Genomic DNA, 52,803 nt, shown 5'->3' on the forward strand with positions numbered 1-52,803 from the left:
CCGGGTCGTCGGTCTCGATCTGCCGCGCCAGCCACTGCCCGGGCGTCACACTGTTGTCTACGGCCATCGCCTGGTTCTCCTTCGATCTTGATCTTGCTACTCGAAGGATCACGCGATGGCCGTCTTCATTTCACGACGCCACGCCTGTGACCAGGTCAAACTCGTACACCACTCCCGTGGACGCAACCCACTAGAACCCTGAGTGCCCGGGACTACCAGGACCAACACTGGCGATCCGGGAAAGGATGGCCGGACCTCACCGCTGCCGTGCACTGGCTCATCGACGACACCTTCATTGACCAACACGGCGCACGAGCGCTGATTCCCCACCTCTTCCTTGATCAACGAGAAGCCGACCTCGTGCAGATGGTGGTCGATGCCCTCTTGCGCGTGCTCGATGACCTCGGCCCTACCGCTCCGGACAACGCCTATCTCGACCATCGTGAGTGGATCAACGTCCTGAACTCGGCTGGCGCCGCCTACCTGGCCTTGTCCGCCGACAAGCACGGCTCGTGACCAAACTCTGCGCAACGCCCTCGCACATTGGAGCGTCAGGCGGCCGCGTGTGCGCGTCGCGCGAGAAACACCAGGTCCCGGGGTGATCACCGTGCCATTGGAGGCGGTGACGAGGGGTCAACCACGGGCACACACGGCCGGCCACCCGCTCCGCGGTGCTGATGCCGATCTTGGTCGCGGCTGCGTTAATCGAGGTCAGCTTCACTCATCGAGATCGAGATCGAGATCGCGTTCGGCCAGGTGGCTCCTGGCGCGGCGCGGCGCGTCGCGCCGAAGGGCGAAGCCCCGCCCCGATGTCCCCGCGCCCGAGATCCGGCGAGGTAGGGTCCAGGCCAGTGACGTGATCTTGGCGTACGAACGCGTCACGAGGGAGGTGGCGCGATGAGCACGCTTGAGGTACGACTGCGGCCGGTGGCAGAGGATGATCTCGCCATGTTCCGGCGTTTCGTCACGGAGCCTGGATTGATCGGGCTGGACTGGACGGGGTTCCGCGATGCGCAGGCACCGGCGCGACGCTACGCCACCGACGGTTACCTGGGCGAGGCCGACAGCAGGGTCATCGTCGAGGTCGATGGCACAACCGCGGGCTTCATGAGTTGGTTGGCACAAGGGTTCGGGGTCTCCCGATACTGGGAGATAGGGATCGCCCTGCTTCCGGACTGGCGCGGGCGTGGCATCGGCTGGCGTGCGCAGGCGATGCTGTGCGACTACCTGTTCACTCACACTCCGGCCGAGCGTATCCAAGCGAGCACCCACCCGGAGAACATCGCAGAACAGAAGTCGTTGGTGAAGGCCGGCTTCACGCTGGAGGGCGTCCTACGCGCGGTGGAGTTCCGTGCCGGTCAGTGGCGGGACGGCTGGATGTACAGCAGACTGCGGAACGATCCGTCTCCGGCCATTCACTGAGCGATGGAATGATCATGCAGGCGCAGGGTGCGCGCCGCGCGGAAAAGACAAGGTCACTGGCTGATCGCTGAGCCATTAGTGGCAATCACCGGGCGCAGCGCACCTGTTGCCTAGGCCCTCTGCTGGACCTCGTATACCATCACACCATGGACATGGGAACGATATTCCGATTGGATCGAGGGCCTATTGTCGAAGAAGTCTTCCTAAGCAAGATTGCGAGACTCTGCTCGGCTACTTACACGAGTGCGCCATGGAGTTTGAATGAAACGATTGCGGCTCATGCAGTTGACCGCATCCGCCGTCAACTCGCGCTACCGGAAGCTACCGCTTATAGTCACTGGAATCTCCCGCAGGGTCTAAGTCCTCTTAGAGACGTACAGCCAGTTCATCCGGGCGTCAGAATACCGTCGCCACTCTTTGATCAACCGGGCGCATCCGTAGCGGCCATGGCTTTCGGATTCCCGATCGACGGTGATACTGGTCCATCGATTTACGACGAATGGGCGCAACCTTCGCTTCACGGAGGCGAATATCTCATAAATATCTTCCCAACTCCCGGCACACGGGCCATTGAAATGACCGTACAGCGCCTAATGATCATGTGTCAAAGAGATCGGGGCTTTGTCGTTCTTCCCGAAGGAGATGACGGCACCGCCTCTTTCCTGGAACGCCGGCGTTGGCACAAGACTGGGCGACTCTACGATGATCTGTCCGGCCTTGTGCTCAACGTTCATACTGGCCCCTTGCGCTAATCCCGCACTTCGGCATCACACCGTTGAGAAGAGCGATCCGGACGTCCTGCGCCTCCTTGGACCGACGGGCGATATGTGTCCGCCGACGTGATCAAGGCAGTTCACCGACCGGAGCGACGGTATGCGTTCCATCGCCGGCGCACCGCCAAACGACGATCCCGTTTTCCCCTCCGGCGTGCAGGCCAAGATCGTGCGTGGCGCAGACGGGCCAGACTATCCAGGTCAACTCCATGATCGTCTCTTGGACGACATCGGCGACCTGCGCGAGCGCCGTTTGAGGGTCGCTTCCCATGATGGGCAGGATGCCGTTGCCGTGATAGCCACCCTGGAACATCACCCAGACATGGCCGCCCTTGTCCCAGTCATGGGTGACCAAGCGGAGCGTGCCGGTGATTCCTCGAGCGCGAACATCGCGCTCCACGATCTCTAGCGCGTGCTCCAGCGTCACCCATAAGCGAGGTTCGAGGGCGAAGGTCGGCTCGAAATTGCTGTCGCGGAGAAGGCTCTCGCCGAGGCGGGTCAGATCGGCCGTGGTCAGCTGAGCGGCGGGGCGACCGAGAAGCTCCTGCGTTGCCGGAGTGCTCATGCCCCATTCCTCCAGGCATGAGGCCAGTTCGAGGACGGGCTCGGCCTCAAGGCCGCCGTCACGCAATGCCGTATAGATACGGCAGCTCAACTCGTCGACCACCTGTTCGGCTTGCTCTTCGGAGTGCACGATGCAGTGTTTCCTACTGCCTGAACCCAGGCAAGCAAGATCTTCAGGCAGGGCGACAACGGACGACCGATCCGGGTCGCCCTTCTCCCTTCCCCGAGGGCCGTTCTCGCGCGCGCCCGGCCCGGGCCAAGCAGATGGAGATTCCGCCTAGTCTCATGCCTCACAGATCAGAGGGTGTTCTTCAGATTTGGCATCGAATGCCCAGCTGCCGAACCGAGTCTCGGAAGCCCAGCCCACCAGCCACTCGGTTATGGTCTCCTGGACCGGCGAATCCTCGTCGTGATGGCGAGCGACAATCATGATCGGCCATTCCTCAGGCTTACCTACCGTCATCCAGCCCATGGCGTCACCGTCGATGGTGCTGCCCCACTGGAAGAAGCCACCTGGCTCCGGCCACATCGCGAGCCGGAAGTCTTCGGGCGAGTCATCCCGGAGATTTCGGTAATAGTCCATCCAATCTGGAATCCGAGCGAACTGCTCGTCTGTGAGTGTCCGAAAGTCGAAAACCCAGAGCCATCGGGCGAACTGGCAGTCTCCATATCGCTCGATCAAGGCGAGGTAGTCGGGCGGAAGGCGGAGATCGAGAGCTCGGAAGACCTCATCCCAACTGCGAGCACCCAAGACGGGTGAGGCGGGCGGGGGAACGAGCGCACTGAGGCGCTCGAGCGCTGTCGGGTCGTAAGCCACGCGGGCGACTGTAACGACATGGAGTGTCAAAACCATGTCTCCGTCGGGGGCCTCCGACTCCGGGGCATCGCCACCGTATGTGGCTGAGGTGGAAATCTGCTCATCCCGTCCGCCATCGACCCGGGACAAGTCGAACAGACCAGGGCCACGGGGCAGGGGTCGTTCGTCCAGTGGGGCGCGCTCCACCCTTGACCTGTGGCCCTGGTCTGCTTTCCCTTCGGGGGTGCGTGGCGTCACGCCAGGCCTCCGTTCTCAGATCGTGTCATGAGAAGCTGCCTGATGATCCGAACCGGAGCTAGGAGTCGATGGTGGGCAGGAGCCCGCAGCAGGATCCGCCACCGAGCGACGCTGAGACTTCCGAGTACATGCGGAACTTGGCCGAGCTCTTCGTTGAGCACGCGCGCGAGGACGGATACTCCTTCGACTGGGACCCGGCGTTCATTCACCACCTCGACAACTACTGCACCGAGTTCGCCGCCTCGAAGCCGTCTTCTGAAATCATCCACAGCGTGAGCATGGGTGCGGGAGCGTATCTGGGCGAGATGATCGTCCGAAACAGCGACTGGAAATGGGTGTACTGCACGAACGAGAACGCCGCTGCTGTGGAAAGTCCTAGGGAACTTCGCGGCTATCCGCACAATAAGGTCGCCAAGCGGATCAACATCGGAGGCGAGCATGACCTTGAGGCGTTTTTCAAGTACGCCATGACAGGCGAGGCGCCACGCGGGACAGCGGCCCGTGTCATCAAGCCTTCGTGGTGGCAGCGACTGAGGTCAAGAGCCTGATCGTCGTTCAGGCCAGTCGCGGTGTCGCGGAGCAGCAGTTCGAGCGTGGTGAGTGTTCAGCCGCCGGGGTTTCCCCACTGACGATTGGCGGCGAGAGCGGTCGAGGCGAGGGGCGGGCGTCGTCGAGGCGGTTGTGGGCCAAGCGTCGGCGTTCCGTCGGCAGAGCGTACGCGGTCATGGCCCTGTCCAGCAGATCCGCGTCGTAGCCGTGCGTGGCCAGGTGGTCGAGGAGCGGTTCGTACCGGTCGGGGCGGTCTCGTAGGAGCTCAGTGGCCAGCCGCAATTCAAGGCGTACGGCGGGAACCTGGTAGGGGCCGCATGCGATCAGGACGTAGTGCTGCCAGGGGCCGCGGCCGATGCACTCCATGGCGTCGGAGTCGGTCTCCCTCTCGACCGTGCTGATCTCCACGTGAACGCCGTTCACCTCGTAGCGGGTGAAATACTGCGCGCTCTCGGGCAGCCAGGATGGCGTGTAGAGGCACGGGAAGGACGAGAGAGCGGCGGCGAACGCGTCCACGTCCTTGCGCCGGGCCACCAGGAGGTCGAGATCCCCGACAGGCAGCCGTACGCCTTGCAGCAGGGCCGCGCCGGTGCCGCCCACGCGGTACGCCGGGTCGGCCCCTGCCGTGGTCAAGGCGGTGAGAGTTGCCTCCAACGCCGACGTGACCTCCACGAGCCCCAGAGCTGCCGCACCAGTTCCCATGACGGTCAGCGTGCCAGACCCGGCACGGCTCATGTCATACGCCGGGATCGAATGCTTGGGACTGGTCAGCGGGTTTGGCGCTGTGAAGGGAGAGCGGTCATCGCGTGATCCTTCGTAGCAACGATTCCAAGAAGGAGAACGGCGATGACCGCAAGCAACAGTATGACGCCTGTCCGTGACGTGCGCAGCAGATTGTGACCGGTGACCTGGTCACTTGTGATCCGTGCTGGGACGTTGACGACGTCGACCGGCCCGACCGATTCGCGCTGCGCGCCGCGGATTTCTCCCGGTCCGATAACGGTCACGAACCTGCGTACAACCGCTCCAATCCCACCAGCTGCACCCGCCCACCGCTGCGCGCCGCGGCCTCCTGCAGCGCCGGCATGAACCCCGTCCCGCTGAACAGCAGCAGCCTCCCCGGCGTCTCGCCTCTGGCCGCGAGTAGCGCCGCCACTCGTTCCAGCCGTTCCAAGTGCCCGAGCCCCACGACGTCCCCCCATTTGGCCTCTCCGATGGCCAATAGGGCTCCGTCAGGGCCACAGACGGCGACGTCCACCTCGTGGCCCGTGCGGGTGGCGGCGTCGTGCACCACCCCGGACTGGACGCTGCCGGCCATACCGCCCAGCGTCTCCTCGGACGCGAAGTCCTCGCACCACACCCGGCACATTCGCTCGTACACCGGTCCCGCCACGTTGCTGCGGAAGCGGGGCTGGGCCGCACGCCAGATCCGCTCGGTGCGCCCCTGCCTCACTCGTTCCAGCTGGGTCCAGTAGGGGCGCATGATCGCGTGATAGAAGCGCACCAGCGGTTCAGTGATCCGGTACTCGGAGCGGTTCCGTCGGAAGGCGTCCGGGTCGGCCACCAGGAGGCCGGCGTCCTCCAGCACGGTCAGGTGGTGCGAGATGTCGACGGCCTTGCGTTCGATTCTGCTCGCGATGCCGCTGCGGGTCGCGTTGCCCTCGGCGACCGCGGCGAGCACCGTGTGGTACAGCCCGGTGTCGCGCAGCGCCGGGTCCTCGGCGAGCAGGAAACGCACCTCGCGGAAAAGGGGACTGGCCGGGTTGAGAACGTACTCGATGACCCAGCGGTCGAAGTCGGCCAAGCCGGCCGGAGTGGCCCCGGCCAGATACTCGGTGCGGTAGGCGGGAGTGCCGCCGACGACGAAGTAGACCAGGGCCGCCAACCTGGGCTCGGCCGCCAGTCCCCAGAACTCGGCGGCGAGCCGAAAGTTGAAGGTGGGCACGACCAGTTCCAGCCCCGCCCGCCCACGCAGCGGCGCTTGGCCGGAGAGCAGACCGCCCATGAAGGAGAGCGACGAACCGCACAGCAGCAGACGCGCCCTGGACATCCTCCGCTGCTCACGGCGTGGCGACAGCGCCTTCTGAATGACCGACGGCAGGTCCTTGGCGTCGCGCACCAGGTAGGGGAACTCGTCCAGGACGACAGGGACGGTCCCCTCTGCGCCCAGTGAGAGGAGGCCGTCGATCGCCTCCTCCCAATTTTCGAACCTGACCCGTCCCGGCGTCCCGGCGAAGGCGGAGACGGCCTCCCCTAGTTGACGCAGTGCTTCCGCCCTAGGCACGGCCTCGGTGGCGGCGTAGTAGAAGCCGCCGGTCGCTTCGCATACGGCTTCCAGCAGGAACGTCTTGCCCTGCCGACGTCGTCCGGAGACCACGCCGAGCGTGGCACCCTGGGCGTCGTTGACGACGAACCGCGAGAGTTGCTCCCATTCCCACTCACGGTCGAACATGTCCGATGGCCGCGGCAACAACATGGTGGCCTTCTTATTAGGAGTACAGTCCTTAAAAGTGTACTCCTAATAGCCGACCAATCCGATGACAATAAGGCTAGGCGGGACGTCGGCGGACCTTGATGTCGCGCATGTCGGTCACCGCCACACGCAGGACGTCGTACGCCTGCCCGTACGCGTCGAGTGCCGCGAAAGCGCGCCGGGTGGCGGCCTGCTCGTCGTCGTCCGGGCCGGCCGGCACCTGGCAGCGGAAGGTGAACGCCGACAGGGTGCCGTCGTGGGTGAAGGCGCCGCGCTCGGTGAAGGCCACCTCGGACGCGGCGAGCACGGCGGCGCGGCCGGCCTCGTCGAGGTCGCCGAACCTGCCGGAGATGATCACTCTGAACACTGGGGGTCCCTTCTGGCGGCGTACGTGAGGATGTGGCCGCCGAGCAGCTCCTCGGCGGTGTCGAGGATGTCGAGGACGGCGGCGGCGATGGCGCCGGGCCCCTCCCCGAGGGTCGTGCGCCTGCCGATCTCCGTGTACACGAGTGCGTGCAGGGCGCCGAGCTGCCAGGCCACCACGCGGGGCAGCGGGGCCGTGGGTGCGGCGCCGGTCTCCTCGGCGAGTACGGCGGCGAGCGCGTCGGTCATCTGCCGGCCGAGGTCCTCAAGCCGGGCCGTCAGCGTGGGCGCGGCCCGCATCATCTCGAAGACGCGGCCGAAGCCGTCGGTCAGGCCCAGGCTGGGGTCTCGGCGCCGCACCTCGTCGCGCAGGGTGCGCAGCACGGCCGGCGCGGCGGCCTCGCCGGGCCGGCGGCCGCGCACCATGTCGGCGAGCCTCTGAGGGGACGCCTCGTCGGGCGGCAGGACGAGGTTCTCCTTCGTCTCGAAGTAGTTGTAGATCGTGTTGGCCGACACCCCGGCGGCGGCGGCGACCTCGGCGATCGTCACGTGCTCGAAACCCCGCTCGACGAACAGCGCGATGGCGGTCTCCCTGATGTGCCGCCGGGTCTCGCGTTTCTTGCGTTCCCGTAGTCCCTCGGAAGACATGAGGAAACTTTAACCAGACTCCATAGTTGGAGTCGACTGCAATTTGCTCCCCGTGGTCGTCGGCCGACCACGGGGCTAGGGTGAGGCGGTGATCAACAAGCCGCCCGGATTACCCTTCCTGGTCGTCTTCTCGGCCGCGGCGGCCGCGCTCCTGGCCGGGGCCAGCCACCCCTCCTGGTCGAAACTCGACGCGTTCCTGTACGGGCTCCCCGCCGGCTTTCTCCTGCTCACCTACTGGGCGATGCGGATGGCCTGGGCCGACCACAAGGGAACAGTGCCGGACGGCGTCTTCACCCGCTCGCTCATGCCGTGCTACATCTCCGCCGTCGTCCTGCTCGCCCTCGCCACCGGGGCGCCGTCCTGGGTCCGCTTCACGATCTCCGAGCCGGGCATGGAAGCCTACGTCAAAGCCGTGAACGAGAACCCCGGCCATGAACAACCGTGCCAATGGGCCGGCCTGTACCACGCGTGCGACGGAACCCGGCACGAGAACGACTCCACAGGAGAGGGCGGGGTGGAGTTCGCCGTGCGAGACCCGTTCCTGCCCGACGGCAGGGGCTTCCTCTGGCTGCCCTCCGGCGAGCCCGGTGAGTACACGGACGGCGACGGCCACTACACCCACCTGACAGGCCATTGGTACAGCTACAGGTATGACCCCTCCTGGTGAGCCGGGGGCTGTTCCGTCAGGGCGCCGAACACGTAGGTTCCGGGGGCGTCCGGGTCGTCGCCGGCCCAGAACTCGGTCCAGTGGACGCGGAACTCGTCACGGGTGAGGTGGCCGTCGCCGTCCAGGTCGAGGCGCGGGAAGATCTCGTCGGTCGCCGAGGGCGTCCCGCTCCACGTCGCGATGAGCGCGCCGTACTCCGAACGGGAGATGAGGCCGTCGCCGTCGAGGTCGATGGCCTCGAACATCGCGTCGGCGGTGCCGGAGACGGCGTCGGTCAGGTCGCCGAGCCCGTCCACGACGCGGAGCACCTCGTCGAGGGAGACCCCGTCGTCACCGGTGGAGGCGGCCTTGAGCACCGGCCACCAACCGGTCATGACGGAGGCCAGCCGCTCCGGGTCGGCGGAGCCCGCGACGGCCGTCCAGCGGCGCGCCAGCGCCTGGAAGTCGGCCTGGGTCAGCCGGCCGTCGCCGTCCACGTCCATCGCCCGGAAGACTCCGCCGACCTTTCTCCGCTGGAACTCACTGGCCACTTCCGCCTCCGCTCTTCGGGAGACTCCATGCTGTCGAGCCGCCACCGACCGTGACCATAGCCAGGTGAGTGACGGATCTGTCGCGTCGGTCATGACAATCTGGGCGGATGCGACAAGTCACCGTGCTCGGCAGTTGTGGCGCCTTCCCCGAGCCAGGCCGTGCCTGCAGCGGTTTCGCGGTGGACTGGGACGGCTACCGCCTGGTACTCGACCTCGGTTACGCCACGCTGCCCCGGCTGCTCGCGCACTGGCCGGACGGCGCGGTGGACGCCGTCGTCATCACCCACGAGCACCCTGATCACTGCATCGACCTGCACGGGCTGTTCCGGATGCGGTTCTACGGCGGCGGCCACGGTGCGCCCAAGGTGCCGTTGTACTGCCCGCCCGGCGTGCTCGACCGGCTCGGCGGCCTGGAGCCCGACGTCGACCTGCGCGCGGTCTTCGACGTGCGTCCGCTGCCAGGAAGCCACAGGGTGGGCCCCTTCGAGCTGACAGGGCTGTCGCTCCCCCACTACGTGCCCAATGCGGGGATCCGCCTGGAGGCCGGCGGGGTCGCCTTGGCCTACTCCGGGGACACCGGCCCCACTCCGGCGCTCGCCGAGCTGGGCCGCGGCGCCGACCTGTTCATCGTCGAGGCCACCGACCGGGACGGCGAGACCGGTCGCTCCCCGCGCAACCTCCTGACCTCCGCCGAGGCCGGTTACTGGGCCGCACGGGCGGGCGCGCGGCGGCTGATGCTCACCCACTTCTGGCCGGGCAACGACCGGGACGCCGCCGTGGCCGCGGCCCGGCGCGCGTTCGGCGGTGACGTGCTGGCCGCCGAAGAAGACCTCAAGGTCACGGTCGGTACGCGGGCGGACTCCAGTGAATGACGCGGACCTGCCGCAGCCATTCCTCCACCACCGCGCGGCGGGGCTGCGCGGGCAGCGGGGTGGGCGCGGTGTCGAAGGACTTCTCCGTGGACGTCAGCAGGGCCCGCGCCGCCTCGGTGTCTCCGCCGGCGACCCGCTCGCCGAACGCGCGGACGGCCTCGGGGTCGGGCAGGCGGATGGGGAGGTGCCCGGTCTCGTACAGTTCGCGGCCCTGGTGCAGGAGGCGGGCGAGGTGCCGGGCGTGCTTGGCGGTGCGCTTACGGGTGTCGGCCGAGAACGAGCCGTCGCCGCGCTGTTCGAGCCGGCGGAACTGCTGGGTGGCGTAGCCCAGATAGGCGTCGCGGACGCGCGGCGCCGAGAGGAACGCGTCCCTGATCGCGATGAGCTCGTCGCCGAGCGGCGTACGGGTCTCGTACAGGTCGTCCGGCAGCCACAGCAGCTCCATGACGGTCGGGTTGCCGCCCAGCGCGAGCGCGCACCACTTGCCCACCTCGTGCAGCGTCCGGTCCGGGCCGGTGGAGACCAAGCTTTCCTTGGGACGGGTCAGGCCGACCAGGTCGAGCGTGGGGGCGGCGTAGACGCCGAGCCGGTCCACGTCGCTGCCCGGCCCGGCCAGTCCGTACGCGGTCGAGCCGACAATCCCGGCGAGTAACACTTTCGCGGTCATAGTGGTCCTCCAGCCATCAGCATGGACGTGATCACCCCGGCGGCGCACGCGGTTTTCAGCCGGCCAGGCCCAGGAGGACCGCCGCGCCGCCCAGGGCGAGCCCCAGCGGGTAGGCCCACCACCGTGGGGCCGGACCGTCCCTGAGGACCCGCAGCCCCAGCGGGACCAGGGCCACGCACAGGCCGGCGGTGGCGACGACGGACATCGGCCCGGTGCCCTTGAGCACGCCGAGCGGCAGGGCGCTCATCGACGCCAGGGCCACGGACCGGACGGGTCCGAGGACGCCCGCTCGCCACGTTCCCACGGCCAGCACGATCCACCCGAAGAAGATCGCGAACGACAGCGGCTGGAACACGTGGAACGCGCCGTAGGAGTCGGCGACGGCCTGCTGCGCCGTCCGCACCCCTTGGACGTCCACGAGCTGGAAGGCGAGATGGCCGACCCCGGCGTGGAAGGTCCTGGCGAACAGCCCGAGCAGGACGAGCGTCCCGCCCCACAGCGCCCACCTCGGCTGCGCCGGCCACACGCGCCGGACCAGGGCGATGACCGCCGGCCACAGCAGCACGTTCCCGGCGGCGAAGGCCCCGTACGACAGGCTCATCCTGGCCGGGCCGGCGGCGAAGGCGGCGAGCTGGGCGGGGAAGAAGTCGTCCGTGCCGGCGCGGAGCAGGACGCCGGCGAGCATCAGCACCGGCCCGAGGAGCAGCCCGGCCGCCTCGGCCCAACGGCCGGGGAAATCAACGGAGGGGAAGGTCATGCCGTCGATCCAACCGGTGCCGCCCGCGCCGGCGCATTGGCGCACGGGCGAGCCTTCAGGGTGGACCTGGCACTACCATCCCGGTTCGGCCTGCAGATAGGCGAGGACCGCGAGCACGCGGCGGTGCCCGTCCACGGTCGGCGGGAGGCCGAGCTTGGTGAAGATGGCGGCGATGTGCTTGGCGACCGCCGCGTCCGTCACGAACAGCGCCCGCGCTATCGACGCGTTCGACCGACCTTCGGCGATCAGGGCGAGCACTTCGCGTTCCCTGGGCGTGAGGCGGTCCAGCGGGTCGCGGTTCCTGCTCAGCAGTTGCCGCACCACCTCGGGGTCGACCACGGTCGCGCCGCCCGCGACCTGGACCAGCGCGTCGGCGAACTCGGTGACCTTCCCGATGCGTTCCTTCAGCAGGTAGCCGACTCCGGCGCCGCGGCCGGAGGCCAGTAGCTCGGCCGCGTACGTCTGCTCGACGTACTGGCTGAGCACCAGCACGGCCAGCTCCGGCCGGGCCGCGCGCAGCGTGAGCGCGGCCCGCAGCCCCTCGTCGGTGAAGGTCGGCGGCATGCGTACGTCGATGACCGCGATGTCCGGCTCGTGCTCGTCCACGGCGGCGGTCAGCGCGGTGGCGTCCGCGACCGCGGCGACGACCGTGTGGCCGAAGCGTTCGAGCAGGCTGACCAGGCCCTCCCGGAGGAGGACGGCGTCTTCGGCGATCACCACGCGCACGGAATCTCCACGCTCATCGTCGTCGGCCCGCCCGCCGGGCTCGACAGCGCCAGTCTGCCGCCCACCGCCGCCACCCGGTCGGCCAGGCCCGCCATGCCGGTGCCGCGCGCCGGATCGGCGCCGCCGACGCCGTCGTCCCTGACCTCCACGACGAGCACCTCACCGGTCAGGCGGCCGTGTACGCGCGCCCGGGTCGCCCGGCTGTGCCTGGCGACGTTCGCGAGGGCCTCGGCCACGACGTAGTACGCGGTCGTCTCGACGGCGCCGGGCAGTCGCGGGAGGCGGACGTCCACCTCGACCGGCACGGGGGACCGCCCGGCCACGTCCCGTACGGCGGCGGCGAGCCCCCGGTCGGTGAGCACCTGCGGGTGCACGCCGCGGATCAGCTCGCGCAGCTCGGCGAGGGCGCGCTGGGCCTCCTCGTGCGCCTCGGCCAGCTCTTCTGCGACCGGGGAGTCCGGCGGGAGGTCGAGCCGGGCGAGGCCCAGCCGCATGCTCAACGCGACCAGCCGCTGCTGGGCGCCGTCGTGCAGGTCACGTTCGATCCTGCGGCGTTCGGCCTCGAACGACTCCAGCAGCCGGGCCCGCGAGCGCAGCACCTCGGCCAGCTCGTCCGGCGCGATCAGCGCCCTGGTCACGGCTCCGCGCGCCCCGGCCCAGGCCGTCAGGACGTACGCGGCCACGGGAAGCAGCAGCAGCCCAGCCCCGGAGACGGCCACGGCCGCCGCGAGGTCCCCGTCCCCCTCCAGAGGTTGCAGGACGGGCGACAGGATCAGCACCACGGGACCCGCCACGGCGAACCCGGCCACCACCAGGTCGATCCACCAGAGCGCGAGCAGGCAGACCACGCCCAGCACCGCCTCCCGCCGCGACAGGCCGCTCTTCCTGGCCGGCGGGGCGAGGTCCACGAGCCGCAGCCGCCACCACTCGAACCTCGCCACGAGCGGGGTCAGCGCCGCCACGGCGACGAGCCCGGCGACGGCCGTCAGCGGCGCCGGCCCCACGAGGGACACCGTGACCGCGGCGGCGGCGACGGCGATCCCGGGCACGACGCTCGCCAGCAGGTACGCGAGCGACCGCCAGGGCCAGACCGAGCGGAGGAAGGAGAGCGGCCGCCGGGCGAAAGCCTCCAAAGCGGTCGAGGTGCGCACGATCAGACGACCTCATCCGCGCGGGTCAGCAGCGCCCGCCGCTCCGCCTCGCTGTGCGTCCGCGCGGCGGCCTCGCGGAACAGGCCGGCGGCCCTGGCACGGTCACCGGCGCGCGCGGTGAGATCGGCCTCGGCGGCCAGGGCGAGCGGATAACCGTCCAGCGCGCCGCCGGTACGCGCCTCGGCGAGCACGGCCAGCCCCGCGCGCGGGCCGTACGCGTAGCCGTGGGCGACCGCCCGGTTGAGCTCGACGACCGGGTTCGGCTGGAGGGCGGCGAGCCGGTCGTAGAGGCGGGCGACGGCCGGCCAGTCGGCGTCGCCGGTCGCCCGGGAGTCGGCATGGCAGGCGGCGATCCTGGCCTGCAGCACGTACGGGCCGGTGTGCCGCAGGTCGCGCAGCAGGCCGGTCGCCTCGGCGATGGCGGCGCGGTCCCAGCGGGCACGGTCCTGCCGGTCGAGCGGGACGAGCTCGCCGGCGGCGTCGCGGCGGGCGTCGCGCCGGGAGTTCTGCAGCAGGAAGAGGGCCAGCAGGGCGCGCGGCTCGCCCTCGCCGGGCACCAGACCGGCGAGCAGCCTGGCCAGCCGGATCGCCTCGGCCGCGAACGCGGGCTCACCGTCGGCGTCGTAGCCGGTGGTGAACAGCAGGTAGAGCACCGCGAGCACGCCCGGCAGCCGCTCGGCCAGCGCGGGCCCGCTCGGCACCCGGTAGGGGATGCGGGCTTCGGCGATCTTCGTCTTCGCCCGGGTCAGCCGGCGGGTCATGGCGGACTCGCTGACCAGGAACGCCCGCGCGACGTCCCGCGTGGGCACCGCGCAGATCGTCCGGAGCGTCAGCGCCACCCTGGCCTCCATCGCCAGCGCCGGATGGCAGCAGGTGAAGATCAGGCGCAGCCGGTCGTCCACGACGTCCTGCCCCTCCTCCGGCGCGGGTCCGCCGGTGGCCGCGGTCAGCGCCAGCACGGCCAGCTCGCGCAGTTTGCGGCGTTCGACGGCCGCCCGCCGCAGCTGGTCGAGCGCGCGGTTGCGGGCCACGGTCATCAGCCAGCCGCCCGGATTGTCGGGTACGCCGCTCTCCGGCCACCGCGACAACGCCTGGGCCAGCGCCTCCTGCGCGCAGTCCTCGGCGAGCGTCCAGTCGCCGGTGATCCGGATGAGCGCCGCGACGATCCGCGTGTACGCCTCCGCGGCCGCCTCCGTGACGGCCGCGTCGGCGGGATGTCTCCGTTCGGGTGCGGTCACTGCTCGAAGTCGGCCACCGGCCGGAGCTCCAACCGGCCGCCGCGCGCCATCGGATGCGCCCGCGCGACCTCGATCGCCTCGTCGAGGTCGGCGCACTCCAGCAGGTCGAACCCGACGATGATCTCCTTCGTCTCGGTGAACGGACCGTCGGACACCAGCAGCTCACCGTTGCGGACCCGGACGGTGGTCGCCGCGGTCTCCGGCGCCAGCTGCATCCCCTGCAGCCGCTGCCCGGCCGCGTCCCGCTCGGCCACCCACACGTCGATGTCGGGGTAGGCGGCGGTGTCGGTGTCGGGCTCGGTGTCGGTGCAGACGAACATCATGTACTTCATCACGCTCTCCTTGGTCGGCTTCACCCTGATGACGTACGGCCGAGCCGGTTCCGGACAGGTGCCGCGAAAATTTCTCCTCAGCCGGTGTGCAGGACCCGGAGGCGATCGGGTCGCGCCGGGTCGCGGTCGACGACCTGGACCGGCGGCCACGACCACTGCCAGACGCCGATGCCCGGCACGCGGGAGAACGCGATCGTCCCCCGGGTGCCTTCGACCGCGACGTCCGGCCAGGCCGCGCCGCCGCCGCCGGTGCGCAGCGCTTCGGCGAGCACGGCGATCGTGTCGTACCCCTCGAAGGCCACGAAGGACGGCGGTTCCGGCAGCCGCTCGCGGAGGGCCGCCGCGACCCGCGCGCCGAGCGGGCCGAGCCGCTCGGGCAGGTAGCGCAGGAACGGGATCCCGGCGCCGTCCTCGCCCAGCGCCGCCTCCCACGCGGCGAACTCCGGCTGTCCGGCCGGAGCGCCCATCGTGATCCCGGCGAGGCGGGGGTCGCGGCGTACCGCCCTGACGATCGACACCGCCGGCTCAGGGTGGCCGACCAGGAGGAGGAGGGCGGTCGCGCGGCTGCCGGCGAGCGCGTCGCACACCGGGGCGCTCATGTCGAGCTCGATGACCTCGCCGAGGTGGTCCCGCAGGATGCGCGTGCCGGACGCCCAGTAGACGCTCGGGTCGGCGGCCACGGCGATCCTGGTGTGGCCCGCGCCGAGGAGGAAGTCCGCGTAGATCCGCCAGCCGTGGGACTGCGCCGGGGCGAGGCGCGCGACCTGTTCGGCCGGCTCGTCGGTGAGCGCGTCGAGCACCGCCGACGAGCAGAGGAACGGCAGGCCGAGGGCGTGGGCGCGGGCGGCGGCGGCACGGGCGACGACGCTGTGGTACTCCCCCGCCAGCGCGGCCACGCCCAGCCGGGCGAGTTCGTCCACGGCCGCCTCCGCCCTGCGCGGATCGGCGGCGGTGTCGCGTACCAGCAGTTCGAGCGGCTTTCCTGCGATCCCGCCCGCGTCGTTGACCTCGCGGACGGCGAGCTCGGCCCCGGCGAGCAGGTGGCGGCCCGCCTGGTCCCAGCCGGGCGGGGTCAGCGGCGCGAGGACGCCGATCCGGACGGACGAGCCGTTCATGCGTGCAGGTCTTCCGAGCCCATGACGACCAGCGTAGCGATCCCGGCCCGCGTCAGCCGGCGGGGACCCAGCGGCGGGCGGGCAGAGCCGTCTCCCCGCTCCCGCCCGCGCCGTCGGCCTCGACGAACCAGGCGTTCCTGTCGGGGAGCACGCTCACGACCTCGTGCAGCCGGTCGCCCACGTAGTGGAGGGCGACGCCGTCCTCCGTGGCGTACCCGGCCGGCAGCGTCCCGGCTCCCACGGCCTCGCGGAACCGGGACCGCCGGGGCTGGTCGCCCAGGTCGTCGTGGACGCCGTTGCTGAACGGCAGGAATCCCAGGCCGTCCGCGAGAGCGTCCAGGTCGTCGCCGAAGGAGTCGGTCACGCCTCCCGCGTGCCAGCACAGGCTGCCCGCGCTCTGGCCGGCCAGCACGACGCCCTTCTCCCAGCATTCGCGGAGGATCGCGTCGAGCCGGTGCGCGCGCCAGACCGCCAGCAGGTTCACCACGCTGCCGCCGGACACGAAGATCACGTCCTGGGCGAGCAGATGCGCCCGTACGTCCTTGACGTTCGGCTGCGTGAACAGCCGGAGATGCGACAGCTCCGCGTCGCCGAACGTCGCCGCCCGCGCCAGCCAGCCGTCGACGTGCTCCCGCGCGTCGCCCACCGCCGTGGGGATGAGGCACATGCGTGGCCTACGGACCCCGGCGAGCTGTCTCGCCTGCCATATCTGCACGCCGACGTGCCGGAACCCTTCGGGCGGGTTCAGCACCCCGGAGCAGGCCAGAATCTGCGGCTCCCTGGTCATGGACACGTGTCCTCGCAGCCCTCCAGCACGGCGATCTCGGGCCGGGGGTCGAAGCCGTGCTCGCTCAGCCAGCGGATTGCCCGCAGGCTGCGCAGCGACCACCACGCGCGGATCACGTCGAGGTCCACGTCGGCGCCGTAACCGGCGACGACGTCGCCGAGCCGTTCCTGGTGCCCGAGCGTCAGGGTGGCGAGGTCGAACAGGGCGTCGCCGCGGCCCGCCTCGGACCAGTCGAGCACCCCGGTGACCTCGTCGCCGTCCACGAACACGTGGGTGACCTGGAGGTCGCCGTGCGCGAACACCGGCGTCCACGGCCGTAACGCGGCCTCGGCGATCCGGCGGTTGCGCGTGACCACCCGGCCGGGGAGGACGTCGTTCGCGACCAGCCACGCGCACTGGGCGTCGAGGTCCGCGGCGATCGCGTCGAGGCTCCGGCCCGGCCACGGCGGCAGCGGCGCGTCGTGCAGCCTCCGCGCGGCGGCGCCCGCCGCGGCCCACGCCGCCGGCGACGCGGGCGACGGCTCGCCGAGGCGGCCGAGTGCCGTGCCGCGGAGGGCGGCGAGGGCGAGCACGGGCGGCCTGCGCCACAGGATCTCCGGGGTCGGGACGGGCGCCGCCGCCATCGCCTCGACCTCGGCGTCGGCGCGCCCCCGATCGGCGTCGATCTTCAGGAACACGTCGCCGACGCGCAGGGTGGCGCGCTCCTTGTGGGCGACGACGACCTCGATCTCCTCCACGCCCGCCATCATCGCATCCGCGGTGGTCAGACCTGCTTGAGGAAGCCCGCGTCGACGGCGAAGTCCGCGCCGGTCGTGCTGGCCGAGCGGGGTGAGGCGAGCAGGGCGACCACGTCGGCGATCTCCTGCGGCTCGACCAGCCGGCCGGTCGACAGCTTCATCATCTCGGGCGCGACCTGGGTGATCACGGTGTCGCGGTCGGTGCCGGCCTGGGCGGCGATGATGTCCGCCGCGCCGCCGCTCTCCGTCCACCACGCCGTACGGACCGGGCCGGGGGACACGGTGTTCACCCGGACGCCCTGGGGCGCGAACTCCTCGGACAGTGCCTTGGTCAGGGTGTTGAGTCCCGCCTTGGCGGCGTTGTAGTCGACGTTCATGGGGGCGGGCATGCGGGCGTTGCCCGAGGACACGTTGACGATCGACCCTCCGCCACGGGCCAGCATCGCCGGAACGGCCGCCCGGACCGCCCGTACGACCGCGAACAGGTTGAACTCGAACATCACCCGCCAGTCCTCGTCCGTCGGGGTCAGGAACCCGAAGCGCGGCAGCGCCACGCCGGGCGGCGGCCCGCCCGCGTTGTTGACCAGGATGTCGAGCCCGCCGAACTCGGCCACGGCCCTCGCCACGAGCTGCCCGGGGACCTCGGGGTCCATCAGGTCGGCAGGGACGTGGACCAGGTCGCCGGCGAGCGCCTCCAGTTCGGGCGTGCTTTTCCGCGACGCGGCCACGACGCGGGCGCCTTCGGCGAGGAGCGTACGGGTGACGGCCAGGCCGATGCCCTTGGAAGCGCCGGTGACAATGGCGATCCGGCCGGAAAGCTGAAGGTCCATAATGTTTTTCCCTATTTCGATCGGCTGTGCGCTCAATACGTTATGAGCCGCCGTACGAATAAGGCTGGCGCGATTCAGACTGACAATTGCCGCTGATTTCGGACCTGCCATCCGCAGCAAGGGCGGTAGCATCGCGATTTGTGGTGGATTGGGCTGTTCGGCAGGCTTCGGCGGCGGACGTGGAGGCCGTGGCCGAGTTGCGGGCCGTGGTGATGCGGGCGGATCTCGAAAGGCTCGGCCGCTACGACGAGCATCGGGTGCGTCAGCGGCTGCGCGACGCCTTCCTCCCGGCGCACACCTGGGTGATAGAGGTCGGCGGGGTCTTCGCCGGCTGTGTCGCGCTGCGGCCGGCCGGCGACGACGGCCGGAGCGGCTACTGGCTGGAGCACTTCTACCTGGACCCGCGCGCGCAGGGCAGGGGAATCGGCTCCGCGGTGCTGCGGGAGCTGCTGGAGCGATGCGACCGCGAGGACGCGGTCGTCCGGCTGAACGTGTTGCGGGGCAGTGCGGCGCGCCGGCTGTACGAGCGGCACGGGTTCACGTTCGAGCGTGCGGACGCGGTGGATGTGTACCTGGTGCGTCCGGCAGCGAGGCGACGCGGGCGCGAAGGGCTTCGGCATCCCCAGGAGCCAGCTCCGAGATGAGGGCGAGGGCCTGACGCAGCGTCTCGCCGCCCTCGCCCAGCCGGCCCGCGGCGAGCTGGGCCTCGCCGAGGCGGCGCAGGGTGCGGGCGCCGAGCGCGCGCTTGCCGCCACCCCGCCAGGCGAGGGACCGGCGGTAGTAGGCGATCGCCTCCTCGTACTGGCCGAGCAGGTGGTGGATGTGGCCCATGCTGTCGAGGGTGGCGGACTCGCCGGGCAGGTCGGTCAGCTCGCGGTGGATGGCGAGCGCCTCCTCGCAGCGGCGCAGCGCCTCCTCGTACGACCCCAGCTGGGCGTGGAACCAGCCGATGTTGTTGAGCACCCGGCCCTCGCCCGCCCGGTCGCCGGCCGCCCGGCAGAGCCGCAGCGCCTCCTCGCTGAGGGCCAGCCCTTCGGCGTACTGGTCGTGGCGGTCCTTCAGGACGCTGAGGTAGATGAGGCACCGGGCCTCGCCGGCCGGGTCGGCGAGGCCCGCGAACAGCTCGCGGGCCCGGCGCAGGTGCGCCTCGCCGTCCTCGTCGCGGCCCAGCCGGGTGAAGGCGTGGGCGAGCCCGACACGGGCGTGGGCCTCGGCGGCCCGGTCGCCCAGCCGGGACGCCGACTCCACCGCGATCGCGAACATCGCCGCCTGGTCGTCGGAGCGCCCGTCCTGCGACAGGAAGCCCCAGCAGGCGCCGGCCAGCTGCCAGGCGTGGCCGTCGAACCCGGAGCGGGCGGCGTGCCGGATCGCGGCGAGCAGCGTCCGGTGCTCCTGGGCGAACCACGCCTGGCTCTGCGCCCGGTCGGTGATGCGCGCCAGGACCACGCCGGGGCGGGGCGGCGGCGGCGCGAGCGGCACGCGGTGCAGCAGGTCGAGCAGCCGGTCGCCGACGCGGGCGCTGTGCAGGTAGTGGTCGAGCAGCCGGTGCAGGGCCTCGCGGCGCTCGGCCGCGGAGTCGTGCAGGCGGGTCAGCTCCTCCGCGTACGCGCGCAGCAGGTCGTGCCAGCCGTAGCGGCCCGGGGTGCGTTCGGTGGCGAGGTTGGCCCTGGTCAGCTCGGTCAGCAGGCGGCGGGCCCGCTGCACGGGGATGCCGGCCAGGCTGGCGGCCGCGGCGGTGGAGATCTCCGGGGCCGGCAGCAGGCCGCGCAGGCGGAACAGGCGGGCGGCGTCGGGGCTGAGCGCGCGGTAGGACCAGGAGAGGACGGTACGCATGTTCGTCGCGGCGTCGCCTCCGTCGAACACGTCCAGGTCCTCAGAGAAATCGCCTTCGCCGGCGAGGTCGGAGACGAGGGTGCCGAGCGGGAACGCCGGACGCTCGTTCGCCCGCGCCGCCACGATGGCGAGCGCCAGCGGCAGCCCGGCGCACCGGGAGACGATGTCGTCCACGGCCCGCGGCTCGGCGCCCACCTTGTCCACGCCGAGCCGGCGCGTCAGCAGCTCACGCGACTGGGCGGGCGAGAACAGCCCGAGCGACAGCGTACGCGCGCCCTCCGCGGCGACCAGACCGGTCAGCTCGGCGCGGCTGGTGATCAGGGCCAGGCAGCCGGGCGCGCCGGGCAGCAGCGGGCGCACCTGGTCGGAGTCGAGGGCGTTGTCGAGCAGGATGAGCATGCGGCGCTCGGCGAGCAGGCTGCGGTAGAGCCCGACCCGGGCCTCCAGCGTGGCGGGGATGTGCTGCGGCGGCACCTGGAGCGCGTCCAGGAACAGCCGCACCGCCTCGGCGGGCGAGCGCACGCCGTGCGTGGGGCCGAAGCCGTGCAGGTTCACGTAGAGCTGGCCGTCGGGGAAGCGGTCGCGGACGCGGTGTCCCCAGTGCACGGCCAGCGTGGTCTTGCCGACGCCGCCGGTGCCGGTGATCACGCAGGGCGCGAGCACCGGGGAGCCGCCGGGCGGGAGCGTCATCCGGTCGAGGGCGGCCAGTTCCTCCTCGCGGGCGGTGAACAGCTCGGTGTCGGGCGGCAGGTGCCGGGGGACGGCGAACGCGGCCGGCACTTCGGCAACGCTCGCGGCCGGGGCCTCGTGGCCGGCGAGGATCGCCTGGTGCAGCCGTTGCAGCTCCTCCCCCGGCTCGATGCCCAGGTCCTCGGCGAAGTGCCGGCGTACGCGGCGGAAGACGGCGAGCGCCTCGGTCCGCCGGTCGCCGCGCAGCAACGCCGTCATCAGCAGGGACACCAGCCGCTCGCGCAGCGGATGCTCGCCGAGCAGCGCCGCCAGCTCGGTGGCGACCTCCTGGTGGCGGCCCTGCCGCAGGTCGAGCGCGGCCCGCCGTTCCAGCGCCGTGAGCCGTTCCTCCTCCAGGCCCGGCACGACGGCGTCGGGCAGCCACCGGCCGGCGGCGTCCGCGAGCGGCGCGCCCTGCCAGAGCGCGAGCGCGGCGCGCAGCAGGCCGGCGGCGCGCTCGGGCTCCGGCTCGCCGCCGGCCTCGCGCACCAGGTCGCGGAAGCGGTGCAGATCGACGCGCTCGCGCGCGACGGTCAGGCAGTAGCCGCGCGCCGAGGTGGTCAGCGCCGCCTCGGGGAACGGGGCCAGCAGCCGGCGCAGCCGGGAGATGTGGCCCTGGATGGCGTTACGGGAGGACTCGGGCGGTTCGGCGCCCCACAGCGCCGTCTCCAGCCGCGCGACCTGCACCGGGCGTCCCGGTTCGAGCAGCAGCATGGCGAGGACGGTGCGCTGCTGCGCGGTGGACGGACCGAGGAGCCGCCCCGCGTCCCACACCCCCACCGGACCCAGCAGGCGGAACTCGACGCCCTCCCTCGTCACCCGTCCTTGCCTCCTGTTCCCGGCCGCGGGAGCGTGCCGCCAATGATCATTACTCGGCAGCCTAACCGCCGACTCAGCCGAAAGTAAGCGCCATTTCAGTACCAGGAAGCACTCTGGTCACGAGCGGCGCACCCGGCCGCACAACCCTCACGAGGAGGAACGTCATGGAGATCAAGGTCAAGAAGGTCGAGTCCGTCAAGGCCACCCAGAACCCCGCCACGTGAGGCTCTGACGTCGCCTGACGAATGTCCCGCGGGGAGCTTGCTCCCCGCGGGTTCCCTTTGCGTACTGGCCGGCGCTGGAGGCACGATGCGTGTGGCGTTGAAGGAATGCGAGTGGGAGACGATCGGCGAGGACCTCCTCGTGATCTTCGACGCTCGCGAGGCGATCACCCTGGGCGATCCCGAAGGGCAGGTGGCCGCGCTCCTGAGCGAGCTGCGCGAGGCCCCACGGACCGCCGCCGAGCTGAGCGTCGCCCTCGCCGGGCGCGGTTTCCGGCTCTCCGAGGAGGACGTCGGCAAGGGCCTCGCCGGGCTCGACTCCCTGGGCCTGGTCGAGGACGCCGACGGCCGCGCGCTCGACGATCCACAGGAGAACGAGCGACACTTCTCCAACCTCAGCTTCTACGGCACCTACTCCGCCCTGGACCGGCACCGGGGCGCGTTCCAGCGCTCGATGCGCGAGGCGCACGTGCTGGTGCTCGGCGTCGGCGGGGGCGGGTCCTCGCTGGTCCAGTGCCTGGCCGGGCTCGGCGTCGGCGAGATGACGCTGGTGGACCAGGACCGCGTCGAGTCGCGCAACTTCGCCCGCCAGTTCCTCTACCACCACGCCGACATCGGGTTGTCGAAGGCCGAGCGGGCCGCGGCCTGGGTCCGCGAGTACGACCCCGCCATCAAGGTCCATCCGGTCGACCGCTGGGTGTCCGCGCCGGAGGACCTGGCGGACCTGGTCCAGGGCGTGGACCTCATCGCGGGCGGCCTCGACGGCCATCCGCACGCCAACCTGTGGGCGAACGAGGCCGCGGTGCGGGCCGGGATCCCGTACGTGCTGGGGGGCGCGAACCGCAGCCAGCTCATGTACCTGTCCGTGGACCCGGGCCGAACGGCGTGCCTGGCCTGCGACTACGCCGACCGGCCGATCGGGGACGACCCGGAGGCGGTGGCGTACCGGATCGTGGAGAACATGAAGCTGAGCAACCCGCTCACCGGGCCGATGGCGATGCAGGTGGGCTCGTTGCTCGCGCTGGAGGCGCAGCGCTATCTCACCGGGTTCGAGCCGCCGCGGGCGGCCGGGTACCGGGTCACGCTCGACCTGCGCGAGGGCCTGACGCCGGAGTGGCGGCCCCTCCCCGCGAACCCGGAGTGCCAGGTCTGCCGCCTGGCGCCGCCGCGCGAGGGTGACCGGCGGTGACGGTGCCCGCGACGGTCCGGCTCAAGCCGCTCAGCGTCGTTCCCGAGGGCGAGGACGAGGTGCTGGTGGGCGATCCGGCGACCGGTACGTTCGTGACGATCCCGGCGGTCGGCGGGGTGGTGATCGCCGCGCTCCAGCGGGGCGCGAGCGTCGAGGAGGCGGCGGCCGAGGCGGAGGAGTTCGCCGGGGAGCCGGTCAACGTGCCGTCGTTCGTCGACACCCTCGGGGAGCTCGGCTTCCTGGCGGAGGAGGGCGAGGAGACGGCCGCGCCGGTGCGCACGGCGCCCATCCAGGCCCGCCGCTGGATGACCGGCATCCGCCCGGAGACGGTCCGCCCCTTCTTCGGCCCCGTCGCCTGGACCTTCTACGCCGCCTGTCTGATCTACTCGGTGGCCGTCGTCGTCGTCCGCCCCGGCCTGGCCCCCGACCCCGCCGAGGACGCCTTCGCCTTCGGCGACACCGGGCTGAGCGCGCTCGCCTGGCTGCCGTTCGTGTGGTTCGCGGCGGCCAGCCACGAGTGCGGGCACTGGCTCGGCGCGCGGGCCCTCGGCATCCAGACCCGCTTCGGCGTCGACCGCCGCCTGTGGATGCTCGTCTTCGAGACCGACCTCACCCAGCTCTGGACGCTGCCGCGCCGCCAGCGGTACGGGCCGTTGCTGGCCGGTCTCGCCGTCGACTCCGTGCTGCTGGCCGCGCTGCTCACCGGCCGGCTGCTGATCGACACCGGCGTGTGGGACGCTCCCGAGCTGGTGGCCTCGCTGCTGGCCGCGTGGGCGTTCATCAAGATCATGCAGATGCTCTGGCAGAGCCTCGTGTTCCTGCGCACCGACCTCTACGCGGTGCTGGTGAACGCACTCGGCTGCCGCAACCTGTGGCGGGTGAAGACGCTGATGCTGCGGCGGGCGTTCGGGCGGCTGAGCGAGGAGGAGGCCGCCGAGCTGGCCGACGCGACCGACACCGACCTGCGGGTGGGGCGCTGGTTCCGCTGGGTGTGGCTGGCGGGCTTCGCCGGCGTGGTCGCCTGGTTCTGCCTGCTGCTGCTGCCGGTCTTCGCCGAGGTGCTGCGCTGGACGGCCGAGGGGCTGGCCGAGGGGCCCCTGACCGCCGCGTTCTGGTATCGGCTGCTCTGCGCCGGGCTGCTGCTCGGCCCCGAGGCGCTGGCGCTCTCCCTGGCCGTCAAGGAGTACGTGGCGCGCCTCGCCGCCCGGCGCTGATCAGGCGGCCGTGAGCGCCATGGCGACCACGACCGGCGTCAGGTAGAGCAGCGGGAACGGCACGTGCCCGTACGAACGGGCGCGGAGCACGGTGACGACCGCGCCCGTGAAGTACACCACCAGGCCGATCCCGGCTGCCACGCCGATCGGGGACACGACCAGCCCGGCGAGCAGGCCGGCCGCGCCCAGCGCCTTGGCCGTGCCCAGCCAGGGCCAGGCGGCGCGCGGCACGCCGTACTCGGCGAGCGGCTCCACGACCCACTTGGCGCGGATGAAGACCGACAGGGCCGAGAACCCCACCCAGAGGGCGGTGAGGACGGTGACGACGACAGCGGCGGTGGACATCGGTGGCTCTCCTTCCGGCGTTACGGATGCCGGGCCGCGTACGGCCCGGCATCTCGTTGACCCCTCAGCCGCCGGAAGTGTGACCGCTCAGGTACGACGCCAGGCGAGCAGTCCGTCGGGGGCGTCCTCGCGGGTGAAGCCGGCGCCGGTGAGCTCGCTCTCGATGGTCGGCCAGAGCGGCCGGTAGGCCTCGCCGACCAGCTCCTCCTCGCTGATCACCGTGTCGCCCTCCTCGATGCGGTGGATGAAGCGGCCCTCGAAGGTCTCCTCGTCCAGCCGGGTGAGCCCGGACCAGATGGAGTAGGTGTGGCGGCCCACCTGGCGGCTCTCCAGCTTCTCGACCGGCCGCGTGGCGGGCGCGCCACCGTCGTGCCAGGTGAAGACGAGCAGGCCGCCGGGCTCCGTGAGCTCGGCGAGCAGCGGCCACAGCCGCTTGCGGTAGTCGTGCGGCATCGAGTACATGACGTTGATCATCACGACGGCCTCGACCGGCTCGGGCACCCGCGCGGCGAGCGCGTCGCAGGGCAGGACGGTGACCCGGTCGAGGAGCTCGGGACGGCCGCACAGCCGGGACAGCAGGATGCCGCGCATGCCGTCCGAGGGCTCCAGCGCGAAGATCTCCGCCGGGGTCCACTCGGCCAGCGAGACGGTGATCAGGCCGGAGCCGGCGCCGATCTCCAGGATGCTGCGCGTCACCCCGGTCAGGAGCGGCGGCAGCTTCTCACGGATGATCGGGACGTGACCGTTCTCGTGGAACAGGTCGTAGAAGGGGAGGGAGATGAAGTCGGCCATGAGCGGCAACCGTAGTGCACGTCCGGATCATGCCGTGCCCGCCCGGAGGCGGGAGATCACGGTCTCGGCGGGGCGGCCGAGCACGCGTTCGAGGTCGGGGGTCTGCCGCTCCAGCGCGCCCGCGCGGATCCTGGCGGAGATCCAGCCCATGGGCCCCTCGCCGGCGTCGGTCTCGCGGTAGGTGGCGCCCAGGGCCGCGGCGACCTCCGGGTACGTCCACAGCGGCCCGGTGAAGTCGTAGGCCCGGCCCAGATGGCCGTCGCCGCCGGTCAGGACGTTCGCCGCGGCCGCGGCGAGGTCGGCGCGGAAGGCGGTGTTGAGCCCCCGGCCGCCGGTGGAGCTCACGATCTCCCCGTCCGCGGTGACGCGCGGCACGAACGCGTCGCTGTAGTAGGGGTGGCGGAGCAGCGTGTAGGGCAGGCCGCTGTCGATGATCGCCCGCTCGGTCACGTGGTACGCCTCGGTCAGGCCGGTGGCGGCGGTGTCGGCGCCGAGGAAGCTGGTGAAGACGATCGCGCCCACGCCGGTCTCCTTGGCGGCGGCCACGGCGGCCAGGTGCTGCTCGATCCTGCGGGCGGTGTCGAGCTCGGGCGAGGAGATCAGCAGGAGGCGGTCGGCGCCCTCGAAGGCGGCCCGCAGGCTGCGGGGGTCGTCGTAGTCGCCGTGGCGGGCCGGGACGCCCTCGGGCGCGCGGGCGGGTTGGCGGACGGCGGCCGTCACCTCCGCTCCGGTCGCTCGCAGCCGGTCGAGGACGAGGCGGCCGAGCGCGCCGGAGGCGGCCGTGATCACGATCATGCGGGAAGGGCTCCTTCGCGGGGGGGGACCGCCCCAGTGAACTCCCGCATGGCACGGCCGCGCCACGCATTTTCCCGGCTCACCCCTGATCGGGCAGGCGGTTCAGCCATTTGCGCCGGACCTCCGCCTCCACGTCCACGCCGTGGTGGCGGGCGAGGAGCAGCACCTGGCACAGCACGTCGGCCAGCTCCGCGCGGAAGTCGGCCTCGATCTCGGCCGGGGTGCGGCCCCTGGTCCTGGCCCTGCCGGTGCGGGTGAGGAACGCCTGGGTGAGCTCGCCGACCTCCTCCTGCAGCTTCAGCATGTGCCAGATGTCGTCCCGCTCGACGCCGAGCGAGGCGGCGTACCGGCTGGAGACGGACTCGATCGCGTCGGAGAGCTGCCGCAGGTCCACCCCCGGAGTGTACGGCCCGCACGGGCCGGGCCTATGGGGGATCGAGATTCGGTAAGCGGGGTGCCATGAGGGGCGTTTCGCCACGCTCCGTGCATCCGTGCCGTCCATCATTCGGAACGGACGACGGCGGCGAGAGGCGAGAGGACGGGGCGATGCGGGACATCGAGGTGTTGCTGGAAGCCGGTCCGCGCGGCGGCCAGGGGCTCACCGTCCGGGTGTCCGGGCGGTTGCGGCCGGGGATGGAGCACGGCGAGCGGCGCGTGCCGAAGCCGCCCCCTCCCCCGGAGTTCGACGACGACCTGCTGGACCCGGGCGGCTGCGAGTTCTGAGGCGCCCGGCGCGGTTTCGCCCATGGCGATTCCGCTGCGGGCGTGCAAGGGCACGCGCGGGCCGCCGCCTGCGCCAGAGTGGGCGCCATGAGAATCCTGGTGCTGGGCGGCACGGAGTTCGTGGGGCGCGCGGTCGTCGAGGAGGCGCTCGGCCTCGGGTGGGACGTCACCGTGTTCAACCGGGGCACCCACGCGCCACCGGCCGGGGTCACCGCGCTGCTCGGCGACCGCACGGCCCCCGGCGGCCTCGCGGCGCTGGAGCGCGGCGAGTGGGACGTCGTGGTCGACACCTGGTCGTGGGCGGCCTCGGCGGTGCGTGACGCGGCCGCGCTGCTCGCCGGGCGGGCGGGCCACTACGTCTACGTCTCCAGCAGATCCGTTCACGCCGAGCCTGTGGCGTTCGGCGCCGACGAGAGCGCGCCGGTGGTGACGGCCTCGGCCGACGACGACGATCCCTCCGACTACGCCAGGAACAAGGCGGGCGGCGAGCTGGCGGCGGTGGCGGCGTTCGGGGAGCGGGCGCTGCTGGCCAGGGCCGGGCTGATCATCGGGCCGCACGAGAACGTCGGGCGGCTGCCGTGGTGGCTCGGCCGGATCGCGCGGGGCGGGCCGGTCCTCGCGCCCGGCCCCGCCGAGCAGGGGCTCCAGTACATCGACGCGCGCGACCTCGCGCTGTGGTGCCTGCGGGCGGCCGAGCGCGGCGTCGGCGGGGCGTTCAACGTGGTGAGCCCGCCCGGGTTCGTGACGATGCGGGAGATCCTGGAGACCTGTGTCGAGGTGACGGGGGCGGCGGCGGAGCTGCGCTGGGTCGAGCCGGAGACGATCCTGGCGGCCGGGGTGCAGCCGTGGACGGAGCTGCCGTTCTGGCTGGTCGGGTCCGACTACGACTTCCTGCACGGCGGCGACGTGTCGAAGGCGGTGGCGGCCGGGCTGAGCTTCCGGCCGGTGGCCGAGACGGTGGGCGACACGTGGGCGTGGCTGCGCGGCATCGGCGGCGAGGCGCCGCACCGCCCCGACCGCCCCCGCATCGGCCTCGACTCGGAGGTGGAGGCCCGCCTGCTGGGCTCATGACCAGGCCGAGTCGTCAGCGGCGGTAGGTGCGGACGAGGTCGAAGCCGGCGGCCAGCAGGGCGATGGAGACGCACGTGAGCACCACCAGGAGGCCGTGGCGGAAGGCGGTCGGCCAGCCCTGGGGAAGGGAGCTGAAGAAGACCGAGCCGGCGGCGGCGATGCCGATCGACGAGCCGAGGCGCTGACCGGTCTGCAGCACGCCCGCCGCGCTGCCGCCGCCGGCAGGCGGCACCTCGGACAGGGTGATCGCCTGGTTCGGCGAGATGACCAGGCCGCTGCCCACGCCCGCGATCAGCAGCGGCAGGGCGGTGGCCAGGCCGACGTTGTGACCGGGCACGAGCGCGGTGGCGGCCATCGTGGCGCACAGCCCGACGATCACGGTCGTGAGCCCGGCGGCCACCAGCCGGCGGCCCGCCCGGCCCACCAGCCGTCCGCCGACCACGGAGGCGGAGGCCGAGCCCAGCGCGAACGGCGTGATCGACAGCCCCGCCATGAGGGGGCTGTAGTCGAGGCCGCTCTGCAGGTAGAGCGTGAATGTGAAGAAGATGCCGGTGAAGCCCGCGAAGTAGAACAGGGCGATGGCGGAGCCCAGGCTGTAGGAGCGCTTGCGGAAGAGCGCCAGGTCGATCAGGGGTTCGCGGCGGTAGGCGCGCTCCCACGCCACGAAGACGCCCAGGACGATCAGGGCGGCGGGGACGAGCAGCCACTTCGCCTGGCCGTGCCACTGGTGCTGCTGGATGAAGGGCAGGAGCAGGCAGCCCACGCCCAGGCCGAGCAGCACGACGCCGACGGGGTCCATGCTCTCCCGCCGCCTGGAGAGCTGCGCCGGGTCCGGGGTGGGGAGCACGCGGTGGGCCAGCGGGAGGAGGGCGAGGCCGATCGGGAGGTTGACCAGGAAGACCCAGCGCCACCCGAACTCCGTACCGAACCCGGTCACCAGCGCTCCGCCGATCAGGGGGCCGGCCGCCGTGGAGACGCCGATGGTGGCGCCCAGGGCGCCGAAGGCGCGGCCCCGCTCGTGCCCGCGGAACATCTGCTGGATCAGCCCCGACACCTGCGGGTTCAGCATCCCGGCCGCCATGCCCTGGAGGAGTCTCGACACGATGAGCACGTTCATGTTCCAGGCGAGCCCGCAGGCGACGCTGGCCAGCGTGAACAGCACCACCCCCCACATGAACAGCGTGCGCCGGCTCCGCGCGTCCCCCAGCCGCCCGGCCGGCACCAGCAGCAGGCCGAACGTGAGCGCGTACCCGGACAGCGTCCACTGGAGGCCGTCCTCCATCGCGTGCAGGCCCTCGCGGATGGACGGCAGCGCCACGTTCACGATGCTGACGTCGAGCCCGGTCATGAACGCCGCCACCAGGCAGACGGCGAGCGCACGCCCGCGCGGGTCGGCCCGCCATGACGACGCCTTCATCAACGGCTGCCCTTCCCCCGGCCTGCGGATATCGTCCTTCCCTAACCAGGATTTCGTCGCCGTAACGATCCCGATATCCCCATAGGGTGGGTTTCGTCACAGACCGGTTGTAACGTCCGGATCATGGACACGATGGCCGTCGAGCAGAACGGCATCAACGCGGTCCCCGAGGCGGAGCGGCACGGCCGGCCGGGTGACCTCTTCTGGCCCTGGGCCGGCTCCAACCTGTCGCTGTTCGGGGTCGCGTTCGGCGTCTACATCGTCGGGCTCGGGCTCGGCGTCGTCCCCGCGATCATCACCGGCGCCGTCGGGTACGTCCTGTCGTTCCTGCTGGTCGGCCTGGTCGCGGTCGGCGGCGCCCGGTCCGGCGTGCCGACGATGACGCTGGGCCGGGCGCCCTTCGGCTACCAGGGCAACAAGCTGCCCGCCACGCTGTCGTACATCTCGAACGTCGGCTGGGAGATCGTGCTGGTCACGCTGTCGGCGCAGAGCGGGGCGGCCATCCTCGCCCGGCTCGCGCCCGATCTCCCCCGCACGACCGCCACCGCCGTCTGCTTCGCCGTCGCGGCGCTGGTCGTGATCGCCGTCGGCGTGTACGGACACGCGCTGATCATGGTGGTGCAGCGGTACCTGACGTACGCGTTCGTCGTGCTGACCGTCGTCTACATGGCGCTCATGACGCCGAGGCTCGGCGTGTCGCTGGAGACCACCACCGGAGCCGGCGGCTGGATCGGCGGGATCATCTTCGCGATGACGCTGCTCGGCCTCGGCTGGGTCAACTGCGGCGCGGACTACTCGCGCTACCTGCCCTCCCGCTCGTCCGGGCGGGCGGTGGCGTTCTGGACGACGCTCGGGGGCGCGCTGCCGCCGATGGTGCTGCTGGTGTTCGGGGTGCTGCTGGCGGGCGGCGACCCGAAGCTCGCCGAGGCGGCCGGGGGCGATCCGGTGGCGGCGCTGGCGGGGGCGTTGCCGACATGGTTCCTGCTGCCGTACCTGCTGACCGCGATCGGCGGGTTCCTGGCCGGGGCGATCATGGACATCTACTCGTCCGGGCTGTCGATGCTGGCGCTCGGGGTCCCGGTGCGGCGGCATCTCGCGGTGCTCATCGACGGGGTGCTCATGGTGCTCGGCGGCTACTACCTGCTGTTCGTCAGCGACAGCTTCTTCGGCACCTTCCAGGCGTTCCTGGCGATCGTCGGCGTGGTGATGGCCGCCTGGGTGGCGATCTTCCTGGTTGACATGTGGCGGATGCGTGACGGCGGGCGCGGCTACGACGAGCGGCTGCTGCGTCCCGGCGGGCCCGCCGTCAACTGGACGGGGGTCGCCGCGCTGGTCGTCGCGTCGGTCGTCGGGATGGGGTTGATCACCTCGGCGGACGAGAACATCGCGAAGGTCGTCGGGTTCCTGATGAGCGAGGAGCTGAAGGGGTCCACGTTCGGGGCGGCGAACATCGGCGTGGTGATCGCGCTGGTGGTGGCCGGGGTGCTGTACTTCGCGGCCACGGCGCCGGTGAGCGCGCGCCGCCGCGCGGAGGACCGGGCCGGCGCCTGAGAGCCGGCACCGCCGGGTGCGTCGCGCCGGCGGCCGATCGCCGTTACTGTTGGTGATCGATGATGGACATACCGTTGCGGCTGCTGGCGTGGGCGGTGCATCTCACGGTCTTCGGGCTGCTGGCGATGGCCGTGGTCACCGTGCTGCGTGAGGACCAAGTGGGGATCGCCGCGGGCGGCGTGCTGCTCGGCGCGCTCTACGCGGCCGGGCCGTCGGCCGAGGGGCGTCCGGTGGCCGGGCCCGTGTGGCTCGGGGCGGTGACGGCGCTCTGGCTGGTGCTGGCCGTCGTTTCCGCGCCGTTCGTGTGGCCGGCGTTCCCGCTGCTCTACGCCTTCGTACGGATGCTGCCGCTCTGGCTGGCGATGTTCGGGGTGGGGGCGGTGACGTCGGCGGCGGTCCTCGCGGCGGCATGGCACGCGGGCGAGCTGACGGTGCCGCTGGTGGTGGGGCCCGCGCTGGCGGCGGTCGTGGTCACGCTGCTCGCGCTCGCCTGCCGGTCCATGCGCGAGCATGCCGGCGGGCCCGTTCAGGAGCGGCCCGCGCCGCCGGTCACGCCGTGACGATCGCGAAGTCCGGGATCGGATGGTCGAGGACGGCCACCAGGCGCTTGAGCGCCGTCGTGTCGCCCTCACGCTCCACGCCCTCCACGCCCTTGCCCGCCATCAGCCCCACGAGCTGCGCCTTCGTCAGCCGCAGGGTCAGGTCGGGCGGCACGTCGGCGGGCGGGTTCGGCTGGTGGATGAGGGCGCCGTTGGACAGGGTCGTGCGGTGGCGCTCGCCGAGATCGGTGAGGTGCCAGTCGATGGCCAGGCGTTCGTGCCAGGCGCGCGGCCCGTCCACCCGTACGGCGAGCGTGTCGAAGATCTGCGCCACGCTCAGCGCGGCGAGCACGTCCGGCGGGGTCCGCTCCGGCGTGGCGGGCACGATGCCGTCGGTGAGCTCCAGCGCGGCCGTCAGGTAGAAGTTGCGCCAGGCGGCGTTCTCCGCGCCGTGGCCGAGCCGGGTGTAGACCTCGGCGAGCAGGTCGCGGGCCTCCTTGTTGCCCTCGTCGGCGAAGATGGCGTGGTTGAGCAGCTGGACGGCGAAGCGCAGGTCGTTCTCGCCGAGGTAGCGGCGGGCGCAGGCGACCACGGCCGCGCCGCCGCCCAGGCAGTCGACGTACCTGATGGCGCTCTCCCTCGGCGGGTGCTCCCAGAGGTGGGCCGGGTTGCCGTCGAACCAGCCGAGGTAGCGCTGGTAGACGGCCTTGACGTTGTGCGCGGTCGAGCCGTGGTGGCCGCGGGCGTGCCAGGCGTGCTCCAGCTCGGGCGGCAGGCGTACGGCCTCGGCGATCTCGGCGGCGGTCAGGCCCTTGTTGAGCAGGCGCAGGGTCTGGTCGTGCAGGTACGCGTACAGGTCGCGCTGCCGGGCGAGGTAGCCGGCGATGCCGTCGCCGCCCCAGGTGGGCCAGTGGTGCGCGGCGAGCGCGACGTCGGCGTGCGGGGCGAGCAGGGCGAGCGCCTCGTCGAGGTGGCGGGACCACGCCCGGGGGTCGCGGACCGCGGAGCCGCGCAGGGACAGGACGGCGTGCTGGCCGCGGCCGGCGTTCTCGGCGAGGAACAGCGCCCGGTGCGCGGGCAGGAGGATGCTCAGCTCGGCGGGCGCGCCGCCGCCGGGGGTGAGCTGGAAGAGCAGCGGCACGCCGTCGACGGTCTCCTCCTGACCGGTACGGGCGACCTCCAGCGTGGGCGGGAGCAGCGAGCGGGTGCCTGGGGCGACGGTCATGCCGAGGCCGGAGCCGAGCTGGCCCTCCGGCGAGCGGGGCAGGGCGGGGCCGTACATGTAGACGGCGCGGCGGGCCCGCGCGGGTCCTGCGTACAGGCTCTCCGCGACCGCGTGCTCCAGGAACCCGGCGGCGGCCAGGATCGGGACGCCGCCGTGGGTGACGCCGCGCCCGCCGCCGAAGTGGTCGGTGTGGGGGTGGGTGTAGACGACGCCGGTGACGGGGCGCTCCCCGCGGTGGGCGCGGTAGAGCTTGAGCGCGGCGGCGGCGCACTCGACGGAGCCGAGCGGGTCGATGACGACGACGCCCCGCTCGCCCTCGACCAGCGTCATGTTGGCCAGGTCGAGGCCGCGCACCTGGTAGACGCCCGGGGTGACCTCGTACAGACCTTGGCGGGCGCAGAGCCTGGCCTGGCGCCACAGGCTGGGGTGGGCCGTCTCGGGGCGTTCGTCGTGGAGGAAGTCGTAGGCGTCGATGTCCCAGATGACCCTGCCGTCGGCCGTTTTGATCACTCCGGGGTCGAGCTTGGCGATGAAGCCGCGATCGGCGTCCTCGAAGTCGCCCGTGTCGCGAAGTGGAAGGTCTGCCATGTCTGTCCGCCTGCCCGGGAGAGGTTCCCGGGTAGCTCAACAATTCCCCCTTAGAGCATGAATCTCGGGCAATAGGGACAAGCGGGACGGCCGGTCGGGTGGTTAGAGTGATCGTTCATGGGAGCGTGCGTGTTCGATCTCGATGGCGTGCTGGTCGACTCCGAGCCGGTGTGGGAGGAGGTGCGGCGGGCGTTCGTGGCCGAGCACGGCGGCACGTGGCAGCCGGACACCCAGTCGCAGCTCATGGGCATGAGCACCGGCGAGTGGGCCGCGTACCTGCACGAGCTGGGCGTGCGCCTGTCGCCCGACGAGATCGCGCGCGGGGTCGTCGACCAGATGGCGGCCCGCTACCGCGACGAGGTGCCGCTGATGCCGGGCGCGGTGGAGGCCGTACGGCGGCTCGCGGCCGGGCGCGTGCTCGGGCTCGCCAGCTCGTCCCCCCGCCGGTTGATCGACGTGGTGCTGGACGCGGCCGGGCTGACGGACTGCTTCGCGGCCACGGTCTCGACCGAGGAGGTCGAACGGGGCAAGCCCGCGCCCGACGGCTACCTGGAGGCGGCCCGGCGCATGGAGGTGGACCCGCGCGGCTGCGTCGCGGTCGAGGACTCCAGCAACGGGCTGCGCTCCGCGCACGCGGCGGGCATGCGGGTCATCGCGGTGCCGCACCCCCGCTACCCGCCCGCCCCGGACGCGCTGGCGCTGGCCTGGCGGGTCCTGCCCGACCTCGCCGCGCTCACCCCCGACCTGCTCCCCTGAGCGCCGCCATCGCGGTCAATCCTCGAGCTGCCGCATCTCCACGCCCGCGTCACGCAGCTTCTCGAAGGACTGTTTCGCTTTCAGCGCCTCCTCGCGCCCTTTCCACCAGGACGTTTTGGATATTCGGGTGATCCGCGCGAGGCCGGGCGGCTTGTCCTCGATCTCGCGCCGCATGCGGTTGCGCACATCTCTCGGAATCCGGCCGGGCGGCTCGTCCGGCGGAGGAGGAACATACACCTGGGTCACCCTCCGGGGGTAACCCCTGGGGAGGTCCAGGCCCCGGCGAATGATCTCTGCCGCCCGAATCTGCCACATTACGCTGTCGACGGTCTGCAGGAGATCGAGGACATCAGCCAGATAAGGATCGGAAAGCGGTATCGCCGCCGCCGGCCCTCCGATGACGACCTGCAGAACCTCAGTCATGATTCCGGATTTCAGCGCTCGGGAATCACCCCGGTCAGTACATTCTGATCACCTGCGCGGTCACCCGGCGCGCCTGGTGGGAGGCGAGGTAGGTGATCACCTCGGCCACCTCCTCCGGCAGGCCGACACTGCCGATCGGGCCGTGCTCGCGGGCCAGGCTCTCCACCTCCTCGTTGATCCAGCCGGTGTCGGTGATCGGGGGGTGGACCATGTTGGCGGTGACGCCGTGGCGGCCCAGCTCGTGGGCCGCCGACATCGTGTAGCTCTCCTGAGCCGACTTGGCCGCGCCGTAGCTGACCTCGCCGGGGAAGCCGTGCGGCCCTGCGGAGGTCAGGCCGATGATGCGGCCCCAGCTCGCGCCGCGGGCGACGTGCCGCCGGGCGAACTCGGCGATGAGCAGCGCGGGCGCGCGCACGTCCACCGCGAACTGGCGGTCGTGCGTCGCGGCGTCCACCCGCCGCGTCGGGCGACCGAAACCGTCGTGCTCCTGGGCCGCGAAGGTGTCGCTGACCCAGCCGCTCGCGTTGTTGACCAGGATCTCGACCGGGCCGAACGCCGCCTCCGCCAGGTCGAACAGCCGGCCGGGCGTCTCCGGGTCGGCGAGGTCGGCCTCCGCCGACTCCGCCCTGCCGCCCGCCCCGCGCACCCGCGCCACGACCTCGCCGGCGTCGCGGGCGCGCAGCCGGTCGTACGCCTCGGGATAGGCCGGATGCTTCAGCGGGTCGAGCCGTTTGTACGTCAGGAAGACCGCCACCCCCTGGGCCGCCAGCGCGATCGCGGCCGCCGCCCCGATGCCCTGATTGGCGCCAGTGATCAACGCGACCTTTCCAGTGAGGCGAGGATCGATCATAGTGACCATCATGCACGTCGCGACCGACCGGCTGCTGAGCCGTTTCCTGGAGGCCGTGGAGCCCGCCGTCCCCCTCGTCGCGCTGTGGGCCCACGGGTCGCTGGCGACCGACGACTACCAGCCCGGCCGCAGCGACCTCGATCTCATCGCGGTCGTGGACGAGCCGGTCACGATGGGGCACTGGCGGCGGATCAAGGCCGTGCACCGCGGCCTGGACCTGCCGCTGGCGGATCGGCTGCACTGCTCGTACCTCGCCCGCCAGGAGCTGGCCGATCCGTCCGCCGAGCACGTGACGTGGGCGCACGAGGAGATCTTCCGCCGCCCGGTGACCCCCGTGACCCGGCGCGAGCTGCACGTGAAGGCGCTCGAACTGTACGGGCCGTCGCCCGCCGGGCTGCTGCCGCCGGTGTCGGACGCCGAGCTGGCCGAGTTCGTCCGTACGGACCTGCGGGACTTCTGGCTGGAGAAGACGCGCGGGCGGCGGCGCTGGCTGCGGGACATCTGGGTGGACCTCGGCACGGTGACGGTCGCGCGGGCCGCGGTCACGCTCGCCGACGGGCGGCTCGTCACCAAGCGGGAGGCCCTGGACCTGCTGCCGGGGATGGGCGCGCCCGAGCTCGTGGTGGCCGACGTGCGCGCCCGCAGGTACGGCACCCCGGGCCCCCGGCTCAGCCGCTTCCGCCGGGCCAAGCTGGCCCGCGCGTTCATCAGGTCGGCGATCAGGAAGACGCTGGCCTGAGCAGGACGGTCAGGCGGGTCAGCGCCTCGGTGATGCGGGCCGGGGTGAGGCCGAGCCGGTCGCGCTGGTAGCCGTACACCTCGGGGGCGAGGGGGGCGAGCAGCACCTCCACCAGCGCGTCCGGGTCGGGTGTGCCGGCCGCCACGAGCAGGGCCCGTACGTGGGCCCGCCAGAAGCCGTACGCGCCGGTCTCGAAGCGCGAGCGGCCCACCTCCGTGCCCAGCACCAGGTGGGCGTGGTCCTCCAGCAGGCGCACCATCGCGGCGTAGAAGGCGGCGAGCCGGTCGGCGGGCGGCGCGCCGGGGCCGAGCGGCGGCTCGCCGCGCAGCAGCCGTTCCTGAAGCGCGCGTTCGTGCTCGTCGAGCAGCGCGACGGCGATCGAGGCGCGGTCGGGATAGCGCCGGTAGAGCGTGCCCCGGCCGACGCCGGCCTTCTTGGCGATGTCGTCCATCGTCACGTCCTGCGGCGGGCGCTCGGCGAAGAGTGCGGCGGCGGCCTCCAGGATTCTGGCGCGGTTGCGGGCGGCGTCGGCTCTTTCCATGCGCCCATTGTATGTGGACACAGCGTCCGCTTATAGTGAAGTGGACACAGCGTCCACATATCTGAGGAGAACCACGATGCTGCTGCACCTGGACGCCAGCGCGCGCCGGAACTCGTTCTCGCGTCAGCTGTCCGCCGAGTACGCCGACGCCTGGCACGCCGCCCACCCCGGCACCGGCTACACCTACCGCGACCTCGCGGCCCGCCCCGTGCCGCACATCGGCGAGGCGTGGACGGAGCTGTGCGACCACGTCCTGGAGCACGAGATCACCGACCCCGCCCGCTACCAGGAGGCGGTCCGCACGCCCGCCCAGCGGGACGCCTGGGCGATCGTCGAGCCGCTGCTCGCCGAGGTCCTCGCGGCCGACGTCGTGCTGATCGGCACGCCGATGTACAACTACTCGATCCCGTCGTCGCTCAAGGCGTGGCTCGACCAGATCACCTTCCCCAAGATGTCGCTGGCGGGCCGCTCGTTCGTGGTGACCGGCGCGCGGGGCGGCGCGTACGGCCCCGGCACCCCCCGCGAGCCTTACGACCACGAGGAGCGCTACCTGCGCGACTTCTTCCGCGGCCACTTCCAGGTCGAGGACGTGACGTTCGTCCACGCCGAGCTGGTCAACGCCCGTCTCGACCCGGCGCTCGCCCACCTGCGCGAGCGGCACGAGGAGTCGCTGGCCGCGGCCCGCGCCCAGGTCCGCGCCCAGGCTCTCACGGCGGCGGCACGATGAGCTGGCTCGTCCTGCTGCTGGCCGGGCTGGTGGAGGTGGCCTGGTCGCAGAGCATCAAGCCGACCCAGAACTTCACCCGCCCGCTGCCCACGCTGGTCAGCCTGCTGCTCATGGCCGCCGCCGTCTGGCTGCTGTCGCGGGCCATGAACACGCTGCCGGTCGGCACCGCGTACGCGGTCTTCACCGGCATCGGCGCGGTCGGCGCGATCACGCTGGGCGTGGTGCTCCACGACGACCCCGTCTCGGTGGGACGGATGGCCGCGCTCGGGCTGATCGTGGGAGGGATAGTGTTGGCCCGGGTCACGGCCTGACACGAGGGAAGGGCGAGCGATGGTGGACATCAGGAACTCGTACGTGATCGCCGCGACGTCGGCGGTGTCGCTGCTCGGGCATCCGGCGGTGACGGCGGGCTGGGACAAGCCGAGCGCGCTCACCGAGTTCAGCGTGGCGGGGCTGGCGGGGCACCTGGCGCACCAGATCGTCCGGGTTCGCGACGTGCTCGACTCCGACGGCGCCGGCCACGAGCCGATCGACCTCCTGGAGCACTACTCGCGCTCGCCATGGGTGGAGGCGGGCCTCGACCACGAGATCAACGTCGGCATCCGGCGGGGCGGCGAAGCCGCCGCGGCCGACGGCCCGGCCGCGCTGGTCGAGCGGACGCGGGCGCTGCTCGACACGCAGATCACCGCGCTGCCCGCCGAGCCCGCCGACCGGGTGGTCCACGTGAAGGCGTCCGGCTGGGCGCTCACCCTGGACGACTTCCTGCTCACCCGCCTGGTCGAGCTGGTGGTCCACGCCGACGACCTGGCCGCGAGCGTGGGCGTCGAGACGCCCGCGCTGCCGCCGGAGGTCATCAGGCCCGTGGTCGAGCTGCTGGCCCGGCTGGCGGTGCACCGGCACGGCGCGACGGCGGTCATCCGCGCGCTGAGCCGGGCCGAGCGCGCCCCGGCCACCATCAGCGCCTTCTAAGCGGTCACCAGGCGCAGGGCGGCGGCCACCTCGCGGCCCGACAGCGCCCGCTCGGGATCGAGCAGCCACTGGGACAGGAACCCGGTGAGCAGCGCCTGGTAGAGCGCGCCGGTCAGCCGGGCACGCTCGGGATCGGCGCCCGGCTCGCCGCCCTCGAAGAGCTCCGCGAGCCCTTCCTGGGCCTCCCTGTTCGCGGCGGCGAGCTGGTCGCGCACCTCCGGCAGGTGCTCGACCTGGCCCAGGAGTTCGAGCTGCGTCACCCAGAGCGGCCGCAGCCGCGCGAACGACTCCAGCACCCGGTCCCAGACCACGGCGAAGCGCTCCAGCCGGTCCGCGCCCGGCGCCGCCCCGGCCGGCAGCGTGGCCGACAGCGTGGCCGCCAGCTCCTCGCCCCACTCCCGCATGACCTCGAACAGCGCCTCGTTGAGCAGCGCCTCCTTCGACTTGAAGTGGTAGCCGATGGCCGCGAGGCTCACGCCCGACGCGCTCGCGACGTCGCGCGCCGTGGTGCGGACGTAGCCCTTCTCGACCAGGCACCGCTTCGCGCCCGCCAGCAGGTCCTCCCTGTTTCCCATGCTCACAGACTAGCACAATCGTCCTAGACAAGCGTCTAAGACAGATGTACTGTCTGCGGCATGGTGAACATCCTCATCTCCGGCGCGAGCATCGCCGGCACGTCCGCGGCCTACTGGCTGCGCCGGCACGGCTTCACCGTCACCGTGGTCGAGCGGGCGCCCGCCGTCCGCTCGGGCGGCTACAAGGTGGACCTCAGGGGCGCGGCGCTGCGGGTGATCGAGCGCATGGGCCTCATGGACGCGGTCCGCGCCCGCGCCACGGACATGCGCGTCGCCACCCACTACGACGCCGACGGCAGGAAGGTCGCGACCATGGACGCCGACCTGTTCGGCGGGCGCTCGGGCGACGACGTCGAGATCATGCGCGGCGACCTCAACGAGCTGCTGTACGAGCTGACCCGCGACGAGGTCGAGTACGTCTTCGACGACTCGGTCACGGCCATCGCCGAGGACGGCACCGTCAGCTTCGAGCGCTCAGCACCGCGCGTGTTCGACCTGGTGATCGGGGCCGACGGCGCGCACTCCAACGTCCGGCGGCTCGCGTTCGGCCCGGAGGAGGGCTTCGTCCGCCACCTCGGCCACTACGTCTCGATCTGCTCGGTGCCCGACCCGCTCGGCCTGGACCGCGAGGAGGCGGTGCACGCGGCCCCCGGCCGCACCGCCAACGTCTACAGCACCCGCCAGGACGCCGGCGTGGCCAGGGCCATGTTCATCTGGTCGTCCCCGCCGCTCGCCTACGACCACCGGGACGTCGAGCGGCAGAAGGAGCTGCTGGGCGCGGCCATGTCCGGGATGCGCTGGGAGGTGCCGCGCCTGCTCGACGCGGTGCGCGCGGCCGACGACCTCTACTTCGACGCGGTCTGCCAGATCCGCATGGACCGCTGGTCGAAGGGGCGGGTGGTGCTGCTCGGCGACGCGGCGTACTGCGCCTCCCCCGCGTCGGGGCAGGGCACGAGCCTGGCGGTGGTGGGGGCGTACGTGCTGGCCGGCGAGCTGGCGGCGGGCCGCGGCCCGGAGGGCTACGAGCGGGAGCTGCGCGACTTCGTCGCGGCCAACCAGGCGCTGGCGGACGCCAACCTCAAGGGCATGGTGATCCCGTCGCGGTTCGCCCTGTGGTTCCAGCTCGCGATGATCCGGCTGATCCCCCGCCTGCCGGGCCGCGACCGCATGGTGGAGCGCGTGGCCGGGCCGATCCGCAAGGCGGCGAACGCCATTGCGCTCAAGGATTACGTGGAATGAATCGTTCCGTTCTGCTAAACTGAGAGCAGAACGTTCCGTTCCAGAAGAGAGGCCTCATCATGACCGTTCTCGTCACCGGCGCCACCGGGACCGTCGGCCGTCTCGTCGTCGAGGAGCTGCTCGCCGCCGGGCAGCGGGTCCGCGCCCTGACCAGGAACCCCGCCAGGGCCGACCTGCCCGAGGGCGTCGAGGTGGTCGCGGGCGACCTCGCCAGGCCCGCCGAGCTGGCCGGCGTCTTCGACGGCGTCGAGGCCGCGCACCTCATCAACTTCGCGGGCGACGACTACGCCCCGCTCCCCGACGGCGCCGCCCTGGTCGAGCTGGCCGCCGCGGCCGGCGTACGGCGGGTCACCGTGCTCGGCGGGCGCGAGGACGGCGGGCTGGAGCGGGCGCTCGCGGGCAGCGGCATCGAGTGGACGCTGCTGCACCCGGTCGAGTTCATGTCCAACACGCTGCGCTGGTGGGCGGAGACGGTCCGGACCGAGGGCGTCATCAAGGAGCCGTTCGGCGACCGGCTGAGCGCGCTGGTGCACGAGCGCGACATCGCCGCCGTGGCCGCGACCGTGCTCACCGAGGGCGGGCACGGCGGGCGGGCGTACGTGCTGACCGGCCCCGAGGCCATCACGCTCAGGGAGAAGGTCGCGATCCTGGCCGGCGCCATCGGCAGGGACGTACGCTTCGTCGAGCTCACCGTGGACGAGGCCCGTGCCAAGTGGCGCGCCGACGGCATGGGCGAGGAGACCGTCGAGTTCCTGATCGGCGCGCTCGGCCACACGCCGGAGATCGGCTACACCGTCGTCCCGACCGTCAAGGAGGTCACCGGTCGGGACGCCAGGAGCTTCCGTCAGTGGGCCGAGGAGAACGCCGCCGCCTTCCGCCCCTGATCGACGACCTCGGGATAGGCCGGGACGGGCGTCTTCCGGCCCCGCAGATGGCGGTCGAGGAAGGCCGCGAGGTGATCGCGGGTGATCCGCAGCGCGCGCACGCCGTCCAGCTCCTGCGCGGGGATGCCGAGCGGGGGCCGGAGCACGGCGTGGTCCACGAAGGCGGAGTGGTCGGTGCCGGCGATCGTGATCCACTTCTTCGGGCCCTTCAGATGGGCCCAGGACTTCTTCCACGAGTCGTCGCTGCCGTCCCACGCATGCGTACGCGGCGAGCCGATCAGCAGGAACGGCCGGTCCAGGCGCTCGACCGGCGGGATGAAGGTGCCGTCCAGGTTGGCGCCGGCCTTGACCCGGCGGTCCTTCGCCAGGACGGCGGCGGAGCTGTTGCCGCCCATCGAATGGCCGGCCACGGCGATCCGCGCACGGTCGACGGACCGGCCCCAGCGCCCCGCCGTCAGCTCGTCCAGCACGAAACTCACGTCGGCAGCCCGCCCGGCCGCGACGACGGCGCCGTCCTGGCCGGGGACGCAGGCGAGACACGTGGTCGTGCGGCCGTCGGGGAACGTGGTGGCGACCGACTCGTAGGTGTGCTCGACGGCGGCGACCAGGTAGCCCCGGCTCGCCAGGTCCTCGCCGAGCGAGGTCAGGGTGGCGCGGGGGAAGGTGAAGCCGGGCGAGAGGACGACGAGCGGATGGCGGCCCGCGCGGACGGGAGCCTCCCGCCCGGCGTGGGTCCTGACCTGGGTGAGCGCGTCCGGGGGGACGTCGCGGTAGGGGGCGAGGACCGCGGCGGACTCCTGCGGGCTCAGGTAGCGCGCCCGCTCGCCGTTGTCGCGCCGGGCCGGGTACCAGAGGGTGACCATCAGCTCGCGCCGGTCCGCCTCCGGGTTCCAGGGGTCGGGGCGGCTCTCGTCCACCAGGTGCAGGTCGGTCGTGCCCACGGGCAGCGGCCCGGTGGGCTCAGGCAGCGCGAGGTCCGCCTGCGGCGGCACCGCGATCAAGGACAGGGCGGTCAGGATCTTCAGCATGGGAGCCAATCTGGCGGCGGGAGCCGCCGGGGTGTGCGCCCCGATCGTCGGTCGCCGCCCCCTACTTTCGTCGTAAAGCCTCTTCCGGCCGGGCCCCTACGCTGGGGGCATGCGGTTCGTCCTGCTCGGCGCGGCGATGTTCGGGCTCTCTCTGTTCGTCCTCCAGGGGCAGGCGGGGGCGCCTTCCGGGCTCCCGCTGCCGGCGGAGCTCGCGGTCGCCGCGGCGGCCGGGCTGGCCGCGTGGCAGACCCGGCGGTCCTGGTGGCCCCTCGCCGCCGTGGCCGCCGCCGGCCACGTCCTGCTCCTGCTGTGGCCGCCGCTGCTGGCCGCCTCCTACCACGCGGGCCGCGACCTGGTCAGGGGCCGGGACGTCGCGGCCTACCTGGGCGGCTGCGCGGCCGTGTTCGGGGCGTCCGCGCTGACGGGCGCCTGGCGCGACGGCGTGCGCGAGGTCCTGGCCGCCACCCCTGGCAACGCCCTGTTCATGGCGCTGGCCGTGGTCGGGCTGCCGTTCGCGCTGGGCCTGTGGACGCGGGCCCGCCGCGAGGTGCGCCGGCGCGCCGAACGCGAGCAGATCATGCGGGCCGAGCAGGTGCGGGCCGAGGAGCGGGCCCGCATCGCCAGAGAGATGCACGACGTGGTCGCCCACCGGGTCTCGCTGATCGTGCTGCACGCCGGGGCGCTGGAGGTGCGCACGGGCGACGAGGAGGCCGCGCGGACCGCCGCGCTCATCGGCGGCATCGGCCGCGAGGCGCTGACGAACCTGCGCGACGTGCTCGGCGTCCTCCGGGCCACCAACCGGGCCCCCGACTGTGCCACCGGCCGTGCCACCGACTGGACCAGCGATCGGCGGCAGGCGGTGGAGGTCGCGCCGCCGCCCACGTTCGCCGACCTCGACCGGCTGCTCGACCAGTCGCGCGCGCTCGGCGTCGAGGTCGTCAGGCACGACGAGGGCGAGGTGAGGGAGGTGGAGCCGGCGGTGGCGCGGACCGCGTACCGGGTGGTGCAGGAGGCGCTCACCAACGTGCACAGGCACGCCGCCGACGCGCGCACCGACGTGCGGGTCCGCTACCGGCCGGAGGCGCTGGAGGTGGAGGTCCGCAACCGCGCCCCCGCGTCCCCACCCGCCGGGCTGCCGGGGGCGGGCTGGGGCCTGGTCGGCCTGCGCGAGCGGGTCGAGCTGCTCGGCGGCACGCTGCGCACCAGCGCGCAGGACGACGGCGGCTTCCTGGTCGCGGCGCGGATCCCCGCGTGATCCGGGTCCTGGTCGCCGACGACGAGGAGCTGGTGCGCTCCGGGCTCCGGCTGATCCTGGAGGCGGCGGGCGACATCGCCGTGATCGCCGAGGCCCGCGACGGCGCGGAGGCGGTCTCGGCGGCGGCGCGGCTGCGCCCCGAGGTCGTGCTCATGGACGTGCGCATGCCCGGCACCGACGGCCTGACCGCCGCCGGCCGGCTGCTCGCCGCGCCCAGCCCGCCCAAGGTGATCATGCTGACCACGTTCGACCTCGACGAGTACGTCCACGAGGCACTGCGACTCGGCGCGGTCGGTTTCCTGCTCAAGGACACCCCGCCGCGAGAGCTGGCCGCGGCCGTCCGCACGGTCGCGGCCGGCCAGGCCATGCTCGCCCCGTCGGTCACCAGGCGCCTGCTCGCCTCCTACGCCGGCCGCGCCCCGTCCAGGGCCGAGACCGCCCGCCGCCGCCTCGCCGCGCTGACCGATCGCGAGGAGGACGTCATCAGGGCCCTGGCCCGCGGCCTGTCCAACGCCGAGATCGGCCGCGAGCTGCGGCTGACCGAGGCCACGGTGAAGGCGCACGTCAGCCGGGTGCTGGCCAAGCTGGGCCTGGCCAACCGGGTCCAGGCGGCCATCCTGGTGCACGACGCGGAGCTCGGTCAGCCGGATACGTCCGCGTAGTGGCAGGCCGCCCGCGCCACGGCGTCGGCGGGCAGGACGGCCGGCGACTCGGTGCGGCACCTGCCGTCCACCCCGGCCTCGGCCGCCCGCCCCGAGGCGAGCACCTGGCAGCGGGCGTGGAAGCGGCATCCGCCCGGGATGCGGGTCGGGTCCGGCGGCTCGCCGGTCAGCACCACCCGTTCCGGCGACTCCGGCAGCACCGACAGCAGCGCCTGCGTGTACGGATGCCGCGGCGCGGTCAGCACCTGCTCCACCGGCCCCGACTCGACGATCCTGCCGAGGTACATCACGGCGACCCGGTCGGCGATGTTCCACGCGAGGCCGAGGTCGTGCGTGACGACCAGCGCCGACAGCCCCAGCTCGGCGCGCAGCCGGAGCAGCAGCGCCAGGATCTCGCCGCGTACGGAGGCGTCCAGCGAGGCCACCGGCTCGTCGGCGATCAGCACCTTCGGGTCGAGGGCCAGCGCGCCCGCGATCACCACGCGCTGCCGCTGCCCGCCGGACAGCTCGTGCGGGTGGCGCAGGAAGAACCGGTCCGGCGGCCGGAGCCCGGCGTGCGACAGGGCCTTGGCCACGACCTCCCGCTCGTCGGCCAGGCCGTGGATGCGGGGGCCCTCGGCGACGGCCTCGTACACGGTGTGGCGGGGGTTGAGCGAGCCCATCGGGTCCTGGAGGACGAGCTGGACCTGCCGGCGGTACGCCTTGAGCGCCCGCGCGCGGTAGTCGAGCGCGGCCCCCTCGAAGCGGACCTCGCCGGCGGTGGGGCGTTCGAGGCCGAGCAGGGTGCGGGCGAGCGTGGTCTTGCCGCAGCCCGACTCGCCGACCAGCGCGACGATCTCGCCCTTGCCGATGGCCAGGTTGACGCCGTCCACGGCGCGCGCCCTGCGGCCCCGCGAGCTGAACTCCACGCGCAGGTCGCGGGCCTCCAGCAGGGTGGGCCGCGCGGTCTCGACCGCCTCGGCGGGGGTCTGCGTCTCGGTCATCAGGCATCCTCCTTCGCCCGTACGTGCACGCAGGCCGCGACCCGGCCGGGACCGGCCGGCCAGAGCTCCACGTCGGTGCTCGCGCACTCCGGCAGCGCCGCCGGGCAGCGCGGGTGGAAGGCGCAGCCGGTCGGGAGCTGCATGGGGTCGGGCGGGTCGCCGCCGAGTCCCTTGGGCGCCATGCGCGAGGCCGGGTCGCCCACGGTCGGGAACGCCGCCGCCAGCGCCTTGGCGTAGGGGTGGCGCGGGTCGTGGAAGACCTGCGCGGACGGGCCGTGCTCGACGACGCGGCCGGCGTACATGACCGCGAGCTGGTCGCAGACGTCGGCGAGCACCGACAGGTCGTGCGAGATCATGATCAGCGAGATGCCGTGCTCGGCGACCAGCTGCTTGATCAGCGTCAGGACCTGCGCCTGGACCATCACGTCGAGCGCGGTGGTCGGCTCGTCGGCGATGATCAGCCGCGGCGAGCAGGCCAGCGCCATCGCGATCATCACGCGCTGCCGCTGCCCGCCCGACAGCTCGTGCGGGTAGCTGCGCGCCCGCCAGGCCGGCAGGCCGACCTGTTCGAGCAGTTCGGTCACCCGCTTGCGGGCGCCCTCGGGCTTGGCCAGGCCGTGGACGAGCAGCGGCTCGGCGATCTGGTCGCCGATCCTGCGCACGGGGTTGAGCCCGTGCTGCGCGCCCTGGAAGACGATCGACGCCTCCGCCCAGCGCACGGCCCGCAGACGTCCCCACGTCATGGCGGCGATGTCCTCGCCGCCGAGGAGGATCCGGCCGTCGACGCGCGCGTCCCTGGGCAGGAGCCTGAGCAGCGCCATGGCCAGCGTCGACTTGCCGGATCCCGACTCGCCGGCGACTCCGAGCGCCGCTCCGGAGTCGAGGGTCAGCGACACGCCGCGCACCGCGGGCACCTCGCCCGCGGCGATGCGGTACGTCACCGACACGTCATCGAGTTCGAGGAGACTCACGCCTTCCTCCTGAGCTGGGGGTTGAGCACGGCCTCCAGCGCCCGCCCCATGAGGGTGAACGCCATGACGACGATGAGGATGGCCAGGCCGGGGATGATGATGTACCACCAGGCCGCGTTGGTGGCGGCGCCGAAGTCGTAGGAGGCGCGCAGCATCGTGCCCCAGGACGTCTTGTTGGCGCTGGCGCCGAGGAAGGCGAGCGTGGACTCGGTCACGATCGCGCTGGCCACCTCCAGCGTGGTGCTGGCCAGCAGCAGCGGGGCCACGTTGGGCAGCACGTGCCGGGTGGTGATGTGCCAGTGCCCCGCGCCGAGCGCCTTGGAGCGTTCGATGTAGGGGCGGGCCTCGACGGCGAGCGTCTGGGCGCGGATCAGCCGGGCGGTCGAGGGCCAGGTCGTGACCGCGATCGCGGTGACGATCGTCGCCGTGCTGCCGCCCAGGATCGCGGCCAGCACCAGCGCCGTGACCAGCGACGGCAGCACCAGGAACCAGTCGGTGACCCGCATCAGCGCGCCGCCGATCCAGCCGCGGAAGTGCCCGGCCGCGACGCCGACGACCAGGCCGATGACCACGCTGAGCAGCGCGGCGAGGAAGCCGATGAGCAGCGACGTGCGCGAGCCCCACCACACCATGAGCAGGATCGAGCGGCCCGACTCGTCGGTGCCGAACGGCTCGGCGAGGCTGGGCGGCGCGAACTTCTGGCCGGTGCCCTCGACGACGCTGGTGACGTCCTCGCTGATGAACAGCGGGGCGACGAGCGCGAGCAGCACGGCGACCAGCAGGACGACCGCGCCGGCGAGCCCGGCCCGGTGGGTGCGGAAGTCGGCCCAGAAGCGGCTCAGCGCGAGGCGGCGCCGCGTGGCGGCGAGGCTCGTCATGCCGACCTCACTCTCGGGTCGAGGATGTGGTAGACCACGTCGGCCAGCGTGTTCATGAGGATCACGGCGACCGTGATCAGCAGGAACGTGCCCTGCATGAGCGTGAAGTCCGGCACCCGCACCGCCTCGTAGAACAACTGCCCGAGGCCGGGCCAGGTGAAGATGGTCTCGACGGTGACCGCGCCGCCCACGACGAACCCGATCCGCATGAACACCAGCGTCACGGTCGGCAGCAGCGCGTTGGGCACGGCGTGCCGCCGCCGTACGTCGTCGTCGCGCAGCCCCTTGGCCCGCGCCACGGTGACGTAGTCCTGCCCGACCTCCTCCAGCAGCGACGAGCGCATGACGAGGAGATACTGGGCGTAGACCACGGCGACCAGCGTCAGGCAGGGCAGCACCATGTGCGAGGCGACGTCCAGCACGTACGCGAACCCGTCGGGCGCGTCCACGCTCTCGATGCCGCGGAACGGGAACAGCCCGGGGATCGGCCCGATGCCGACGCCGAACACCATCATGAGCAGCAGCCCGAGCCAGAAGGTCGGCACCGACCAGAACACCAGCGAGACGCCGGTGGAGAAGCGGTCGAAGCCGCTGCCGTGCCGCCAGCCGGCGCGGGTGCCCTGCCAGATGCCGAGGCTGACCGCGATGACCAGCCCGGTGCCGGCGAGCAGCAGCGTCGGGCCGATGCGCTCGCCGATGAGGTCGAGCACCGGCCGCTTGTACTCGTAGGAGGTGCCGAGGTCGAGCCGGAGGGTCTTGCCGACGAAGTCGAAGAACTGGTCGATCAGCGGCTTGTCCAGGCCCAGCCGGCGACGTTCCAGGTCGAGCTGCGCGGGGGTCATGTTGCGGCCCTGCGCGAGGTTGCGTACGGGATCACCGGGAAGCATGCGGAAGAGGAAGAACGTCCCGATGATCACCATGGCGATGCTGAACAGCGCCCCGCCTGCCTTGGACGCCGCGTAACGCAGCGTGCCACGGCGGGCGGGGCGGTCGTCCGCGGGGCCCGCCGCCTGGACGGCGGGCTCCGCTGACTCCAGAGGTGTGGTCATTCGCGCTCGTCTGCGGTGCTCTTGCGCCGCCTGGTCAGGAAGAAGGCACCGAGGCCGAGGACCACCACGACGCCGACGATCCCGGCGATGAGCCCGGTGTTCGAGCCGCTCTCGCCGCTCGCGCCGGCCGCGGCCGCGGCCTTGACGTCCACGGTGTAGAACGGCCAGTAGCCGCTGCCGCCGTAGAGCAGGCCCTTGTCCTCGGGGATCGGGGTGATGCTGGTGACCTTGTCCTTGCGGTAGCCCTCAAGGTCGTTGGTGTAGTAGATGGCGATGATCGGCGCCTGGGTGTAGAGCCGCTCCTGCATCTGCTTGATCAGCTCGACGCGCTTGGGCCGGTCCAGCTCCTTGAGCTGGTCCTTGTAGAGCTTCTCGAAGGTGTCGTCGCAGAAGAACGACTCGGTGCCGCCGCCCTCGCCGTTCGAGGCGGGCCGCCGGCTGCACAGGTGCGTGGCCAGGACCTCCTCCGGGTCGGGGTTGACGGACCAGCCGCTGATCGCGATGTCGAAGTTGCCGGTGGTGCCGGTCTCCTCGGTGAACTTGCTGGAGTCCAGCTTGACCGTGGTGACCGTGATGCCGACCTCCTTGAGGAAGGCGGTCAGGTACTCGGCGAGCTTGTCCTCGACGGGCGTGTCCGTGTGGATGGTGAAGCGGAACTCCAGCTTGCGCTTGCCGTCGGGCATCGTGCGGACGCCGTCGGAGCCCTTCTTGTAGCCCGCGTCGTCGAGGATCTGGTTGGCCTTGGCGGGGTCGTAGGTGACCTTCTCCTCGCCGGTGGCCTCCCAGAACCAGTCCTTGTACATCGGCGGCACGATCGAGCCGTCGGCGGGCTTGGCCAGGCCGTTCTGGACCTCGTCGACCAGCTTCTGCTTGTCGATGGCGTAGTGCACGGCCTGGCGGACCTTGACGTCCTTCAGCGCCGGGTGGCCGTCGCCGACGGGCTTGTCGTCGGTCGTGGTGGCGCCGTGGTTGATCTGCAGGTACGCCGCACGCCGGCCCTGGGTGTTCCAGGCCTCGATGTTCGGGTCGTTCTGGATGGCCTCGAACTCCTGCGGGGTCATCCGGCCGAGCAGGTCGATGTCGCCCTTCTTCAGGCCGGCGACGGCGGCCTGCGGGTTGTCGTAGAAGATGACCTGGAGCTCGTCGATCTTGGGCTTGCCCCGCCAGTAGTTGGGGTTGGCCTGCAGCTTGACGTACTGGTCCTTCTTGTGCTCGACCGCGATGTACGGCCCGCTGCTCACCGAGGGGTACTTCTCGGCGTCGTAGTTGGCCATGTCGGTGACCGACTCCCAAGCGTGCTTGGGCATGATCGGCACCGGGTTCTCCAGCATGGACGCCTGCGGCGCCTTCAGCTTGATGACGAGGTCCTGGCCGTTGGCCGTGACGGTCTCGAAGTTCTCCACCGCGGGGCCGTTCGCCGTCTTGGCGGCCTCGTCGGTCATCATCTTGTTGAACGTCCAGGCGGCGTCCTCAGCCGTGATCGGCTGGCCGTCGGACCACTTCGCCTGGCGGATCTTGAACGTCCAGGTGAGCCCGTCCTCCGACGTCGTCCACGACTCGGCGAGGTCGGGGCTGGGCGCGAGGGTCTTCGAGTCGGGCACCGTCAGGAAGCCGTACATCCAGCGGTGGATGGAGGTCGAGACCAGCCGGACCGCGAGGAACGGGTTCATCGAGTCCATGGACTGGGTCGCGCCGACCCTGAAGATCTTCTTCCCCGCCGCCGGTTCCTGCGCCAGGGCCGCCGTGGTGCCCTGACCTGCCACTAATACCGCCAAGCCCAGCGCTACCAGGCGCGCGAGCCATTTACTCATGAGTGCCTCACCTTCAGGCGGGGTTTTCCTGTGTATGGAAAGGCACACCATACGGAGACCGTGTGTCAACGAGACACGGAAAATTGTTTCAGCTTCGTATCCTTCTGCGGTGTAAATTTTCAGTCTTTACCGGCACTACCGTAAATCTGGTGCCCCGTCTGCTCACCGCCCTCGCCGCCGTCCTGACCGTCGCCGCAGGGCTCGGCGTGCGCCTGCTCTGGGACGGGCCGGTGCCGAAGTACGCCGGTGACGCGCTCTACACCGTACTGATCTACACGTTCACGCTGCTCGTGGCCCCGCGGGTGCGGCCGTGGGTCGCCGCGCTGGTGTCGGCCGGGCTGAGCTGGGCGATCGAGTTCGCCCAGCTCGGGGAGATACCTGCCGTGCTGCGGCCGCTGCTGGGCAGCACCTTCAACCCGCCCGACCTGCTCTGGTACGCGGTCGGCGCGGGCGCGGCGTGGGTCGTCCACACCGTCGCCCGCGACCGGTTCACCCGCTGAGCGGTCAGCCGCAGCCGCAGGAGCCGCCGCAGCACCCGCCGCCGCCCGCCTGGGGCAGCAGCTCGATCCGGCCGGCCAGCTCGTAGCCCGCCTCGTTGACGGCGGCCTCCACGGCGTCCGCGTCGAGCGGCGCGGCGCTCGTCACGGTCACGGCCCCGGACGCCAGGTCCACCTCGACCCCGCTCACGCCGGCCACCTTGCCGACCTCCTCGGTCACCGAGCTCACGCAGTGGCCGCAGGTCATGCCCTCGACCTGGTATGTCGTGACGGTCATGACGACTCCCTCCTCACAGTGACGTTCACCGGGCACTATACCCCCCTAGGGTAAAGACGCATACATCCGGCACGGCCGGATAGGGGAGAGAAAACGGCTGATTCATAGGAGGTTCGCATGATGAACGGCAAGACCATCGCCTTTCTCGTCGCGCCCGAGGGCGTGGAGCAGGTGGAGCTCACCGAACCGTGGAAGGCGGTCAAGCAGGCGGGCGGCACGCCCAAGCTGATCTCCACCGACTCCGGGCAGATCCAGGGCTTCAACCACCTGGACAAGGCCGACGAGTTCGCCGTGGACGACACGGTGGACACCGCCGACCCGGCGTCCTTCGACGGCCTCGTGCTGCCCGGAGGCGTCGCCAACCCGGACTTCCTGCGCATGCAGCCGGCCGCCGTACGGTTCGTCCACGCGTTCTTCGACGCCGGCAAGCCGGTCGCGGCCATCTGCCACGCGCCCTGGACGCTGATCGAGGCCGACGTGGTGCGCGGGCGCACGATGACCTCGTGGCCCAGCCTTCAGACCGATCTCCGCAACGCCGGCGCCACCTGGGTGGACCAGGAGGTCGTGGTGGACACCGAGGGCCCGAACACCCTCGTCACCAGCCGCAAGCCGGACGACCTGAAGGCGTTCTGCCAGGCGGCCACCGACGCGTTCGGCGGGTGACCCGCATCAGACGGCCGGCGACCTCCCGGAGGTCGCCGACCGTCGCCGTCCGGTCCTGACGAGATCGAAACCCGCCTGTAACGCCTTGTCCCACGGCAGGAAATGGTCTAGACGTAGACCATACAGAGCGTCCTCCGCGCCCCCCAGGGAGACCTCATGTCCGTTGACGAGGATTCCAGGCGACTCGCCGAGCTCGGCTACAAGCAAGAGCTGGCCCGCACCTGGAGCGGATTCTCGAACTTCGCCATCTCCTTCTCCATCATCTCGATCCTCGCCGGCTGCTTCACGACCTTCGGACAGGCCTGGAACAACGGCGGCCCCATCGCCATCTCGTGGGGCTGGCCGGTGATCTCGCTGTTCATCCTCGTCATCGGGTTCTGCATGGCCGAGCTGGTCTCGGCCTACCCGACGGCGGGCGGCATCTACTGGTGGGCCGCCAAGATGGGCAAGCCGATCCACGGCTGGTTCACCGGCTGGCTCAACCTCATCGGGCTCATCGCCGTCACCGCGTCGGTCGACTACGGCTGCGCCACCTTCCTCAACATCGTCCTGTCCCGCCTGACCGGCGGCGCCTGGGAGGGCACGCTCCCGCAGACGTTCCTGCTGTTCGTGATCGTGCTCGCCCTGCACGCCCTGATCAACATCTTCAGCCACCGGCTCATCTCGCTGCTGCAGAACGTCTCCGTCTGGTGGCACGTCGCGGGCGCCGTGGTCGTCGTCGCGATCCTGGTCTTCGCGCCCTCCGACCACCAGTCGCTCGGCTTCGTCTTCGGCGGCACCAACAACAACTCCGGCTTCGGCGACGGCTCCGACGGCCTGCCCTTCTGGCTGTACGTGCTGCCGCTCGGCTTCCTGCTCACCCAGTACACGATCACCGGGTTCGACGCCTGCGCCCACGTCTCCGAGGAGACCCAGGGCGCGGCGAGGACCGCCGCCCGCGGCCTGTGGCAGTCGATCTTCTACTCGGCGATCGGCGGCTGGATCCTGCTGCTGGCGTTCCTGTTCGCCGCCACCAACGTGGACGAGCTCAACAAGCAGGGCGGATTCGTCGGCGCCATCTTCGAGACCGCGCTGTCCTCGCCGCTCGCCACGGCCGTCTTCGCCATCTCCACCATCGGCCAGTTCTTCTGCGGCATGAGCTGCGTGACCTCGATGTCGCGGATGACGTACGCCTTCTCGCGGGACGGCGCGGTGCCCGGCTGGCGGCTGTGGTCGAAGGTGGACCGCAACCGCACGCCCGTCAACGCCATCATCGCCGGCTGCGTGGTGGCCGCCCTGATCACCCTGCCCGCGCTCTACGCCCCCGCCGGCCTGACCACCCCGGTCGCGTTCTACGCCGTCGTGTCGATCGCGGTCATCGGCCTCTACCTGGCCTTCCTCATCCCGATCTGGCTCCGCCTGCGCATGGGCGACGCCTTCCAGCCGGGACCGTGGACCCTCGGACGCAAGTACAAGGCGCTGTGCTGGATCGCCTGCGTCGAGATCGTGATCGTCTCGATCTACTTCATCATGCCGTTCAGCCCGGCCGGCGTGCCGGGCGGCGACGACTTCACCTGGACGTCGGTGAACTACGCGCCGATCGCGGTGGGCGTCGTGCTCGTCCTCATCGCGCTGTGGTGGACCCTGTCGGCCCGCCACTGGTTCACCGGCCCGCGCCGGACCGTCGACGAGGAGACCGAGACCGTCTGACCGTCCTCCGGAGGGCCTGCCGGCCGGGGCG

At 71.7% G+C, this 52,803-nt stretch carries 61 protein-coding genes; 25 read left to right on the top strand and 36 right to left on the bottom strand.

The features are described 5' to 3' along the window. Positions 1 to 198: 198 nt before the first annotated feature. From ABD292_RS15685 to ABD292_RS15695, 3 genes are all read left to right on the top strand, one after another. Positions 199 to 516, top strand: coding sequence for an SCO4402 family protein (locus tag ABD292_RS15685; protein WP_425565126.1), 318 nt, complete (start codon positions 199 to 201; stop codon positions 514 to 516). Positions 517 to 897: 381 nt separating this feature from the next. Continuing rightward, positions 898 to 1,422 (top strand): GNAT family N-acetyltransferase, encoded by a 525-nt coding sequence (locus ABD292_RS15690; RefSeq protein ID WP_344207964.1) that lies wholly within the window; start codon positions 898 to 900, stop codon positions 1,420 to 1,422. 146 nt (positions 1,423 to 1,568) lie between these two features. Next, positions 1,569 to 2,174, top strand: a complete 606-nt coding sequence (locus tag ABD292_RS15695) for a hypothetical protein (RefSeq protein ID WP_344207965.1) — start codon at positions 1,569 to 1,571, stop codon at positions 2,172 to 2,174. A gap of 91 nt (positions 2,175 to 2,265) precedes the next feature. Here the strand turns inward: ABD292_RS15695 and ABD292_RS15700 are convergent, their stop codons facing one another. Both ABD292_RS15700 and ABD292_RS15705 read right to left on the bottom strand, forming a co-directional pair. Next, positions 2,266 to 2,889: a hypothetical protein gene (locus ABD292_RS15700; RefSeq protein ID WP_344207966.1), complete on the bottom strand. Its 624-nt coding sequence runs from the start codon at positions 2,887 to 2,889 to the stop codon at positions 2,266 to 2,268. Positions 2,890 to 3,042: 153 nt separating this feature from the next. Continuing rightward, a complete protein-coding gene (locus ABD292_RS15705; RefSeq protein ID WP_344207967.1) occupies positions 3,043 to 3,576 on the bottom strand; it encodes an SMI1/KNR4 family protein in 534 nt (177 codons plus the stop codon). A 305-nt stretch (positions 3,577 to 3,881) separates the two neighbouring features. On the opposite strand from ABD292_RS15705, the gene ABD292_RS15710 reads away from it, so the two are divergent. Further along, positions 3,882 to 4,361 carry a hypothetical protein gene (locus ABD292_RS15710; RefSeq protein ID WP_344207968.1) on the top strand — a complete coding sequence of 160 codons (480 nt, stop codon included), beginning with the start codon at positions 3,882 to 3,884 and terminating at the stop codon, positions 4,359 to 4,361. Positions 4,362 to 4,368: 7 nt separating this feature from the next. On the opposite strand, the gene ABD292_RS15715 is transcribed toward ABD292_RS15710, so the two are convergent. The 5 genes from ABD292_RS15715 to ABD292_RS15735 all read right to left on the bottom strand — a co-directional run bounded on the left by ABD292_RS15715 (position 4,369) and on the right by ABD292_RS15735 (position 7,846). Continuing rightward, positions 4,369 to 5,064, bottom strand: coding sequence for a hypothetical protein (locus ABD292_RS15715; RefSeq protein ID WP_344207969.1), 696 nt, complete (start codon positions 5,062 to 5,064; stop codon positions 4,369 to 4,371). Positions 5,065 to 5,129: 65 nt separating this feature from the next. Beyond that, entirely contained in the window at positions 5,130 to 5,369 is a 240-nt protein-coding gene (locus ABD292_RS15720; RefSeq protein ID WP_344207970.1) for a hypothetical protein, read from the bottom strand. After that, positions 5,366 to 6,838, bottom strand: coding sequence for an AAA family ATPase (locus tag ABD292_RS15725; RefSeq protein ID WP_344207971.1), 1,473 nt, complete (start codon positions 6,836 to 6,838; stop codon positions 5,366 to 5,368). The genes ABD292_RS15720 and ABD292_RS15725 overlap by 4 nt, the downstream gene beginning before the upstream one ends. A 73-nt stretch (positions 6,839 to 6,911) precedes the next feature. Beyond that, positions 6,912 to 7,202 (bottom strand): DUF6204 family protein, encoded by a 291-nt coding sequence (locus ABD292_RS15730; protein ID WP_344207972.1) that lies wholly within the window; start codon positions 7,200 to 7,202, stop codon positions 6,912 to 6,914. Further along, the gene (locus tag ABD292_RS15735; protein WP_344207973.1) at positions 7,190 to 7,846 is read right to left on the bottom strand and encodes a TetR/AcrR family transcriptional regulator; all 657 of its coding nucleotides are present in this window, start codon (positions 7,844 to 7,846) and stop codon (positions 7,190 to 7,192) included. Before ABD292_RS15735 ends, ABD292_RS15730 begins: the two co-directional genes overlap by 13 nt. 88 nt (positions 7,847 to 7,934) lie before the next feature. Here ABD292_RS15735 and ABD292_RS15740 point away from each other — a divergent pair, with 88 nt between their 5' ends. After that, the gene (locus ABD292_RS15740) at positions 7,935 to 8,513 is read left to right on the top strand and encodes a hypothetical protein (RefSeq protein ID WP_344207974.1); all 579 of its coding nucleotides are present in this window, start codon (positions 7,935 to 7,937) and stop codon (positions 8,511 to 8,513) included. Here the strand turns inward: ABD292_RS15740 and ABD292_RS15745 are convergent. Beyond that, positions 8,489 to 9,043 carry an EF-hand domain-containing protein gene (locus ABD292_RS15745; protein ID WP_344207975.1) on the bottom strand — a complete coding sequence of 185 codons (555 nt, stop codon included), beginning with the start codon at positions 9,041 to 9,043 and terminating at the stop codon, positions 8,489 to 8,491. The genes ABD292_RS15740 and ABD292_RS15745 overlap by 25 nt on opposite strands. Positions 9,044 to 9,150: 107 nt before the next feature. On the opposite strand from ABD292_RS15745, the gene ABD292_RS15750 reads away from it, so the two are divergent. Beyond that, positions 9,151 to 9,915: an MBL fold metallo-hydrolase gene (locus ABD292_RS15750; protein ID WP_344207976.1), complete on the top strand. Its 765-nt coding sequence runs from the start codon at positions 9,151 to 9,153 to the stop codon at positions 9,913 to 9,915. Here the strand turns inward: ABD292_RS15750 and ABD292_RS15755 are convergent. The 10 genes from ABD292_RS15755 to ABD292_RS15800 all read right to left on the bottom strand — a co-directional run bounded on the left by ABD292_RS15755 (position 9,881) and on the right by ABD292_RS15800 (position 18,255). Further along, complete coding sequence (locus tag ABD292_RS15755; RefSeq protein ID WP_344207977.1) at positions 9,881 to 10,582, bottom strand: nucleotidyltransferase domain-containing protein; 702 nt, start codon at positions 10,580 to 10,582, stop codon at positions 9,881 to 9,883. The two genes, ABD292_RS15750 and ABD292_RS15755, sit on opposite strands and share 35 nt — an antisense overlap. A gap of 55 nt (positions 10,583 to 10,637) precedes the next feature. After that, positions 10,638 to 11,339: a hypothetical protein gene (locus ABD292_RS15760; protein WP_344207978.1), complete on the bottom strand. Its 702-nt coding sequence runs from the start codon at positions 11,337 to 11,339 to the stop codon at positions 10,638 to 10,640. A gap of 72 nt (positions 11,340 to 11,411) precedes the next feature. Then, positions 11,412 to 12,065 (bottom strand): response regulator, encoded by a 654-nt coding sequence (locus ABD292_RS15765; protein ID WP_344207979.1) that lies wholly within the window; start codon positions 12,063 to 12,065, stop codon positions 11,412 to 11,414. Beyond that, positions 12,053 to 13,216 (bottom strand): sensor histidine kinase, encoded by a 1,164-nt coding sequence (locus ABD292_RS15770; protein WP_344207980.1) that lies wholly within the window; start codon positions 13,214 to 13,216, stop codon positions 12,053 to 12,055. The genes ABD292_RS15765 and ABD292_RS15770 overlap by 13 nt, the downstream gene beginning before the upstream one ends. Before the next feature lie 2 nt (positions 13,217 to 13,218). Continuing rightward, positions 13,219 to 14,454, bottom strand: coding sequence for an RNA polymerase sigma factor (locus tag ABD292_RS15775; protein ID WP_344207981.1), 1,236 nt, complete (start codon positions 14,452 to 14,454; stop codon positions 13,219 to 13,221). Next, complete coding sequence (locus ABD292_RS15780; protein ID WP_344207982.1) at positions 14,451 to 14,786, bottom strand: YciI family protein; 336 nt, start codon at positions 14,784 to 14,786, stop codon at positions 14,451 to 14,453. The genes ABD292_RS15775 and ABD292_RS15780 overlap by 4 nt, the downstream gene beginning before the upstream one ends. A 77-nt stretch (positions 14,787 to 14,863) precedes the next feature. Then, complete coding sequence (locus ABD292_RS15785) at positions 14,864 to 15,901, bottom strand: ABC transporter substrate-binding protein (protein WP_344207983.1); 1,038 nt, start codon at positions 15,899 to 15,901, stop codon at positions 14,864 to 14,866. A gap of 52 nt (positions 15,902 to 15,953) precedes the next feature. After that, a complete protein-coding gene (locus ABD292_RS15790; protein WP_344207984.1) occupies positions 15,954 to 16,688 on the bottom strand; it encodes a Type 1 glutamine amidotransferase-like domain-containing protein in 735 nt (244 codons plus the stop codon). Beyond that, complete coding sequence (locus ABD292_RS15795) at positions 16,685 to 17,425, bottom strand: phosphotransferase family protein (protein WP_344207985.1); 741 nt, start codon at positions 17,423 to 17,425, stop codon at positions 16,685 to 16,687. Before ABD292_RS15795 ends, ABD292_RS15790 begins: the two co-directional genes overlap by 4 nt. Positions 17,426 to 17,451: 26 nt before the next feature. Then, the gene (locus ABD292_RS15800) at positions 17,452 to 18,255 is read right to left on the bottom strand and encodes an SDR family NAD(P)-dependent oxidoreductase (protein WP_344207986.1); all 804 of its coding nucleotides are present in this window, start codon (positions 18,253 to 18,255) and stop codon (positions 17,452 to 17,454) included. Between the two features lie 140 nt (positions 18,256 to 18,395). Between ABD292_RS15800 and ABD292_RS15805 the strand changes: the two genes are divergently transcribed. Then, positions 18,396 to 18,899, top strand: coding sequence for a GNAT family N-acetyltransferase (locus ABD292_RS15805; RefSeq protein ID WP_344207988.1), 504 nt, complete (start codon positions 18,396 to 18,398; stop codon positions 18,897 to 18,899). Here the strand turns inward: ABD292_RS15805 and ABD292_RS15810 are convergent. Continuing rightward, complete coding sequence (locus ABD292_RS15810) at positions 18,793 to 21,636, bottom strand: AfsR/SARP family transcriptional regulator (protein WP_344207989.1); 2,844 nt, start codon at positions 21,634 to 21,636, stop codon at positions 18,793 to 18,795. The two genes, ABD292_RS15805 and ABD292_RS15810, sit on opposite strands and share 107 nt — an antisense overlap. 309 nt (positions 21,637 to 21,945) lie before the next feature. Here ABD292_RS15810 and ABD292_RS15815 point away from each other — a divergent pair, with 309 nt between their 5' ends. Together ABD292_RS15815 and ABD292_RS15820 are read left to right on the top strand one after the other, a co-directional pair. Then, positions 21,946 to 23,046: a HesA/MoeB/ThiF family protein gene (locus ABD292_RS15815; protein ID WP_344207990.1), complete on the top strand. Its 1,101-nt coding sequence runs from the start codon at positions 21,946 to 21,948 to the stop codon at positions 23,044 to 23,046. Then, the gene (locus ABD292_RS15820; protein ID WP_344207991.1) at positions 23,043 to 24,260 is read left to right on the top strand and encodes a hypothetical protein; all 1,218 of its coding nucleotides are present in this window, start codon (positions 23,043 to 23,045) and stop codon (positions 24,258 to 24,260) included. Before ABD292_RS15815 ends, ABD292_RS15820 begins: the two co-directional genes overlap by 4 nt. Here the strand turns inward: ABD292_RS15820 and ABD292_RS15825 are convergent, their stop codons facing one another. From ABD292_RS15825 to ABD292_RS15840, 4 genes are all read right to left on the bottom strand, one after another. Then, entirely contained in the window at positions 24,261 to 24,605 is a 345-nt protein-coding gene (locus ABD292_RS15825; protein WP_344207992.1) for a DoxX family protein, read from the bottom strand. Positions 24,606 to 24,692: 87 nt separating this feature from the next. Next, on the bottom strand, positions 24,693 to 25,397 hold the full coding sequence (locus tag ABD292_RS15830; protein ID WP_344207993.1) for a class I SAM-dependent methyltransferase: 705 nt from the start codon (positions 25,395 to 25,397) through the stop codon (positions 24,693 to 24,695). 27 nt (positions 25,398 to 25,424) lie between these two features. Further along, on the bottom strand, positions 25,425 to 26,192 hold the full coding sequence (locus ABD292_RS15835; RefSeq protein WP_344207994.1) for an NAD(P)H-binding protein: 768 nt from the start codon (positions 26,190 to 26,192) through the stop codon (positions 25,425 to 25,427). 79 nt (positions 26,193 to 26,271) lie between these two features. Then, positions 26,272 to 26,586, bottom strand: coding sequence for a MazG nucleotide pyrophosphohydrolase domain-containing protein (locus ABD292_RS15840; RefSeq protein ID WP_344207995.1), 315 nt, complete (start codon positions 26,584 to 26,586; stop codon positions 26,272 to 26,274). Between the two features lie 152 nt (positions 26,587 to 26,738). On the opposite strand from ABD292_RS15840, the gene ABD292_RS15845 reads away from it, so the two are divergent. Then, positions 26,739 to 26,915: a hypothetical protein gene (locus ABD292_RS15845; RefSeq protein ID WP_344207996.1), complete on the top strand. Its 177-nt coding sequence runs from the start codon at positions 26,739 to 26,741 to the stop codon at positions 26,913 to 26,915. A gap of 87 nt (positions 26,916 to 27,002) precedes the next feature. Then, positions 27,003 to 27,986: an NAD-dependent epimerase/dehydratase family protein gene (locus tag ABD292_RS15850; RefSeq protein WP_344207997.1), complete on the top strand. Its 984-nt coding sequence runs from the start codon at positions 27,003 to 27,005 to the stop codon at positions 27,984 to 27,986. Between the two features lie 13 nt (positions 27,987 to 27,999). Here the strand turns inward: ABD292_RS15850 and ABD292_RS15855 are convergent, their stop codons facing one another. Further along, on the bottom strand, positions 28,000 to 29,403 hold the full coding sequence (locus tag ABD292_RS15855; RefSeq protein ID WP_344207998.1) for an MFS transporter: 1,404 nt from the start codon (positions 29,401 to 29,403) through the stop codon (positions 28,000 to 28,002). A 123-nt stretch (positions 29,404 to 29,526) separates the two neighbouring features. Here ABD292_RS15855 and ABD292_RS15860 point away from each other — a divergent pair, with 123 nt between their 5' ends. Then, positions 29,527 to 30,954, top strand: coding sequence for a purine-cytosine permease family protein (locus ABD292_RS15860; protein ID WP_344207999.1), 1,428 nt, complete (start codon positions 29,527 to 29,529; stop codon positions 30,952 to 30,954). 59 nt (positions 30,955 to 31,013) lie between these two features. After that, complete coding sequence (locus tag ABD292_RS15865) at positions 31,014 to 31,514, top strand: hypothetical protein (protein WP_344208001.1); 501 nt, start codon at positions 31,014 to 31,016, stop codon at positions 31,512 to 31,514. Here ABD292_RS15865 and ABD292_RS15870 read toward each other — a convergent pair. Continuing rightward, the gene (locus tag ABD292_RS15870) at positions 31,504 to 33,306 is read right to left on the bottom strand and encodes an alkyl/aryl-sulfatase (RefSeq protein WP_344208003.1); all 1,803 of its coding nucleotides are present in this window, start codon (positions 33,304 to 33,306) and stop codon (positions 31,504 to 31,506) included. The genes ABD292_RS15865 and ABD292_RS15870 overlap by 11 nt on opposite strands. 129 nt (positions 33,307 to 33,435) lie before the next feature. On the opposite strand from ABD292_RS15870, the gene ABD292_RS15875 reads away from it, so the two are divergent. Further along, positions 33,436 to 34,062, top strand: a complete 627-nt coding sequence (locus ABD292_RS15875; protein ID WP_344208005.1) for an HAD family hydrolase — start codon at positions 33,436 to 33,438, stop codon at positions 34,060 to 34,062. 15 nt (positions 34,063 to 34,077) lie between these two features. Here the strand turns inward: ABD292_RS15875 and ABD292_RS15880 are convergent, their stop codons facing one another. Then, on the bottom strand, positions 34,078 to 34,485 hold the full coding sequence (locus ABD292_RS15880; protein ID WP_344208007.1) for a hypothetical protein: 408 nt from the start codon (positions 34,483 to 34,485) through the stop codon (positions 34,078 to 34,080). A 34-nt stretch (positions 34,486 to 34,519) separates the two neighbouring features. After that, positions 34,520 to 35,335: an SDR family NAD(P)-dependent oxidoreductase gene (locus ABD292_RS15885; RefSeq protein ID WP_344208008.1), complete on the bottom strand. Its 816-nt coding sequence runs from the start codon at positions 35,333 to 35,335 to the stop codon at positions 34,520 to 34,522. 10 nt (positions 35,336 to 35,345) lie between these two features. On the opposite strand from ABD292_RS15885, the gene ABD292_RS15890 reads away from it, so the two are divergent. Beyond that, positions 35,346 to 36,074: a nucleotidyltransferase domain-containing protein gene (locus tag ABD292_RS15890; protein WP_344208009.1), complete on the top strand. Its 729-nt coding sequence runs from the start codon at positions 35,346 to 35,348 to the stop codon at positions 36,072 to 36,074. Here the strand turns inward: ABD292_RS15890 and ABD292_RS15895 are convergent. Beyond that, complete coding sequence (locus ABD292_RS15895) at positions 36,055 to 36,615, bottom strand: TetR/AcrR family transcriptional regulator (protein ID WP_344208010.1); 561 nt, start codon at positions 36,613 to 36,615, stop codon at positions 36,055 to 36,057. The two genes, ABD292_RS15890 and ABD292_RS15895, sit on opposite strands and share 20 nt — an antisense overlap. A 76-nt stretch (positions 36,616 to 36,691) precedes the next feature. On the opposite strand from ABD292_RS15895, the gene ABD292_RS15900 reads away from it, so the two are divergent. The 3 genes from ABD292_RS15900 to ABD292_RS15910 are packed head-to-tail and all read left to right on the top strand — an operon-like array spanning position 36,692 to position 38,311. Next, positions 36,692 to 37,342: an FMN-dependent NADH-azoreductase gene (locus ABD292_RS15900; RefSeq protein WP_344208011.1), complete on the top strand. Its 651-nt coding sequence runs from the start codon at positions 36,692 to 36,694 to the stop codon at positions 37,340 to 37,342. Beyond that, positions 37,339 to 37,653, top strand: coding sequence for a DMT family transporter (locus tag ABD292_RS15905; protein ID WP_344208012.1), 315 nt, complete (start codon positions 37,339 to 37,341; stop codon positions 37,651 to 37,653). Before ABD292_RS15900 ends, ABD292_RS15905 begins: the two co-directional genes overlap by 4 nt. A 19-nt stretch (positions 37,654 to 37,672) precedes the next feature. After that, positions 37,673 to 38,311: a maleylpyruvate isomerase N-terminal domain-containing protein gene (locus ABD292_RS15910; protein ID WP_344208013.1), complete on the top strand. Its 639-nt coding sequence runs from the start codon at positions 37,673 to 37,675 to the stop codon at positions 38,309 to 38,311. Here the strand turns inward: ABD292_RS15910 and ABD292_RS15915 are convergent. After that, positions 38,308 to 38,886, bottom strand: a complete 579-nt coding sequence (locus ABD292_RS15915; protein WP_344208014.1) for a TetR/AcrR family transcriptional regulator — start codon at positions 38,884 to 38,886, stop codon at positions 38,308 to 38,310. The two genes, ABD292_RS15910 and ABD292_RS15915, sit on opposite strands and share 4 nt — an antisense overlap. Before the next feature lie 60 nt (positions 38,887 to 38,946). On the opposite strand from ABD292_RS15915, the gene ABD292_RS15920 reads away from it, so the two are divergent. Then, the gene (locus ABD292_RS15920; protein WP_344208015.1) at positions 38,947 to 40,125 is read left to right on the top strand and encodes an FAD-dependent monooxygenase; all 1,179 of its coding nucleotides are present in this window, start codon (positions 38,947 to 38,949) and stop codon (positions 40,123 to 40,125) included. A gap of 59 nt (positions 40,126 to 40,184) precedes the next feature. Then, positions 40,185 to 41,009, top strand: coding sequence for an NAD(P)H-binding protein (locus ABD292_RS15925; RefSeq protein ID WP_344208016.1), 825 nt, complete (start codon positions 40,185 to 40,187; stop codon positions 41,007 to 41,009). Here ABD292_RS15925 and ABD292_RS15930 read toward each other — a convergent pair. Further along, entirely contained in the window at positions 40,970 to 42,037 is a 1,068-nt protein-coding gene (locus ABD292_RS15930; RefSeq protein ID WP_344208017.1) for an alpha/beta hydrolase family protein, read from the bottom strand. The genes ABD292_RS15925 and ABD292_RS15930 overlap by 40 nt on opposite strands. A gap of 109 nt (positions 42,038 to 42,146) precedes the next feature. Between ABD292_RS15930 and ABD292_RS15935 the strand changes: the two genes are divergently transcribed. Beyond that, a complete protein-coding gene (locus ABD292_RS15935) occupies positions 42,147 to 43,292 on the top strand; it encodes a sensor histidine kinase (protein ID WP_344208018.1) in 1,146 nt (381 codons plus the stop codon). Next, positions 43,289 to 43,954 carry a response regulator gene (locus ABD292_RS15940; protein ID WP_344208019.1) on the top strand — a complete coding sequence of 222 codons (666 nt, stop codon included), beginning with the start codon at positions 43,289 to 43,291 and terminating at the stop codon, positions 43,952 to 43,954. Before ABD292_RS15935 ends, ABD292_RS15940 begins: the two co-directional genes overlap by 4 nt. On the opposite strand, the gene ABD292_RS15945 is transcribed toward ABD292_RS15940, so the two are convergent. From ABD292_RS15945 to ABD292_RS15965, 5 genes are read right to left on the bottom strand one after another with little or no spacing between them, the layout of a single operon-like run. Next, positions 43,933 to 44,937 carry an ABC transporter ATP-binding protein gene (locus tag ABD292_RS15945; protein ID WP_344208020.1) on the bottom strand — a complete coding sequence of 335 codons (1,005 nt, stop codon included), beginning with the start codon at positions 44,935 to 44,937 and terminating at the stop codon, positions 43,933 to 43,935. The two genes, ABD292_RS15940 and ABD292_RS15945, sit on opposite strands and share 22 nt — an antisense overlap. Next, positions 44,937 to 45,908 carry an ABC transporter ATP-binding protein gene (locus ABD292_RS15950; protein WP_344208021.1) on the bottom strand — a complete coding sequence of 324 codons (972 nt, stop codon included), beginning with the start codon at positions 45,906 to 45,908 and terminating at the stop codon, positions 44,937 to 44,939. The genes ABD292_RS15945 and ABD292_RS15950 overlap by 1 nt, the downstream gene beginning before the upstream one ends. Then, positions 45,905 to 46,786: an ABC transporter permease gene (locus ABD292_RS15955; protein WP_344208022.1), complete on the bottom strand. Its 882-nt coding sequence runs from the start codon at positions 46,784 to 46,786 to the stop codon at positions 45,905 to 45,907. Before ABD292_RS15955 ends, ABD292_RS15950 begins: the two co-directional genes overlap by 4 nt. After that, positions 46,783 to 47,835 carry an ABC transporter permease gene (locus tag ABD292_RS15960; RefSeq protein ID WP_344208023.1) on the bottom strand — a complete coding sequence of 351 codons (1,053 nt, stop codon included), beginning with the start codon at positions 47,833 to 47,835 and terminating at the stop codon, positions 46,783 to 46,785. The genes ABD292_RS15955 and ABD292_RS15960 overlap by 4 nt, the downstream gene beginning before the upstream one ends. Next, positions 47,832 to 49,646 carry an ABC transporter substrate-binding protein gene (locus ABD292_RS15965; protein WP_344208024.1) on the bottom strand — a complete coding sequence of 605 codons (1,815 nt, stop codon included), beginning with the start codon at positions 49,644 to 49,646 and terminating at the stop codon, positions 47,832 to 47,834. The genes ABD292_RS15960 and ABD292_RS15965 overlap by 4 nt, the downstream gene beginning before the upstream one ends. Before the next feature lie 149 nt (positions 49,647 to 49,795). On the opposite strand from ABD292_RS15965, the gene ABD292_RS15970 reads away from it, so the two are divergent. After that, entirely contained in the window at positions 49,796 to 50,146 is a 351-nt protein-coding gene (locus ABD292_RS15970) for a ribosomal maturation YjgA family protein (RefSeq protein ID WP_344208025.1), read from the top strand. A 4-nt stretch (positions 50,147 to 50,150) separates the two neighbouring features. On the opposite strand, the gene ABD292_RS15975 is transcribed toward ABD292_RS15970, so the two are convergent. Then, positions 50,151 to 50,420: a heavy-metal-associated domain-containing protein gene (locus ABD292_RS15975; protein ID WP_091080098.1), complete on the bottom strand. Its 270-nt coding sequence runs from the start codon at positions 50,418 to 50,420 to the stop codon at positions 50,151 to 50,153. 117 nt (positions 50,421 to 50,537) lie between these two features. Between ABD292_RS15975 and ABD292_RS15980 the strand changes: the two genes are divergently transcribed. Beyond that, the gene (locus ABD292_RS15980; RefSeq protein ID WP_344208026.1) at positions 50,538 to 51,083 is read left to right on the top strand and encodes a type 1 glutamine amidotransferase domain-containing protein; all 546 of its coding nucleotides are present in this window, start codon (positions 50,538 to 50,540) and stop codon (positions 51,081 to 51,083) included. 156 nt (positions 51,084 to 51,239) lie between these two features. Further along, the gene (locus tag ABD292_RS15985) at positions 51,240 to 52,772 is read left to right on the top strand and encodes an amino acid permease (protein ID WP_344208027.1); all 1,533 of its coding nucleotides are present in this window, start codon (positions 51,240 to 51,242) and stop codon (positions 52,770 to 52,772) included. The last annotated feature ends 31 nt before the right edge of the window (positions 52,773 to 52,803 follow it).

The organism is Nonomuraea bangladeshensis (assembly GCF_039529455.1).
GTDB lineage: Bacteria > Actinomycetota > Actinomycetes > Streptosporangiales > Streptosporangiaceae > Nonomuraea > Nonomuraea bangladeshensis.

Bases quoted from the DNA above. Each gene is read 5' to 3' on its own strand.
- ABD292_RS15690 (WP_344207964.1), top strand. From the start codon at position 898: ATGAGCACGCTTGAGGTACGACTGCGGCCGGTGGCAGAGGATGATCTC.
- ABD292_RS15725 (WP_344207971.1), bottom strand. From the start codon at position 6,838: ATGTTGTTGCCGCGGCCATCGGACATGTTCGACCGTGAGTGGGAATGG.
- ABD292_RS15930 (WP_344208017.1), bottom strand. From the start codon at position 42,037: ATGCTGAAGATCCTGACCGCCCTGTCCTTGATCGCGGTGCCGCCGCAG.
- ABD292_RS15980 (WP_344208026.1), top strand. From the start codon at position 50,538: ATGATGAACGGCAAGACCATCGCCTTTCTCGTCGCGCCCGAGGGCGTG.
- ABD292_RS15780 (WP_344207982.1), bottom strand. From the start codon at position 14,786: ATGAAGTACATGATGTTCGTCTGCACCGACACCGAGCCCGACACCGAC.
- ABD292_RS15855 (WP_344207998.1), bottom strand. From the start codon at position 29,403: ATGAAGGCGTCGTCATGGCGGGCCGACCCGCGCGGGCGTGCGCTCGCC.
- ABD292_RS15755 (WP_344207977.1), bottom strand. From the start codon at position 10,582: ATGACCGCGAAAGTGTTACTCGCCGGGATTGTCGGCTCGACCGCGTAC.
- ABD292_RS15715 (WP_344207969.1), bottom strand. From the start codon at position 5,064: ATGGGAACTGGTGCGGCAGCTCTGGGGCTCGTGGAGGTCACGTCGGCG.
- ABD292_RS15710 (WP_344207968.1), top strand. From the start codon at position 3,882: ATGGTGGGCAGGAGCCCGCAGCAGGATCCGCCACCGAGCGACGCTGAG.
- ABD292_RS15865 (WP_344208001.1), top strand. From the start codon at position 31,014: ATGATGGACATACCGTTGCGGCTGCTGGCGTGGGCGGTGCATCTCACG.
- ABD292_RS15965 (WP_344208024.1), bottom strand. From the start codon at position 49,646: ATGAGTAAATGGCTCGCGCGCCTGGTAGCGCTGGGCTTGGCGGTATTA.
- ABD292_RS15920 (WP_344208015.1), top strand. From the start codon at position 38,947: ATGGTGAACATCCTCATCTCCGGCGCGAGCATCGCCGGCACGTCCGCG.
- ABD292_RS15895 (WP_344208010.1), bottom strand. From the start codon at position 36,615: ATGGAAAGAGCCGACGCCGCCCGCAACCGCGCCAGAATCCTGGAGGCC.
- ABD292_RS15815 (WP_344207990.1), top strand. From the start codon at position 21,946: ATGCGTGTGGCGTTGAAGGAATGCGAGTGGGAGACGATCGGCGAGGAC.
- ABD292_RS15850 (WP_344207997.1), top strand. From the start codon at position 27,003: ATGAGAATCCTGGTGCTGGGCGGCACGGAGTTCGTGGGGCGCGCGGTC.
- ABD292_RS15905 (WP_344208012.1), top strand. From the start codon at position 37,339: ATGAGCTGGCTCGTCCTGCTGCTGGCCGGGCTGGTGGAGGTGGCCTGG.
- ABD292_RS15925 (WP_344208016.1), top strand. From the start codon at position 40,185: ATGACCGTTCTCGTCACCGGCGCCACCGGGACCGTCGGCCGTCTCGTC.
- ABD292_RS15885 (WP_344208008.1), bottom strand. From the start codon at position 35,335: ATGATCGATCCTCGCCTCACTGGAAAGGTCGCGTTGATCACTGGCGCC.
- ABD292_RS15935 (WP_344208018.1), top strand. From the start codon at position 42,147: ATGCGGTTCGTCCTGCTCGGCGCGGCGATGTTCGGGCTCTCTCTGTTC.
- ABD292_RS15785 (WP_344207983.1), bottom strand. From the start codon at position 15,901: ATGAACGGCTCGTCCGTCCGGATCGGCGTCCTCGCGCCGCTGACCCCG.
- ABD292_RS15830 (WP_344207993.1), bottom strand. From the start codon at position 25,397: ATGGCCGACTTCATCTCCCTCCCCTTCTACGACCTGTTCCACGAGAAC.
- ABD292_RS15900 (WP_344208011.1), top strand. From the start codon at position 36,692: ATGCTGCTGCACCTGGACGCCAGCGCGCGCCGGAACTCGTTCTCGCGT.
- ABD292_RS15880 (WP_344208007.1), bottom strand. From the start codon at position 34,485: ATGACTGAGGTTCTGCAGGTCGTCATCGGAGGGCCGGCGGCGGCGATA.
- ABD292_RS15975 (WP_091080098.1), bottom strand. From the start codon at position 50,420: ATGACCGTCACGACATACCAGGTCGAGGGCATGACCTGCGGCCACTGC.
- ABD292_RS15790 (WP_344207984.1), bottom strand. From the start codon at position 16,688: ATGACCAGGGAGCCGCAGATTCTGGCCTGCTCCGGGGTGCTGAACCCG.
- ABD292_RS15945 (WP_344208020.1), bottom strand. From the start codon at position 44,937: ATGACCGAGACGCAGACCCCCGCCGAGGCGGTCGAGACCGCGCGGCCC.
- ABD292_RS15915 (WP_344208014.1), bottom strand. From the start codon at position 38,886: ATGGGAAACAGGGAGGACCTGCTGGCGGGCGCGAAGCGGTGCCTGGTC.
- ABD292_RS15955 (WP_344208022.1), bottom strand. From the start codon at position 46,786: ATGACGAGCCTCGCCGCCACGCGGCGCCGCCTCGCGCTGAGCCGCTTC.
- ABD292_RS15825 (WP_344207992.1), bottom strand. From the start codon at position 24,605: ATGTCCACCGCCGCTGTCGTCGTCACCGTCCTCACCGCCCTCTGGGTG.
- ABD292_RS15845 (WP_344207996.1), top strand. From the start codon at position 26,739: ATGCGGGACATCGAGGTGTTGCTGGAAGCCGGTCCGCGCGGCGGCCAG.
- ABD292_RS15695 (WP_344207965.1), top strand. From the start codon at position 1,569: ATGGACATGGGAACGATATTCCGATTGGATCGAGGGCCTATTGTCGAA.
- ABD292_RS15890 (WP_344208009.1), top strand. From the start codon at position 35,346: ATGCACGTCGCGACCGACCGGCTGCTGAGCCGTTTCCTGGAGGCCGTG.
- ABD292_RS15760 (WP_344207978.1), bottom strand. From the start codon at position 11,339: ATGACCTTCCCCTCCGTTGATTTCCCCGGCCGTTGGGCCGAGGCGGCC.
- ABD292_RS15960 (WP_344208023.1), bottom strand. From the start codon at position 47,835: ATGACCACACCTCTGGAGTCAGCGGAGCCCGCCGTCCAGGCGGCGGGC.
- ABD292_RS15985 (WP_344208027.1), top strand. From the start codon at position 51,240: ATGTCCGTTGACGAGGATTCCAGGCGACTCGCCGAGCTCGGCTACAAG.
- ABD292_RS15750 (WP_344207976.1), top strand. From the start codon at position 9,151: ATGCGACAAGTCACCGTGCTCGGCAGTTGTGGCGCCTTCCCCGAGCCA.
- ABD292_RS15735 (WP_344207973.1), bottom strand. From the start codon at position 7,846: ATGTCTTCCGAGGGACTACGGGAACGCAAGAAACGCGAGACCCGGCGG.
- ABD292_RS15910 (WP_344208013.1), top strand. From the start codon at position 37,673: ATGGTGGACATCAGGAACTCGTACGTGATCGCCGCGACGTCGGCGGTG.
- ABD292_RS15860 (WP_344207999.1), top strand. From the start codon at position 29,527: ATGGACACGATGGCCGTCGAGCAGAACGGCATCAACGCGGTCCCCGAG.
- ABD292_RS15835 (WP_344207994.1), bottom strand. From the start codon at position 26,192: ATGATCGTGATCACGGCCGCCTCCGGCGCGCTCGGCCGCCTCGTCCTC.
- ABD292_RS15800 (WP_344207986.1), bottom strand. From the start codon at position 18,255: ATGGACCTTCAGCTTTCCGGCCGGATCGCCATTGTCACCGGCGCTTCC.
- ABD292_RS15870 (WP_344208003.1), bottom strand. From the start codon at position 33,306: ATGGCAGACCTTCCACTTCGCGACACGGGCGACTTCGAGGACGCCGAT.